The sequence below is a fragment of the Novosphingobium sp. genome (assembly GCF_030699305.1).
GTDB lineage: Bacteria > Pseudomonadota > Alphaproteobacteria > Sphingomonadales > Sphingomonadaceae > Novosphingobium.
This window is the reverse complement of record NZ_JAUYNB010000027.1, coordinates 1-55,587: the sequence shown is the minus strand read 5'-3', so window position 1 is coordinate 55,587 and position 55,587 is coordinate 1. Positions and strand designations below refer to the sequence as shown.

Sequence of the window (55,587 nt, the reverse complement as noted above, 5' to 3'; positions counted from 1 at the left end):
TTTCACGCAGGAACGGCTGGGCGAAATGGATACCGAGCTGTTCGAGCACTGGTTCCAGTCGATCGCGCAGGCCGTGGGCATCACGCTGCACGTCGAACTGCTTTACGGCAGCAACAACCACCACATCTGCGAAGGTATCTTCAAGGGCTTTGCCCGTGCGATGCGGACAGCAGTGGAACTGGACCCGCGCAAGGGCGGGGCGATTCCGAGCACCAAGGGGCAACTCGGTGGCTGAGGTGCTGGCGCTGATTGATTACGGCGCGGGCAATCTCCATTCGGTCGCAAATGCGCTGAAAGCCGCCGGGGCGGAGCGGGTGGCGGTAACATCAGACCCCAACGTCGTCCGCGCAGCGGACCGGATCGTCCTGCCCGGCGTCGGCAGCTTTCGGGCCTGCGCGGAAGGCTTGCGCGCCATTCCGCACATGATCGATGCGATGGCCGAACGCGTGCTGGTTGGCGGTGCGCCTTTCCTGGGCATCTGCGTGGGGATGCAGCTGCTTGCCACCACCGGCGTTGAGCATGGCTCCACGCCGGGCCTTGGCTGGATCGACGGCGAAGTCCACCTGATCGAGCGGACCGACCCGGCGATCAAGATCCCGCACATGGGCTGGAACGATGTCCTGCCCGCGCCCCATGCTCCGCTGGTTGAGGCGGGGGAGGCCTATTTCCTGCATTCCTATCACTTTGTCCCCGCCGATGGGCATCACGTGGCCGCGATGACCGATCACGGCGGCGGGCTGGTTGCGGCGGTGGCGCGCGACAATGTGGTGGGGGTGCAGTTCCACCCTGAAAAGAGCCAGGCCTATGGGCTGGCGCTGCTCGCCAACTTCCTGGAGTGGCGGCCATGATGAGAGAAGCCATGATAAGAGAGCTGGCATGATCGTATTCCCGGCTATCGACCTTAAAGGCGGACAAGTGGTGCGCCTGTCCGAAGGCGATATGGACCGCGCCACCGTCTATGGTGACAACCCCGCCGCGCAGGCCCTGTTGTTCGCCGAAGCCGGTTCGCAGTTCCTGCACGTGGTCGATCTCGACGGATCGTTCGCGGGCCGCGCGGAGAACCGCGGGGCGGTGGAAGCCATTCTTGAAGCCTTCCCCGGCCACGTCCAACTGGGCGGCGGCATCCGCACGCGCGAAGCGGTCGAAGGCTGGTTCGATCTGGGCGTCAGCCGCGTGGTGATGGGCTCGGCCGCGCTGAAGGACCCGCAGTTCGTGAAGGACATGGCAGCGGAGTTTCCCGGCGGGATCGTCGTTGCGGTCGATGCCCGCGACGGCATGGTCGCGACCGAAGGCTGGGCCGAAGTGTCCGATGTGGCGGTGGTCGATCTGGCCCGCCGGTTCGAGGACGCCGGGGTCGCCAGCCTGCTGTTCACCGATATCGGGCGCGACGGGTTGCTGAAGGGCGTCAACATCGACGCCACGGTCGAACTCGCCCGGCAGGTCGATCTGCCGGTGATCGCCAGCGGCGGGGTGAAGGGGCTGGACGACATCCACATCCTCTCGCTCCACGCGGTGGACGGGATCGAAGGCGTCATCACCGGCCGGGCCTTGTACGAAGGGCGGCTCGATCTGGCCGCCGCGATCGCCATGGCGAACCGGGTCTGATGCCATGACAGTGCGCGTCCGTGTCATCCCCTGCCTTGATGTCCGTGACGGGCGAGTGGTGAAGGGCGTGAACTTCGTCGACTTGCGCGATGCGGGCGATCCGGTCGAACAGGCCCGCGCCTATGACGCGGCCGGCGCGGACGAGCTGTGCTTTCTCGACATTTCCGCCAGCCACGAAGGACGCGGCACCCTGCTCGATGTCGTCCGGCGCACGGCGGAAGTGTGTTTCATGCCGCTGACCGTGGGCGGCGGGGTGCGCAGCGCCGAGGACGCACGCGCACTGCTGCTGGCCGGGGCGGACAAGGTTGCGGTCAATTCCGCCGCCGTCACCCGCCCGGAAGTCGTGGCCGATATCGCCGAAAAGTTCGGCAGCCAGTGCGTGGTCGCTTCGGTCGATGCGCGGCGTACTCCGCGCGGCAACTGGGAAATTTTCACCCACGGCGGGCGCAAGGCGACCGGGATCGACGCGCTGGAACACGCGATGAGACTGGCGAAGCTGGGCGCGGGCGAACTGCTGGTTACCTCGATGGACGGCGACGGGACCAAGGCCGGATACGATCTGGCGCTGACCCGGACCATTGCTGATGCCGTATCCGTGCCGGTGATTGCCAGCGGCGGCGTCGGCACGCTCGATCATCTGGTCGAAGGCGTGACCCAGGGTCATGCCAGCGCAGTGCTGGCCGCATCGATCTTTCATTTCGGCCAGCACACGATCCTCGAAGCCCACGCGGCCCTGCGCGCCGCCGGGCTGCCCGCGCGGGGCTGAAACCCGGCGCAAAGCGTCGGTACTGTTTACACTCGTGTCAGCCGGAAACCCGGCGTTAACCATCGTGGCCCGCACGGTTCCGCGATCCGGCTGCGGTGGCACGGGAATTGCGTAAACCACGCTTCATGAAGGACTTAATTCGGGGTCGCAGCCCATTAACCGTCCTGGCATTCGGCACCGGCCTGCTCTGCATGGCCGAACCTGCAATCGCGAATGCCGGGTTCACCATTCCCGATCCCAGCAACCTGGCGCTGTTTGCGATCGGCGTGCTGGGCCTGATCATCGGCCGCCGCGGTGCGCGCCGTCCACCGCCGGACTGACTGCGGGTCTACCGAGACAGAACGCTCTGGCTTGACCTTGCGGCGACAGCGCCGCATGGCCAGCCATATGGACCGCCCGGACACCCTTGCCCGCCTTGCCGCCACCATCGCCGCGCGCCGCAATGCCGATCCCGCGACTAGCTGGGTGGCGAAACTTCATGCACGCGGGGTGCCCGTGATCGCCCGCAAGCTGGGTGAGGAAGCGGTCGAAACCGTGGTCGCCGCGCTGTCTGGCACCCGCGAGGAACTGGTGGGCGAAGCCGCCGACACGATTTTCCACCTGCTGGTCCTGCTCGATGCCAAGGGTGTCGAGTTCACCGACGTGCTCGATGAACTCGACCGCCGCGACGGGGTGAGCGGGATCGCCGAAAAAGCCAGCCGGAGCTAGAGCCGATGCCGATCGACCCGACCCTGCCCTACGATGACCAGAACATCTTCGCGAAAATCCTGCGCGGGGAAATCCCCAACAAGACCGTCTATGAAGACGACTGGGCGCTGGCCTTCAACGACATCAACCCGCAGGCCCCGCTGCACGTGCTGGTGATCCCCAAGGGGCCTTACGTCAGCTGGGACGATTTTTCCGCCCGGGCGAGCGATGCGGAAATCGCCGGGTTCATCCGCGCCGTTGGCCTTGTCGCGCGGGAGGCTGGGCTAGTCGAGCCGGGTTACCGCCTGCTCGCCAACATTGGCCAGCACGGCCACCAGGAAGTGCCGCACCTGCACGTCCACGTGTTCGGCGGGCGGCAATTCGGGGCCATGCTGCCGCGCTGAGGGGGTGTTTCACCGCACCAGCGGCCCTCACCCCTTGCCCTTCGAGTCGCGCAGCGGCTAAACCCGCCGCGATGACGTCATTTCCCGCCCCGCCTTCCGGCCTGATCGATGGCAAGCTGCACCATTTCGCGGTGCGCGCCTATTTCGAGGATACGGACCTGTCGGGCGTGGTCTATCACGCAAATTACCTGCGCTGGTTCGAACGCGCCCGGTCGGACTTCGTGCGGTTGCTGGGGATTGACCAGCGCGCGGTGAACGAGGCGGGCGAAGGCGCGTTTGCCGTCGCCGACCTGACGATCCGCTATGCCGCCCCGGCCCGGCTCGATGACGGAGTGCGGATCGAAACCACCTGTGAGGAACTGGGCGCGGCCAGTTGCCGGATGCACCAGCGCGCTTTCCGCGAGGACGGCGTGCTGCTGGCCGAGGCGCGGCTGCGCGTCGGCTTCGTCGCCCCCGATGGCCGCCCGCGCCGGATGCCCGCCGCGTGGCGCGCGGCGTTTGCCACAATTCTGACTGAAGGACCGCAATGACTGCTCTCGATATTCTGGCCGCCGCCGGTGCGCCGACGCGCCTTGATCCGGTAAAGCTGTTCCTCGATGCCGATATCGTCGTGCAGCTGGTGATGGCCGGGCTGGTGCTGGCCAGCGTCTGGGTCTGGATGATCGTGGTCGGGTTCAGCCTGCGCATGGTCGGCATCCGCAAGCGCTGCGATGCCTATGAGCGCGATTTCTGGAAGGCCGGGAACGTTGACGAGTTTCAAGCCGACCGCGGGAAAGGTGACATTCCCTCTGCTCGCGTCGTGTCCGCTGGCCTGGCCGAATGGCGCCGCTCCACCGCAGGCAAGGTGATTGACCGCGACGGCACCCGCCAGCGGCTGGCGGGCGTCATGGACAGCGCCGTCGCACAGGAAGCGGACAAGCTGGCCGAGCGGCTGAACTTCCTCGCCACGGTGGGTTCAGTCGCGCCGTTTGTGGGTCTGTTCGGCACGGTCTGGGGGATCATGAACAGCTTCTTCCAGATCGGTGCGCAGCAGAACTCCTCGCTCGCCGTGGTCGCGCCGGGGATTTCCGAAGCCTTGTTCGCCACCGCGATCGGCCTGTTTGCGGCAATCCCGGCGGTCATCGCCTATAACCGCTTCTCCCACCGGGTGAACCAGCTCGAAGCGCGCCTGCAACGCTTTTCCGACCGGTTCCACGCCAGTCTCAGCCGCGAGCTGGAGGCGGCCTGAGTGGCGTTTTCCGCACCCACCCGCCGCAGCCGCCGGGGCCGCGCGCCGATGGCGGAAATCAACGTCACGCCGCTGGTCGACGTGATGCTGGTGCTGCTGATCATCTTCATGGTCACCGCCCCGCTGCTCAACGCCGGGGTGCCGGTGGAACTGCCGGACAGCAACGCCAGGGCGCTGGCGCAGGAACCAGCACAGGTGAACCTGTCGCTGAGCCGCGATGGGCGGGTCTATATCGACCAGTCCGAGGTGGATCCCGGCACGCTGGCCGACCGGCTGGCCGCGCTGCCGCGCGGCGCGGATGGCAAGCCGCCGCTGGTCACCCTGCGCGCTGACAAGTCGCTCGATTACGGGCGGGTGATGAGCGTGATGGGAGAGTTGAATCACGCCGGGTTCAACTCAATCTCGCTGGTCACCAACAGTTCAGTTGAAGCGCCCTAGGCTGCGACGATGGTACGTTCCGCGCTCAACCGCGAAGAAAGTCTTGGCCTCGCCATTGCGCTGGCCGCGCACGTCGCACTGGGCGTGCTGCTGGCCCTGCGCCCGCCTTCCGCGCCGACGATCCCGCCGCCCGAACGCATGACCGTGACGCTGAGCGAGGACGTGGGGCTGACCTCGACCGCGCCGAGCGTGGCCGATCCTGCGCCAGATGAAGCGCCCGAACTGGGCCAGGCCGCGCCGGAACCCGCGCCCCAGCCCGCGCCGCCCCCGCCGAGGCCGGAACCCATGGTCCAGCCGAAACCGGAGCCGAAAATCCAGCCGAAACCGGCCCTGACCAAGCCCAGGCCCGCGCCCACGGTCGCCGCGCGGCCCTTGCCGCAACCGACCACCAAGGCCGCACCGAAAACGACCAACGCGCCCAAAGCCGCACCAAAGGGTGCCACCAGCACCGCGCGCGCTCCCACAACCGCCGCCACCCAGCCCGCCAGGGCCGGGGGCAGCCGGATCGGCGACGATTTCCTGAAAGGGGTCAGCGGCGCGAGCGGCAAACAGGCCACCGCCGCGCCGCCAGCGGCTGCCGTCGGTCCGGCGGTGCGTTCGGCGCTGGCCGGGGCGATCTCGCGCCAGCTCAAGCCGAAATGGGCCGCGCCGCAAGGGGTCGATGCGGAGCTGCTGGTCACGGTGCTGTCGTGGGATCTCAACCCCGATGGCACGCTGGCCGGATCGCCGCGCGTGGTGCGCCAGGACGGGATCACCGACGCCAACCGTGCCCAGGCCCCGCGCCATGCCGAACAGGCAATGCGCGCGGTGCGGCTGGCCGCGCCGTTCAACCTGCCGCCTGAATTCTATCCTGCCTGGAAGCGCGTCAGCGACTTCCGCTTCGACAGAAAGCTATCGCAATGACCCTTCGCCTGATTTCGGCGCTAGCCCCCGTATTGGCCATCCTGCTGGCCGCTCCTGCTGCCGCGCAGCAATCCCTGCCCACCCCGCAGCCGACCGAGCAGGTCCCTGAAGAAGGGCTGTCCGGCGCGGTGTCGGATGACAGCGACTGGCAGGATCTGGGCATCGCCATTCCCGCGTTCGCGACCGACGCCGATGTCCCGACCCAGACCAGCGCCGGATCGACCTCCGCGCTGGGGATGAGCGTGGCCCGCGTGATCACCGATGACCTGAAGAACAACGGCCTGTTCAAACCGGTCGGCCCCGATGCGCTGCCACGGCCCGCCTTTGCGCAAGTGCAGGCCCCGGCCTATGACACCTGGGCGGGCCGCAGCGCCGAAATGCTGGTGCAGGGCTTTGTCCGCGCCGCGCCGGGTGGGCAGGTCACGGTGGGGTGTTACCTCTATGACGTCGCGCTGAAGCAGCAGCTTGCCAAGGCCGGGTGGACCGTCGGCCCCGGTGACTGGCGCCGCGCCGCGCACAAGTGCGCCGACCTGATCTATTCGCGGCTGTCGGGCGAAAACCCGTTCTTCGACAGCCGGATCGCCTATATCGCCGAAACCGGGCCGAAGGACCGCCGGATGAAGCGGCTGGCGATCATGGATTCGGATGGGGCCAACCACCGTTATCTGACCACCGGGCAGACCACGGTGCTGACGCCGCGCTATTCACCGGATTACCGTTCGATCCTCTACCTCAGCTATTTCAACGGCAGCCCCCGGATCTATATCTACGATCTGGAAACCAGCACCCAGCGCCTGCTGCTGCAATCGACCAACCCGGTATTCGCGCCGCGCTGGTCGCCCGATGGCAAGTGGGTGCTCTATTCGATGGCCACGGCCGGCAATACCGACATCTACAAGATGCCGTCCGGCGGCGGCAACGCGGTGCGGCTGACCGACAGCCCCGGCATCGACATCGGCGGCAGTTTCAGCCCAGATGGCACGCGGATCGTGTTCGAAAGCGACCGTGGCGGCAGCCAGCAGGTCTATGTGATGAACGCCGATGGCAGCAACCAGCGCCGGATCACGTTTTTCGGCGGACGCAGCGCCACGCCGGAATGGAGCCCGCGCGGCGACCAGATCGCCTTCACCCACATCGCGGGCAATTTCCGCATCGCGGTGATGACGCCGGGCGGCGGGGAAATGCGTTACCTGACCGACAGCTGGCAGGATGAAGCGCCGACCTGGGCACCCAATGGCCGGATCATCCAGTTCTTCCGCACCACGCGCGGCAGCGGCAAGGCCGGAATCTGGCAGGTTGACCTGACCGGGCGGAACGAACGCAAGCTGAGCACCCCGGTCGACGGATCGGACCCGTCATGGGGGCCGCTGCGGCCTTGACTCACGATCGATTATGCGAATGATTCGCAAGATTGACTTGGGGGGCAATACACAGGAACCTGCACTTAAAGGAGAAGCCCGATGAACAAGACCCGCACCATCCGAACCGCGATTCTGCTGCTGGCCAGTTCGGCTGCACTCTCGGCTTGCGCCAGCAAGGCACCCAAGCAACTGCCGCCCGATCCTGGCGCCAACATCTCCACCAATACCACGCAGGGCTCCGTCCAGGGGATCGTCCCCGGCAGCCAGGCCGATTTTGCCGCGCAGATGATGGGGCAGGACGCGATCTATTTCGACACGGATCGCTATAACATCGACAGCGCCGACATGGCCGCGCTGCAAACGCAGGCACAATGGCTGGCCCGCTACCCCGGCAAGCGCGCGACGGTCGAAGGTCACGCGGACGAACGCGGCACCCGCGAATACAACCTGGCGCTGGGCGAACGCCGCGCCAACGCGGCCAAGAACTATCTGGTCAGCGTCGGGGTTGATGCAGCCCGGCTGATGACGGTCAGCTATGGCAAGGAACGGCCGGTCGCGCTGGGTTCGGACGAATCCAGCTGGGCCAGGAACCGCCGGGCGGTGACGGTCACGATTGATTGACGCAAAAAACGAACGGCCGGGGCAGCTTGCCGCCCCGGCCGGTTCAGGTTTCCGGCAAAGTGCCTTATTGCAGCGCTGGCAGCAGATTGCCGAGCTGCGGCAGCACGGCCGCTTCGGCGGAATAGCCAACCTTTGGCAATGAAATCAGATTTGCACTGCCCGGCAGATCGGTTGCCAGCAACGCGATGGCAGCCATCGCCAGCACGGAAACGGCGGCGGACCAAGTCAGCTGCTTGCTCATGATGGTGAACTCCCTGTGTGCGTTCCCCATGATATGGGAACAACGATGTCTATTGCAATGCACCATTGCGATCTGAAACTTAATACGGGATGAAGTCCATGCTTGCTTGCACCGCACACGTGCTTCGGCCTATCGGGCACGGATGAAGCGTTCCGGGCGAACCACTGATTGGGGCTTTCCTCGCTGGCGCGGGTATGAAGGCGCGCGCGATGCGGCGACGATCCGGCTGTGCGATCGCCACGGCTGTTCGGAACGCGGCGAATGCCCGGCCCCGAAATCGCCCAACAACCCGGATCGCTGGATGTTCTGCCAGAAACACGCCGCAGAATACAATCAGGGCTGGGATTACTTTGCAGGCCTCGACGCCGAAGAGGCGGCCGAACGCGAAGGCGCTGAGCGCCAGACCCATTCCGGCTATTCCGAATCCGCCCACTATGGCTGGGCCGCCAGCGGCGACGGCACCCGCAGCCGGGATGAATTGCGCGCGCTGGAATTGCTGGGGCTGTCGCCCGATGCGGAGTTCGACGAAGTGCGGAAAGCCTGGCGCAACAAGGCCAAGGAAGTCCATCCTGACGTCCGCCCCGGCGACAAGGACGCTGCCGATGCGTTCACCGCGCTGCAACTGGCCTATGAAGTGCTGCGTCAGGCCGAAGAACGCCGGGAGTGGCGGGGTTAGGCTTTTGTCCTGAAGCGCTTGATCGTGCCGGAAAAGGCCAGGACGTTACGCTCCCCTTCCGCAATCATCCCGCGCACGAACACCAGGCTGCCCCCGGCGCGCACCACTTCGCCGCGCGCGGTCAGCAGTTTGCCCGGTTCCGCCGCACCGACGAATTCGCAGTTCATCGTCACGGTCACCCCGTGGACGGCGGTGTCCATCCCGCCCGCGATCATGAACAGCGCATAGTCGGCAAAGGTCATCAGCGCCCCGCCGTGGATATTGCCGCCGCCGTTGCGGTTCTTCGCCTCGGGCATGAACGCGCACAGCAGCCCGTCACCATCCGGGCGGCAGAAGAACGGCCCGGTGTGCTCTTCGAAATGATCGACCGGTTCCCAGCGATACCACCCGGCCCAAGGCCCTTCGGTCAGCTGCGCCAGTCCCGGCCGCAGTGCAGGAACATCGGGCTGAAGCTTGTCGTGCGGGTGTTCGGACATGGAGACGGACCTTGGCTGGGAAAGCAGACCTGATGCTGGCCGCCGCGAGGGCTGGAGCGGGTAGCGGGAATCGAACCCGCATAGCCAGCTTGGAAGGCTGGTGCTTTACCACTAAGCTATACCCGCGCATCAGCGCTGCTGAACGGTCGGCGGCGCTTGCCACCAACCCCGGTGCGCCGTCAATCACTTTACCGCCGTGGAATGTCAAGTTTGCCCGCATGGCCTGTTCTGGCAGCCCATGAAAGCGGCTTGACCAAGTGAACGTTATCAAGTAGGTGAACGTTCACAATCGGCGATCCTGCATGCGGACCGCACGAGAAACGGGAGGAGAATCGGATTATGAGAGGTTTGCGCGAACTCGCCATGGGCCGCCTGATGCTGGGTGTTTCCGCCGCCGCGATCGTCATCGCAGCGCAGCCCGCGCTGGCACAGGATGACAGCGCCGCTTCCGCCGACGAAGGCGACGCGATTGTCGTCACCGGGATCCGCGCCAGCTTGCGCGCATCGCTGGACGTGAAGCGCGAATCGCAGGGCGTCGTCGATGCGATCTCGGCCGAAGACATCGGCAAGTTCCCGGACACCAACCTGGCCGAATCGCTCCAGCGCATCACCGGCGTGTCGATTGACCGCAACAGCGGCGAAGGTTCGACCGTCACGGTTCGCGGGTTCGGTCCCGATTTCAACCTGGTGCTGCTGAACGGCCGCCAGATGCCCGCTTCGGGCCTGGGCAGCTGCTGCGAAGCGCCCGCCTCGCGCAGCTTCGATTTCGGCAACCTCGCCGCCGAAGGCGTCGCCGGGGTCGAAGTCTACAAGTCCGGCCGCGCCAGCCTGCCCACCGGCGGCATTGGTTCGGTGATCAACATCAAGACCCCGCGTCCGCTCGATCGCCCCGGCTTCAAGGGCAGCATCGGCGTGAAGGGCGTCTATGATACCTCGCGCTTTGAAAGCACGCCGATCACCCCGGAAATCTCGGGCATCCTGTCGAACACCTTTGCTGACGGCGCCATCGGCATTCTGGCGACCGCGTCGTATCAGCGCCGCAAGGCCAGCCAGGCCCAGTTCAACGCGGGCTGGCGCGAAGGCTATCTGGGTTCGGAGAACAACTGGGGCTCGCTGCCGCTGGATGCCAACGACTGGCGCGGCAACTTCGCCCGGACCGAAAACCGCCCGGACCCGACCGACATCTATCAGGTCACCCAGAACGCCGGGTATGACTTCACCGATCTGGACCGTGAACGCATCAACGGCCAGCTGGTGCTGCAGGTCAAGCCGACCGACACCCTCTCGTTGCTGGTTGACTACACCTATTCGCAGAACACCATCAACGCCCGCACCAGCAGCATCGGCGTGTGGTTCAACCACGACCAGACCAGCAGCAGCTGGACCGATGGCCCCGCCGCCGGCCCGAACTTCTATGCGGAAAGCTTCGGCCCCGGCAAGGATCTGGCGATCACCGGCGCGCTGGCGGCGAACCGTTCGATCAACCGCTCGATCGGCGGCAACCTGGAATGGGATGGTCCCGGCGGGCTGCGTCTGGTCCTCGACGGCCACCACTCGACCGCCGAAAGCAAGCCGACTTCGCCCTATGGCAGCAACATTGCTGTCGGCAGCGCGATCTTTGGCGTGCAGTCGCAGAAGGTGGACTTCACCACCCCGATGCCGGTCATCTCGGTCAACATGTATCCGGGCAGCTCGGCCAGCGATCCGGCCAACATCCGCCCGGCCGGCAACGCCTTCCGCAACGCCTACATGCGTGACGAGATCAACGAAGTGTCGCTGAAGGGCGGCTTCGACTTCGACGCCTCGTTCATCAAGAGCCTCGATTTCGGGGCGACCTTTACCGACAACAAGGTCCGTTCGGCCTATGGCTTTATCCAGAGCGACAGCTGGGGCGGCACCTTGTCCGCCGCCGACACGCCCGACAGCCTTTATACGCCGGTCGGCCTGCCGGGCCGTCTGGCAGGCATGAACGGGTCCAACGGCGCGGGCATCCTCCAGAACTACTTCAAGGTCGATACCGCCGCGCTGATCGACCTGCTGGAAAGCCGGATCGGCATCTGCAGCGCACCGTGGACCGGCAAGGCCGCGCCCGGCACCTGCCTTGCGCAGTTCCAGGCCGACCGCCGCGTGCATGAACAGACGATTGCGCCCTATGTGCAGTCGGCCCATCAGTTCGACCTGTTCGCCAACCCGGCTAACCTGCGGCTGGGGCTGCGATACGAAAAGACCAAGGTCAATTCATCAGCGCTGGTGCCGATCCCGACCGGCACCTCGTGGGTGGGCGATAACGAAATCGCCATCGTCTATGGCAATGCCCAGGACTTCGCGGCGCTGAAGGGCGAATACGAAAACTGGCTGCCGGCGATCGATTTCGACATGGAGCCGATTGAGAACGTCAAGCTGCGCGCAGCTTACAGCCACACCGTCACCCGTCCGGACTATGCCAGCCTGCAAGGCGGCACCACGCTGGATGCCCCGATCCGGGTCGGTGGCAGCACCGGCCGCAGCGGCAATCCCGGCCTGCTGCCCTACAAGTCGAAGAACATCGACGTGTCGGCAGAGTGGTATTACGGCCGCGAAAGCTATCTCTCGGTCGGCTTCTTCCACAAGCGGGTTGGCAACTTCATCAGCAACACCACGGTCAACATGCCCGCCTTCGGGCTGACCAACCCGGCAGCCGGGCCGCGCGTTGCGCAGGCACAAGCTGCGCTGGGGGCGGGTGCCACCACCTCGCAGATCCGATCGTGGATTGCCGCGAACTTCCCTTCGATCGTCGATCCGGCGACCGGCGGCATTCGCGGTCAGGCCAACGACCCGCTGGTCAATTTCGTGATCACCCAGCCGGTCAACAGCACCCAGAAGGCCAAGCTGTGGGGCTGGGAATTCGCGATCCAGCACCGTTTTGGCGAAACCGGCTTCGGCACGATCCTGAACTACACCGTGGTCAAGAGCGATACGAAGTTCGACAACACCCAGCGTTACACCGTGGCGCAGTTCGCAGTGAACGGGGTCAGCGACAGCGCCAATGCCGTGCTTTATTACGACAAGAACGGCATCCAGGCGCGTGTCGCCTACAACTGGCGCGACGGGTTCCTGTCGGGCTACGGGTTCGACCCCTATTACGTCGAAGCCTATGGCCAGTTCGATGTCAGCGCGAGCTATGAGTTCCGCAAGGGCATGACCGCCTTCGTGGAAGGCATCAACGTCACCAATGCCGACCGACGCGGTCACATGCGCAACGACAGGACCGCGTTCTTCGCCGCCCCCGGTTATGCGCGCTATGCGGCAGGCGTGCGGTTCACCTTCTGATCGGGTCGCACCGGTTCACTAAGGTGAGTTGAGATCAAGAGCCGCGCTGCCCCATGCAGTGCGGCTCTTTTTCTCTGGCGACGGGCAAATGTCCGGTATGGTCGGGGTGTGATGACGGGTACGATTCAACGCGTGGTAATCGTCGGCGGAGGCACCGCCGGATGGCTGGCGGCTGCGCTGCTGGTCGCGCGCCGCCCGGACCTGTCGGTCACGCTGGTCGAAGCGCCCGATATCCCGGCCATCGGCGTCGGCGAAGGCACCTGGCCGACGATGCGCGAAACGCTGGCCAGCATCGGCATCGCCGAGAGCGAATTCCTGCGCGAATGCGATGCCAGCTTCAAGCAAGGCTCGCGGTTTGACGGCTGGGTGGATGGCACTCCCGGCGACAGCTATCTCCACCCCTTCTCCGCCCCGCCACAGGGCGACATGCGCGACATGCTGGCCGCATGGCAGAGCGCTTGCCCCGACGCCGCATTCGCCGCCGCGATGACCCCGCAGGCCGCCGCCTGCGCCCGCGATCTGGCCCCGCGCCAGCGGGCGATGCCCGATTACGCGGGGGCGCTGAATTACGGTTATCACCTCGACGCCGGCAAGTTCGCCGCGTTGCTGGCCCGCCATGCCACCGGACGGCTGGGCGTTACCCACATCGCGGCGGAAGTGACCGGCGTGATCGCAGCCGAAGATGGCGACATTGCCGCGCTGGAACTGCGCGGCCAGCCCGCACTGGCGGGCGACCTGTTCCTCGATTGCTCCGGCCAGGCCGCGATCCTGATCGGCGGGCACCTGGGCGGCGACTGGATTGACCGCAGCGACGTGTCCTTCAACGACCGCGCACTGGCGCTGCAAGTGCCGACCCAGCCCGATGCGCCGATTGCCGCGCAGACCGTGGGCACGGCCCATACCGCAGGCTGGTTGTGGGACATCGCGCTGCCCACCCGGCGCGGGATCGGCTGCGTCTATGCCGCGCGCTTCATGGACGACGACGCCGCGCGGCAGGTGCTGCTTGATTACGTGCATGCGCACGTTCCCGGCGCCGACATTGACCGGCTGCAACCGCGCCAACTGACGTTCCGCACCGGCCACCGCGCGCGATTCTGGGATCGCAATTGCCTTGCGGTGGGGCTGTCCGCCGGGTTCATCGAACCGTTGGAAGCATCAGCCATCGTCCTGATCGAGCTGTCGCTGAACGCCCTGATCGAAAACTTCCCCGCGAGCCGCGCGGCGATGACCATCCACGCGGACCGCTTCAACGAGCTGTTCCGCTATCGCTGGGACCGGATCGTCGAGTTCCTGAAACTGCACTATGCGCTGAGCCGCCGGACCGAACCCTATTGGCTGACCCAGCGCGCACCGGAGACAATCCCGCCGCGCCTGGCCCAGCAACTGGAACTGTGGCGCGACCAGCCGCCATCGAGCTGGGACTTCCCCCGCGTGGACGAGATCTTTTCCGCCGCCAGCCAGCAATACGTCCTCTATGGCATGGGCTGGCCCGCACGCACCAACGCAGCGCCCTCCCCCGCCGCTACAGCCCGGCTGGCCGAAGTGCGCGAACGCACCCGCGCGCTGGCCGCGGCGCTGCCAGCTAACCGCACCTATTTCACCGCCGCCGCCAAGGCCGCACCCGACGAAAGACTTGTCCGGACATGAGCAACCACCAGATCCTGAATCCCGCCGATCACGGGGCCTTGCGCGTCCACACCGGGGCTGGCGCACAGTTTGGCGATGCGGTGATGGCTTGCCTGACCGTGCCGCTGGAATTCCGCGCGGTGCAGGGCCATTACCCCATCGTGTTCCGCCGCGATGCCGCCAGCGGGCAGTTTTCCGCGCTGGCGATGTTCGGGTTCGACAATGGCGAGAACCTGTTTCTGGACGGGGACCGCTGGGATGCACGCTATCGCCCGCTGGCGATGGCGATCCAGCCGTTCCTGATCGGCCGCCCGGCTGAAGGCAGCGACACGCCGCAAGTCCATATCGACATGGCCCACCCCCGCGTCGATCACGGCGGCGAAGGCACCCGCCTGTTCGACGAGGACGCCCGCCCCACCCCTGTCCTTGAAACGATGGCCGGGCGACTGGGCGATCTGGACCACGGGTACCGCCAGTACCCCGCGTTCTTCGCCGCGCTGGAACGGCACGACTTGCTGGAACCGTTCACGCTGGACGTGCCGCTGGACAACGGCGCGCGCCATTCGCTGGTCGGCTATCACGTGATTGCCGAGGACCGGCTGGCCGCGCTGAACGGCGGCGCGCTGGGCGAACTGCAACTGGAAGGGCACTTGCTGCCGATTTACATGGCGGTCGCCTCCCTCGGGCGCTTTGCCGATCTGGTGGCGCGCAAGAACGCGCGGGTCGCGCTTGGCTGAACCATCCGCCCTGAACCTCGCAGCCGTGCCGGAGCGGAGCGCGGACGATCCCGCCGCGCTTGACGCACTGCTCCGCGGCGCGCGCGAACCGTTTGTGGTGCGCGGTCTGGTGGCGGACTGGCCGCTCGTCCGCGCGGGACTGGAATCCCCCCGCGCGGCCCGCGCCTATCTGCTGGAACGGGCCCGCGATGTGCCGTTTGCCGTCTCCATCGGTGAGCCGGGGCACGACGGGCGGATGTTCTATGACGCCGCGATGGCGATGAATTTCCGCATGGCGCGCGGGCGGCTGGCCGATATTTTCGGCGGAATCGACGCCAACGAAGGCCGCGCTGATCCTCCGACAGTCTATCTCGCCTCGATCGACGTGCCCGCGCACTTTACCGGCGTGGATACCGAGAACACGGTCGAACTGGGGGACCGCACGCCGATTGCCAGCCTGTGGATCGGCACCCCCACCACCATCGCCGCGCACAACGATTTTCCGGACAATCTGGCCTGCTGCGTTGCGGGTCGCCGCCGCTTCACGCTGTTTCCGCCCGATCAGTTCCCCAACCTTTACCTTGGCCCGGTCGACAACACCCCTGCTGGCCGCGCGGTCAGCATGGTCGATTTCCGCGCGCCGGATTTCGCCGCCCACCCCCGCTTCGCCGCCGCGCTGGAACAGGCGCAAGTGGCGGAGCTGGAACCGGGCGACGCGCTGTTCGTGCCGTCGATGTGGTGGCACCATGTCGAGGGGCTGGCGCGCTTCAACATCCTGCTGAACTATTGGTGGCGCGATACCCCGCGCTGGCTGGGTCAGCCGCAGGACGCGCTGAACCACGCGATGCTGGCCATCCGTGATCTGCCCGCCGCCGACAAGGCGATCTGGCGGGAGCTGTTCGACCACTACGTTTTCGACAACGGGCCGCTCGTCACCGACCATATCCCGGACGGTGCGCGCGGTGTGCTGGACCCGCTGACCGCCGAAACCGCCGGGCGGCTGCGGGCCTTTCTGCTAAGGACACTGAGCCGATGATGAGCGAATATTCCAGACGCCGGATCGTGATCGCCGGGGGCGGCACGGCCGGGTGGATGGCCGCTGCCGCGCTGGCCCGGACGATGGGCGAGGCGATCGAGCTGACGCTGGTCGAATCCGATGCCATCGGCACCGTCGGCGTAGGCGAAAGCACGATCCCGCCGCTGGTCACCTACAACCGCCTGCTGGGGATCAGCGAGGCGGAATTCATGCGCGAGACGCAGGCCACCTTCAAGCTGGGGATCGAGTTCGAGAACTGGAAGCAGCAGGGCGAGAAGTACTTTCACTCGTTCGGCCTGACCGGGCGCGATCACTGGTCGGCGGGGTTCCAGCATTTCTGGATGCATGGGCAGGCCAAGGGCCACGATGCCAGTTTCGACGAATACTGCCTGGAACTGAAAGCGGCCTATGAGGGCCGATTCGCGCATTTGCCGGACAACCGGATGAACTATGCTTACCAGCTCGATTCCACGCTCTATGGCCGCTACTTGCGCAAGCTGGCCGAGGCGGACGGGACGAACCGGATCGAAGGCCGGATCGCGCAAGTCGAACTCACGCCCGAAAGCGGCAACATCACTGCGCTGGTGCTGGATGGCGGGCAGCGGATCGAGGGCGACCTGTTCATCGACTGCACGGGCTTTCGCGCGCTGCTGATCGAAGGGGCGCTGCATGTCGGCTATGACGACTGGACGCATTACCTGCCGTGCGACGGGGCCATCGCCGTGCAGACCGCGAGTGTCCGTCCGCCGATCCCCTATACCCGCGCCATCGCGCACGATGCAGGCTGGCAGTGGCGCATTCCGTTGCAGCACCGCCAGGGCAACGGCATCGTCTATTGCAGCCGCTATCTGAACCGCGACGCCGCACTCGACCGGCTGCTGTCCAGCACCGAAGGGCAGCGCCTGACCGAACCGAACTTCATCGGCTTTACCACCGGGGCGCGGCGCAAGCAGTGGCACCGCAACTGCATCGCGGTCGGCCTGTCGGGCGGGTTTCTGGAGCCGCTGGAATCGACCAGCATCCACCTGATCCAGCGCGCGATCCTGCGCCTGATCCGGATGCTGCCAATGGGCGAGGTGAGCGAACGCGACGTGGCGGAATTCAACGACCAGCAACTGACCGACATGGTGCAGGTCCGCGATTTCCTGATCCTGCATTACAAGGCCACCGACCGCCGCGACAGCCCGTTCTGGCGGCAATGCGCGGCGATGGAAATTCCCGACAGCCTGACCCAGAAGATCGAACTGTTCCGCGAAACCGGCCGCGTGTTCCGCCGGAATGAGGAACTGTTCGCCGAAAACAGCTGGGTCCAGGTGATGATGGGCCAGGGGATCAAGCCGCGCGCCTATCACCCGGTCGCCACCAAGCTGAGCGACGGTGAACTGGATCAGTTGCTGGCGGGGCTACGCGACAGCGTAGCCAAGACCGTCGCCAGTCTGCCGGAACACCACACCTATGTGGCCCGTTATTGCGGCGTGGCGGATTCGGCAGCGGCATGATCCGGGCCGGGATGGCGTTGCTGGCGCTGGCCGTCAGCCAGCCCGCGCTGGCTGATGACCGGGGGGCCGATGACTGGCAGCTGGTCTGGGCCGACGAATTCGACGGCACCAGGGTCGACCGCAGCAAGTGGAGCTTTGCGGTCGATTGCTGGGGCGGCGGCAACGCCGAACGGCAATGCTACACCGCCAGCAAGCGCAATGCGGCAGTGGTGGACGGCAAGCTGGTCATCACCGCGCGGCGGCAGCGCGCCACCGGCCCTGCTTTACCCAAGTCGCTGCGCACCGCCGGGACTGACCCGAACGCGGTGGTCAGCCGCGATTTCACCTCGGCCCGCCTGACCACCAAGGGCAAGGCCGCGTGGCGCTATGGCCGGATCGAAGTCCGCGCCAGGCTGCCGCAGGGGCAAGGCACCTGGCCCGCGATCTGGATGCTGCCAGAGGCTGACAGCTATGGCCGCTGGGCCGCATCGGGCGAGATCGACATTCTGGAAGCGGTCAACCTGGGCGTGGCTTGCGCGACCTGCCCCGGCGGACGGGAAAGCACGATCCTGGGCACGCTGCACTTTGGCGGCGTGTGGCCCGCCAACGCGCAAAAGGGGACCGAAGTCCACGCACCCGAAGTGCTGGACGGGTTTCACACGTATGCCATCGAATGGCAGCCGGGCCGGATCATCTGGCAGATCGATGGCAGCACCTTTGCCGTGCGTGAGGCGCGCGAATGGTGGTCGGCCGGTTCCACCGCGCCCGACGCGCCGTTCGACCAGCCGTTTCACCTGATCGTGAACCTGGCAATCGGCGGCAAACTGGCCGAAACGCGGGGACTGGGCGGGGTGTCGGACCGGGATTTCCCCAAGCAGCTGGCAATCGATTGGGTTCGCGTCTGGCAAAAGGGCGCTGGTCCGGCTACCGCAGGGGCGGGGCAAGCTGAACGGGGGGACGAATAGCGCATGGCGAGGCGGCGGCAGGCTGTCACCATCAAGCACGTTGCTGCGGACGCTGGTGTGTCCCTGCAGACGGTGAGCCGCGTCATCAACAACGAGCCGAACGTCCGCGCCGAGATGAAGGAGCGGGTCCAGGCCTCGATCGACAAGCTGGGCTATGTCCCCTCGATCGCCGCCCAGCGGATGAGCGGATCGCGCTCTTACCTGATCCTGGCGATCAACGACCGCGAACGCACCATCGCCGACTGGCGGGCGCGGCAGGGGACCGACTGGGTTGACCAGATGCTGCTGGGCGGGATGCTGATGTGCGCCGAGCATGGCTATCGGATGATCTTTGAGCTGGTCGATACCCACAACGACCACGTCGAGCGCGAATTGCTGGGCGCGATTGCCGCGTTGCAGCCCGACGGGATCATCCTGACCCCGCCGCATTCCGACAATCCGCAGATCGTGGCGTTCCTGGCCGGGCAGAACATCCCGTTCGTGCGGATCGGATCGCACGAGGACGGCGCGGGCATTCCGCTGTCGATGGATGACGAAGGCTCCGCCCGCACGGCCACCCGCTACCTGATCGGACGCGGCCACAGCCGGATCGGGTTCATCGCCGGGGCAGGCGAATACAACCTCAGCGGCTGGCGCGTCGATGGCTGGCGCGCGGCAATGGCCGAGGCGGACCTGCCGACCGACGCGCTGCTCGAAGCGGGCGATTTCAGCTATGCCTCGGGCGACCGGGCAGCGCGCCATCTGCTGCAACTGCCCCAGCGCCCGACCGCGATCATCGCCAGCAACGACCAGATGGCGCTGGCCACGCTCGAAGTCGCGCGCGATCTGGGGCTGACCGTGCCGGATGACCTGTCGGTCATCAGTTTTGACAACACCCCGCTGGTCCACTTTACCCAGCCGCCGCTGACCGCCATCGATCAGCCGATTGCGGCCACCGCATCGCGCGCGGTCGAACTGATCATCGCCGCGAAAAAGGGCGAGGATCGGCCCGCTGAACTGACGGTGATTTCCGCCGACCTGGTTGAGCGCGGATCAGTCGCGCCCCCGCCCGCCAGCTCCAGCTAGAACTGCGATGCCCCGCTTCCTGCTGCTCTATGCGCTGGCCTGGGCGGGAGCGGCGATTGCCTATGTCCCGTTCCTGACGATCCTGCTGCCGGTGCGGGTCGCGGGGCTGGCTGGCCCGGCCGATGTCAGCTGGCTGGCCTATATCGCCTTTGCCGGAGCGCTGGCGGCCAGCGCCGGGCATATTGCGTTCGGTTATCTCAGCGACATCACGGGCAACCGGCGCGGCTGGATCTGGGCTGGTCTGATCCTGTCCTGCACGCTGCTGTTCGCGGTGACGCGGGCGCGCGACCTGACCACCCTGATCATGCTGATCGTCGGCTGGCAACTGGCGCTCAACATGATGCTCGCCCCGCTGGCGGCGCTGGCGGGGGATTGCGTGCCCGACCGGCAAAAGGGCCTGCTGGGCGGGCTGATGGCCTTTGCTCCCGGCCTTGGCGCGCTGTCGGGCGCGGCGGTGACGATACCGGGCCTGGCCCTGCCCGATGCGCGGCTGGCGCTGGTCGGGGGAATCGTCGCCTGCTGCGTCATCCCGGTGCTGCTGGTCCGCCTGCCCGCGCGCGTGCCCGATCCGCCCTCGGTCGATGACGTCGGTCCGCGCAGCTTGTGGCAGGGGGCGATGCCGCGCATGTGGGTGGCGCGGCTGGCGGTGCAGATCGCCGAGGCCGCACTGTTCGCTTATCTGTTCATCTGGCTCCGCTCGATCGATCCCGGAATGAGCGACAACCAGACCGCGCGCGTGTTCAGCCTGGTCCTGATCCTGTCCGCCCCGCTGGCGCTGCTGGCCGGGCCCTGGGCCGACCGGCGCGAACGGCCGTTGCTGCCGCTGGTGCTGTGCGCCGGGATTTCCGCCTGCGGGCTGGCGGGAATGGCGTTCGCCGGAACGCTCAGTGCGGCGATTGGCGCCTATGCGGTGTTCGGGATTGCCAGTTCGGTATTCCTGGCGCTCCATTCGGCCCAGACCCTGCGGGTGCTGCCCCGGTCCGACCGGCGCGGGCGCGATCTGGGGCTGTTCAACCTGACCAATACCCTGCCATCGCTGATCATGCCCTGGCTGACGCTGGCGCTGGTGCCGTGGTTCGGGTTCGCCGGACTGTTCGTGGTGTTCGCCGTGCTGGCGCTGGGGGCCGGTCTGCTGCTCGCCCCGCTGACCCGGCGCGCCTGATCCCCTTCGCTTTTGCTGGCGACGCTTGATTTTCGCGCTGACGCGTGTCAGAGAGGCTTGAGAACGTTCACACAGAAGCGTGAAAGAGGATTCTCATGGTGATCAGGCGCTCGTTTTTCGCGGCAACCCTTTTGCTGGCAGGGTGCGCCGCACCTGCGCTGGACAGCGGGCTGGCCACCAAGACGCCGCCGCCCACCACGCCCGCCGTCAGCCCGGAAGCCCGCGCCAATCCCGCCGCCTGGCCCGCCGCGCGTAGTCCGTCCGCGATCACCGATCCCGCGACCGAGGCGCAGATTGCCGCGATCCTGCGCAAGCTGACGCTGGAGCAAAAAGTCGGCCAGATGATCCAGGCCGATATCAGCGCGATCACCCCGGCGGATCTGGCGCGTTATCCGCTGGGTTCGATTCTGGCGGGCGGCAACTCTGGTCCTTACGGCGATGAACGCGCCGATGCCGCCAAGTGGGGCAAGCTGGTCGATGAGTTCCGCGCGGCATCGCGCACCAGCGGCGCGGGCGTGCCGATCCTGTTCGGGGTCGATGCCGTCCACGGCCATTCCAACCTGCCCAGCGCCACGATCTTTCCCCACAACATCGGCCTTGGCGCGGCGAACGACGCCGGGCTGATCGAACGGATCGGGCGGGTAACCGCCGCCGAAGTCGCCGCCAGCGGGATCGAATGGACGTTCGCGCCCACGCTGGCCGTGCCGCAGGATTTGCGCTGGGGCCGCACTTATGAAGGCTATGCCGCCGATCCGGCGCTGGTTGAACGCTATGCCACGGCGATGACCATCGGCCTGCAAGGCACGCTGCTGGCCGGACGGCCCCTGCCGGCCAACCGCGTTGCGGCCACGGCCAAGCATTTCCTGGCCGATGGCGGCACCAAAGATGGCAAGGATCAGGGCGACGCCGCGATCAGCGAAAGCGAACTCGTATCAGTCCACGCGCGCGGCTATCCCGCCGCGATCGACGCAGGCGCGCTGACCGTGATGGCCAGCTTTTCCAGCTGGAACGGGGTCAAGCACCACGGCAACCCGACCCTGCTGACCGATGTGCTGAAGGGCCGGATGGGCTTTGCCGGACTGGTCGTGGGGGACTGGAACGGGCACGGTCAGGTTACCGGTTGCACCGTGACCGATTGCGCCGCCAGCTTCAACGCCGGGCTGGATCTGGCGATGGCCCCCGACAGCTGGAAGGGCCTGTTCGAGGCGACCTTGCGCGATGCCCGCAGCGGGGCGATCCCGCTCAGCCGGATCGACGATGCCGTCATGCGGATCCTGCGGGTCAAGGCCAAGCTGGGCCTGCTGGGTGACGCCCCGGTCCAGCGCGGCGCCCCCGCAATGGTCGGCGCGCCCGAACACCTGGCGGTCGCGCGTGAGGCGGTCGCCAAATCGCTGGTCCTGCTGAAGAACAACGGCGGCGTCCTGCCGCTGCGCCCCGGCGCGCGGGTGCTGGTCACCGGTCCCGGTGCGGACAGCATGGCGATGCAATCGGGCGGCTGGACGGTAACCTGGCAGGGCACCGACACTTCTTCTGCTGACTTCCCCAACGGTCAGACCATCGGCCGCGCGATTGCCGATGCGGTTGGCGCAGCCGGAGGCAAGGCCATGCTGGCCGCCGATGACGCCGCCACTGCGCAGGCTGATGTGGCCGTGGTCGTGTTTGGCGAAAAGCCCTACGCCGAATATCAGGGCGACCTGCCCAATCTGGCCTATCGCTCGCACGCCGGGGAACTGGAACTGATCGCAAAGCTGCGCGCGCGCGGGATGCGGGTCGTTTCCGTATTCCTGTCGGGCCGCCCGATGTTTACCGGTGCGCTGATCAACGCCTCTGACGCGTTCGTTGCGGCCTGGCTGCCCGGTACGCAAGGCGCGGGCGTGGCCGATGTGCTGGTGGCGGGCCGCGCTGGCCGGCCGCCGCGCGATTTCACCGGCCGCCTGCCGTTCGCCTGGCCGGCTGACGCCGCCTCGCCCATCACAAGCCCGCTGTTCCTGGCGGGCTATGGACTGGATTATGCCCGCGCCAGCTCGCTCGGCCCGGTCAACGAAGACCCGCGCGTCGATCTGGCCGCTTCCACCAGCGAGGATACCTATCTGACCCGCGGCGCAGTCCCATCGCCGTGGCGGCTGGGGCTGGACAGCACGGTGCTGGCCCGCGCGATGGACCTGTCCGCGCAGGAGGACGCGCGCCAGTTCAGCTGGTCCGCGCCCGGCGCGTTCGCGATCGATGGATCGCCGGTCAACCTGATGCGCCAGCTCGACGGCGGGTTCGTGCTGCAACTCGACTGGCGGGTCGATACCGCACCCACCGGCCCGGTTAGCCTGTCGCTGGGCGGCGGCGCGCTCGACATCGGCCCGGCGCTGCGGGCGGCCAAGCCCGGTGAGCCGGTGATGACCCGTATCCCGCTGCGCTGCTTCAAGGATGCGGGCGGAGATCTGGCCGCAGTCAGCACCCCGCTGCGGCTGCGCGCCGACAAGGGTTTGGTGCTGACGATCCGCAACATCCGGCTCGATTCCGCTGGCCTGCCCGTGCCCTGCCCCGCCAAGGCACCGCAATGACCTAAAGCCGCTATTGCGAACGTGGGGGCATGGCGCGCAGGTGCGCCCATGCCTCGCACGCTTGTCCTGATCCTGGGTGACCAGTTGTCGCCCGACCTGTCGTCCCTGCGCGGGCTGGACCCGGCGCGGACGACGGTGCTGCTGTGCGAAGTGATGGCCGAGGCCAGCTATGTCGGCCATCACCAGAAGAAGATCGCCTTCATCTTCGCGGCGATGCGCCATTTCGCGGAAGAACTGCGCGGCGTCGGCTGGGCGGTCGATTACGTCACGCTGGACGATCCGGCCAACACCGGCACGCTGGCGGGGGAAGTAACCCGCGCGGCGGCGCGCCGCAATGCGACCACGGTGCGGGTGACAGAGCCCGGCGAATGGCGCGTGCTGGCGGCGTTGCAGGCGCTGACCCCCGCGCCCGAAATCCTGCCCGATGACCGGTTCCTGTGCAGCCACGCCGAGTTTCAGGACTGGGCGGCGGAGCGCAAGGTGCTGCGGATGGAATATTTCTACCGCCTGATGCGGCGCAAGACCGGTCTGCTGATGGATGGCGACCAGCCCGCTGGCGGCCAGTGGAATTTCGACCACGACAACCGCAAGCGCGCCGCGCCCGACCTGTTCATGCCCCAGCCGCCGCGCCATGCCCCCGACGCGATTACCCGCGAAGTGCTGAATCTGGTCGCGCTCCGGTTCGGCGGCAATTTCGGCACGCTGGAGCCGTTCTGGCTGCCCGTGACCCGCGACGATGCGGAGCGCGCCGCGCGGACCTTCATCACCGCCGCCCTGCCGCGTTTTGGCGATTACCAGGACGCGATGCTGACCGGGCAGAAGTTTCTTTATCACAGCCTGCTGTCCCCGCTGATCAACGTCGGCCTGCTCGATCCACTGGCCGTCTGCCGCATGGCGGAAGCCGCGTGGCGCGATGGGGCCGCGCCGCTGAACGCGGTGGAGGGGTTCATCCGCCAGATCATCGGCTGGCGCGAATACGTGCGCGGGATCTATTGGCGCGAAGGGCCGGATTATGTCCGCCGCAACGCGCTCGGCGCGGTCCGCCCCCTGCCCGCGCTGTACTGGACCGGGCAGACCGGCATGGCCTGCATGGCCGCAGCGATTGGCCAGACAATCGAGGAGGCCTATGCCCACCACATCCAGCGGCTGATGGTGACCGGCAATTTCGCGCTGCTGACCGGGATTGATCCCCACGCCCTGCACGAATGGTATCTGGCAGTCTATTTCGATGCCTTCGAATGGGTCGAGGCACCCAACACCATCGGGATGAGCCAGTTTGCCGATGGGGGCCTGCTGGCATCGAAACCCTATGCCGCCAGCGGTGCCTATATCGACCGGATGTCGGATTACTGCGGATCGTGCCGTTACAGCGTGAAGCAGAAGACCGGCAATCAGGCCTGCCCGCTCAACGCGCTCTACTGGGATTTCATCGCCCGCCACCGCGATCGGTTCGCGGGCAATCCGCGCATGGCGCAGATGGTTCGCACGTGGGACAGGATGGCCGAGCCCCGGCAAGCCGAACTGCGCGAATCCGCCGCCCGCTTCCTCGAACGGCTGGACCGGAACGGCACCGACGTGTGACGATCAGGCCGGGCACGCAGCCGCTGCCTCTGCCATGCTGCGCGCCAGCTGCTGGCCCGACAGCCACGCGCATTCCACGCGCGGGGCCAGCAGCCAGTCGCCGCATGCGCCCAGCCCCAGCGCCGGGTTCCACAGCGCCCCCCGGCCCAGCGCCGCGCTTTGCGCATAGCGCCAGCGGTGCGCGCCAGTCGTGACCGGATCAGGCAGTGCGGTGCCCAGCGCGGCGGACAATTCCGCCAGCAGCCGGCCCGCAATATCGGCGGCGTCGCATTCCAGATTGGCCTCTGACCAGTCGGAACTGCCCTGCACCACCCACGCCTCTGGCCCGGTGCGCCCCGGCTTGGCGCTGTTGCGCGCCGCCCAGCCAATCGCGCCGCAATCGCGCAGGATATCGCGCGCGCCGGGCAGCGGCTGGGCAAAAGTGAACATCGCGGTCCAGCACGGCTGCGAGCGCGCGACCAGCGCCGCGCCCGCCATGTCGAAATCGTGCAGCGACAGGAACGGCAGCGCCTGCTCCGCCGGGATCGCCAGCACCAGCGCACCAAACGGTCCCAACGGCCCCGCATCGCTGTGAACCAGCCAGCCCGCGCCCTGCCGCACAATCTGTTCTGCCCGGGTATTCCAGCGCACGTTCTGTGCAGCGGCCAGCGCCTTGATCACCGCATTCATCCCCGGCGTGCCGACCCACGCATCCGCACCCGCGACGGGCCACGGCGCAGCGACGGCCGCCGCCGCCCACTCCGCCACCTGCTCGCGGAAACCGGGATCGCGCGCGGTGAAGTATTGCGCGCCGTGATCGAATGACGCCTGCCCCAGCGGCGTTTCGATCCGCCGGGTCGACATCCGCCCGCCCGGCCCGCGCGCCTTGTCGATCAGCGTCACCGCATGCCCGACGCTGCCCAGCGCCGCCGCGCACGACAGCCCCGCCATGCCCGCGCCGATGATGAGCACACGCTGCGCTGCGCAATCAGGCTGGGATGGGCTGGTGGACATGGCGGCAGGCCTTTCAATGGTGCGCAGGAGCAAGGGCGTAACCCGCGCGATCCGGCTCAGCAACATGCCCAAAGGGCCAGCGCTCAGCTGAGCGAAACCGTTGCCGCCATGCTGTCTGCCACCATTTCGCGCAGCGGCAGGCGCGCCTGCATCCGCACTGCCAGCAGCGCGGTGCCGCTGACCTTGCGCTGGACGAACAGCGTATCGGCGGGCGGGATGTGCCAGGCCGCGCGGTCCGCCGCGATCCCCTCGGCCTGACGGCGCACGTCCTCGACAAACGAGCGGTCGGCAAAGTCGAACAGGCCCGGCTTGCCCAGATGCACCATCAGCACCGCGATCATCGCATCGATTGCGCCGCCGTGGCGGTCCAGCGTGGCGGGCGCGACGAACCCGACTTCGATCAACGCAGCACGCAGGGCCGCATGATCTTCGGCCAGACCGGCCTGCATCAGGCGGCGATAGGCCGCCGTCGTCGCCGCTGGAACGGCGCGCGCGGCGCCGAAATCCAGCAGCACGATCCGCCCGGTATCGGGTTGCCAGCGATAATTGGCGAAGTTGGGATCGGTCTGCATGAAGCCGAATTCGAACAATTCGCGCAGCACCAGTGCCAGCAATGCGCCCATCGCCGCATCGCGTGTTTCCGCCGGGGCATCCTGCAACGTCTCGATGCTCTGGCCGGGGACGAAATCCATCGCCAGCACCCGGCCGGTCGACAGTTCCGCGACCGGCACGGGCAGGACGAACGCCGGGTCGCCCGCCAGCAGCGTGTGATAGCGCCGCATCTGCTCTGCCTCGCGGATGTAATCGGCCTCCTCGTGCAACTGGCGCTTGGCCTCGGCCAGCAGCGGCGCGATGTCGAGCGTGGCGGGCAGCAGGCTGGAAAGGCGCAGCAGGGTGGCGACGTTATCGACGTCCGCGTCGATGCTGTCGGCGACGCCGGGATACTGGACCTTTACGGCCAGCACCCGCCCGTCAGCCAGTTGCGCGCGGTGGACCTGCCCGATCGAGGCAGCGGCCAGCGGTGTCGCCTCGAACCGGGCAAAGCGCCGCCGCCAGTCCGGCCCCAGTTCCGCCACCAGCACGCGATTAAGCTGCGCGGGCGGCATGAAATGGGCGGAATCGCGCAGCTTGGCCAGGATCGCGGTCAGTTCCGCGGGCAGCAGATCGCCCGCGTCCATGGAAATCATCTGCCCCAGCTTCATCGCCGCACCGCGCAGGCGCGACAGCTGCTCGGTCACCCGCGCTGCGTTGGCCGGGGTCAGCAGCAGCTGCGACAACTGCGGCCGCTCGCCGGCCGCCAGCCGCCGTGCCCCTTCGGCCAGCACCCCGCCCGCGATCCCGCCCGCCAGCTGCCCGAACGAGGCAAGCCGCGACAGCCGGGCAGAGGGAACCTTGCGGTAACGCGAATCGCTCATGCCAGCCAGCCTTGCAGTTTGGGGCGGACTTTCAGGAACGCCAGGTAGACCCGCTCTAACAGGCCTGTGAACAGCGGCAACCGGGCCAGCAGCCCCAGCGGACGCAGCAGCGGAATGGCCCGCCACATCGCCGCGAACGCCGCCGCCCCGCTCAGCATCACGCCATTTTCCAGCGCATGAAAGCGCGCCAGCAGCACCGCCCGGTCAAGCGGGCACGAGGTATCGCCGTCTGCCGCGTCGACGAACCGGATGCGCCCCGCGCGGTCCAGCCGCCGCATCAGCGCGATTTCGCGCTGGCACAGCGGGCAGGTGCCATCATGCCAGACGGTCAGGGGTTCAGCCTCGGTCATGACCACTCCCTAGGCCGGGCGCCCGAACGGCACGAGCCGCCTTTTGGACCATGTCCGCGTTCAGCGCGCCGCGACCGGTTCCCCGAACATCAGCGCGCGGGCATATTTGGTGGGCGGAGAGCCGAACGACAGCACCGTATCGTGATAGCGCCGCAGGCTGAAACCCGTGCCCCAGCGGCGTTCCGCTTCGGCGCGCAGATCCTTGTGCTCCTCATACCCGGTGAAATAGCTGAGCAGCTGGACCGAGGTCAGGCTGGCGCGCACCCACTTGCCCGCCGCTTCGCGCTCCTGCTGGAACGCACCGCGCATCATCAGGTCCATTGCGGCCTCGCGGCTCATCTCCTCGGTGTGGATACCGATGTCGAGCAGGGTGTTGGTGATCGAGCGCAGCCGCATTTTCAGCACCGTCAGCGCGAACAGCGGATCGCCGTTCAGATAGCCCGCGTCCTTCATCACCCCTTCGGCATAGACCGCCCAACCTTCCACGAACGGCCCCGACCACAGGAACGCGCGCAGCGTGCTGGGGCTGCGGTTGGAATGATCGAGCTGGGTGTAATGCCCCGGCATCGCTTCGTGGATGCCCAGATCGTGGATCATGTAGTCGTTGTATTCGGACAGGTAACTGGTCGTCTGTTCCTCGCTCCATTCCGCCGGAACCGGGGACACGGCGTAGAAATTCTGCTGCCCGCGCTCCAGCGGGCCCGGCGGATCGTTGTAGGCCACCGAATTGCCCTGCTGGAACTTGGGCATGGTGATAACCCGCACCGGGCCGTCAGGCATCCGGATCAGGTCGTTCGCGCGGACGAATTCGGTCGCCTCGGCCAGCGTTTCGCGAGCGCGCTGTTCCAGCTGGTCGCGCGGCGGGCGCTTGGCATAGGACAGCGCCAGCGCCGCCTCGATCACGGCTTGCTGTTGCGCGGCGCTGGGCGCGTCGGGCATGGCGAGTGTGCTGCCCCGCTCGGCCAGCGCCTTGCGCGACAGCGCGTACATTTCGGCGCGAGTTGCGGCAAAGGCGGCCTCGGCCCGCTGCTTCAGCTGGGGCCGGGTGATGTCGGACAGCAGCGCGAACTGCATCTTCTGGTCGTAAAGCTGCGCACCGAGCCGGAAATCGCCCTTGGCCTGCGGGACCAGCACGGTGTCGAGCCAGACCTGTTGCTCCGCCACCGCCTTTTTAAGACCTTTCAAAGCCTTATCGAACCGCGCGCGGTCGGCGGGCTTCAGCACCCCGGCCTGCGGGGCGAGCATCCCTTCGGCGATCTCGACGATCCCGCCATTCTGGCTGGCGACGACTTCGGCGAAGACCTTGGGCACGCGCGCAGGGACCAGCTGGCGGCGGCTTTCGCGCAGGAAGCGGGGCAGCGCCTCCATCCGGGCGGTCGCGGATTTCAACCGAACGTCCCACGGGGCGAAGTCCCGCGCGGCGAGGCCATAGAGCGCCCCGGCGGCGATATCGTTGTAGATCTGCGCGTTCCAGGCCCAGTCCTGCACGGTATCCTGCATCCACAGCCGGTATTGCAGCTCGTTTTCCAGCATTGCGGCGTCGACCTGATTGGCGCGCGACAGCTGGGCGCGGTCGATCCGGCTGAGCGCGGTCAGCAGCAGCCTCCACGATGCGGCGCGGGCCGCGCGGCCGCTGGCGGTCACATCGGGCATCAGGTGATCGTGGCGATGTTCGCCCAGCACGGTCGCTTCGACCGGGGACAGGCGGGTGGACAGGGCGATGAACAGATCGGCGATCCCGGCGAACTGGGCATCGGCGTTCTGGGCCGGGGCCACTTGCGCCGCAGGGGCGGCGATAACGGCGGCGGGGCTTGCCACCAGCGCGGCGGCGGCGAGGACAAGAGCGGTGCGAAGTGTGGTCATGCCGCGCAGGCTAGCGGTCGATCAGCCAGCCGTCGATGGTTTCCCCGAACCGCGCACCAGCACCAGACCAGCGGCGACCAAGACCATGCCGACGGCGTCCAAGGCGCTCAGCACCTCACCAAACCAGACCCACCCGACCACCACCGAGACAATCGGCTGGGTCAGCAGCGCAAGCCCCACCACCAACGGCGAAAAATGGCGCAGCGCGAACACCAGCAACCCCTGACCGATCAGCTGGCTGGTGATCGCCAGCGCGATGACCGGGGTCCAGTTGGTCGGCCAGAACGGTTCACCCAGCGCCAGCGCAACGCCGACCATCACCGGCAGGCCCGCGAGGCTGGACCAGAACAGCAGCGACCAGCTGCCCAGCGTTTCGCGGCCCTTTTGGGCCAGCAGGATGTAGAAGGTATAGAGGAACCCGGCGAGCAGGCAGAGCAGATCGCCGACCAGCGTGGTGTGGTCGATCTGCAGGCTGCGCCCCAGCAGGATCGCGCTGCCCAGGATCGCGGCGGCAAAGGCCAGCCATTCGTTCGCGCGCGGCGCGCGGCGCAGCACGAACAGGCCCCAGGCGACGATCAGGATCGAACCGGAATTGCCGAACAGCGTGGCGTTGCCCAGCCGGGTCAGCTCGATCCCCAGGTGCCAGCTCGACAGGTCGAGCGCGAAGAACACCCCGCCGGCCATGACCGCCAGCAACACGCCGCGCGGCACCCCGCCCAGCGGCTGACCATTGGTGCGGGCCAGCAGCGCAAAGAACGGGATCGCCAGCGCCAGCCGCCAGAACCCGGCGGAAACCGGCCCGGTATCGGCCAGCCGCACCCACAGCGGCCCCAGCGCCAGCGCGACGTTTCCGCCCAGCAGCGCGGCAAAATGCCAGCCGTTCCAGCCTCGTGCCGCGCCTGCGGTTGCAATCGTCATGCCGTTGCCTTAGCCGCACGGTTAAATCTGCAAAACACATTTGGTGGAGGTTCCATGCACGAAGCCCTGTTCCAGCCGATCCAGCTGGGTGCCATTGCCGCGCCCAACCGTATCCTGATGGCCCCGCTGACCCGCGGCCGCGCCGATGCCGGGGCCGTGCCCAGCGCGCGGATGATCGAATACTACCGCCAGCGCGCCTCGTCCGGGCTAATCATCTCCGAAGCGACCGGGATCAGCCGCGAAGCCTATGGCTGGCACGCCGCGCCGGGCATCTGGAACGAGGCCCAGACCGAAGCGTGGAAGCCGGTGACCGAAGCGGTCCATCAGGCTGGCGGGCGGATCGTGATGCAGCTGTGGCACATGGGCCGGATCGTCCATTCGGACTATCTGGACGGTCAGCAGCCGCTGTCGGCATCGGCCACCACCGCGCCGGACCACGCCCACACGCCCACCGGGCGCAAGCCCCACGTCCAGTCGCGCGCCGCGACGCTGGACGATATCGCCCGGACCATCGACGATTACACCGCCGCCGCCCACAACGCCAAAGCGGCCGGGTTTGACGGGGTGCAGCTGCACGGCGCCAACGGGTACTTCATCGACCAGTTCCTGCGCCTGTCGACCAACCACCGCGATGATGATTACGGCGGCAGCCCGGAAAACCGCACCCGCCTGCTGCGGCAGGTGCTGGAACGGCTGGTGAGCGTCTGGGGCGCGGACCGGGTATCGGTGCGCCTGTCGCCCAACGGCGATTCGCAGGGCTGCGATGATCCCGATCCCGTCGCGATCTTCAGCGAGGCGGCGCGGGTCTGCCAGGCGCTGGAGCTGGGCTTTGTCGAACTGCGCCAGCCGGGGCCGGAGGGCACCTTTGGCCGCACCGACGTACCCATGCAGGACGCGTTGATCCGCTCAATCTACACCGGGCCGCTGGTGCTCAACAGCGATTACACTGCCCAGCAGGCCGCCGACGATGTGGCATCGGGCCGGTGCGACGCGATCAGCTTTGGCCGCCCCTATATCTCCAACCCCGATCTGGCCGAACGGATCCGGGCTGGCGCAGAATGGGCACCCAACGTTAACGTCCCGCAAAGCTGGTATCTGCCAGGAGAGGCCGGATATATCGATTACCCGGCCATGGACGCGGCGGGTTGAGCAGGAGCTGAAGCAAATGGCAAACCGGTCATGGCTGTTCGTCCCCGGCGACAGCGCAAAGAAGCTGGACAAGGCGGCGGGCACGGCAGCGGATGTCATCATTGTCGATCTGGAAGATTCGGTCACACCCGACAACAAGCAGCGCGCGCGTGACCAGGCGGTGGAATGGCTGAACACCCACCGCCGCCAGGTGACCGAGCGGCGGCTGGGCCGCTGGGTGCGGATCAACCCGCTGGACAGTCGGCTGTGGCGCGACGATCTGGTCGCCGTCATGCCCGGCGCGCCAGACGGGATCATGCTGCCCAAATCGGCCGGGCCGGAATCGGTCCAGCAGCTGGCCGCCGAGCTTTATGAGCTGGAACAGCGCAACGCGATCCCGACCGGCAGCACCAAAGTGCTGGCGCTGGTCAGCGAAACGGCGGCAGCGGCGATTTCCATTCCCGCCTATGCCACCGCATCGCTGCCGCGTCTGGTCGGGCTGACCTGGGGGGCGGAAGACCTGTCGGCCGCGATCGGTTCCACCCGCAAGCGCGACAAGGCCGGTAACTGGACCGACACCTTCCGCTTTGCCCGCACCCAGACCCTGCTGACCGCCCACGCGCGCGCAGTCATGGCGATCGACACGCTCCACGCCGATTTCGCCGATGACAAGGGGCTGAAGCGGGCAGCCGAGGAATCGCGCGCCGACGGCTTTACCGGCATGCTGGCGATCCACCCCGCGCAGTGCGAGATCATCAACGCAGCCTTCACCCCGTCGGACGAGGAACTGGCCGAAGCCCGCGTGATCGTCGAAGCTTTTGCCGCGAACCCTTCGGTCGGGGCGCTCCAGATCGACCGCCGGATGATCGACCGCCCGCACCTCAAACTGGCGCAGCGGCTGCTGGGAATTACGGAGTAGCCGCGCTTTCGGCGGCGGGCGCGGCTTCGGCGGGTGCTTCCGCCGCCGCTTCCGGCGCGTCGCTCGCCTTGGCTTTCACCTTCTCGCCATTCTCAACCTTGGGCGCGAGCGGGGCTTGCGAGCGGACCGAATCGAGCGGAATCATCGCATCGCTGGCTGAGCCGGGCAGGATTTCGCCCGCTGCGGTGCCCGCGCCTTCAGCCTTTTTCGACTGGTTGCAGCCGGTCAGCGCCGCCAGCGCGATCAGCGCGGAAATCGTGGCAATACGCATGGGTCCGCTCACTCCTGCCCGCAGGGCTTGTCCAGCGCGGCCAGAAACTCCGGCGCGCGCGCCAGCAATGCCCGATCCCAGGCATCGAAATCAACCTCTACCCCCAGCTTGTGCAGGCTGGTGACGCCAAACTCCTCAATCCCGCACGGCACGATCCCGGTGAAGTGCGTCAGATCCGGCGCCAGGTTCACCGAAAAGCCGTGCATCGTCACCCAGCGGCGGATGCGCACGCCGATAGCGCCAATCTTCGCTTCGCGCCCGTCAAGATCGCGGCACCAGATCCCGATCCGGCCTTCGCTGCGCCAGCTTTCCACCCCGAAATCGCCCAGCGTGGCAATCACCCAGCCTTCCAGCGCATGAACGAACCCGCGCACGTCGCGCGCGCGGCGTTTCAGATCGAGCAGGACATACCCGACCCGCTGGCCGGGGCCATGATAGGTATAGCGCCCGCCGCGCCCGGCCTCGACCACTTCGAACCGGGGATCGAGCAGTTCGGCCGCCACCGCGCTGGTTCCGGCGGTGTAGACCGGCTGGTGCTCCAGCAGCCAGACCAGTTCGCGCGCGGTTCCTGCGGCAATCGCGGCATTGCGCGCGGTCATTTCATCCAGCGCCGCGCGATAGGGCACCAGCGCGCTGTCGCGCCGCCATTCGATCGCTTCGGGAGGCGCTTCGGGCAGCGATTCGGGAAGGGTTTCCGGCAACTTGTCCATCACGCGCGTTGCGTGGCGGCAATTGCTGTGGTTATCAAGTGACTTCAAGCAGAAGGAATGCACAATGCGGTTTGACAGCAACCAGGCCTGGAAGGATGCGACCAGCGCCGTTTCGGCCAACCGCGATGTGCTGCTGGCCCTCGCCGGAGTGTTCTTCGTGCTGCCCAGTTTTGCTTTCGCCGTGTTCCATCCCCAGCCTGACCCCCCCGCCGGGGCCACGGGCGAACAGCTGTTCGCGCTGATGGGCGCGTTTTATCGGCAGGCGTGGCCGGTGCTGCTGGCCATGGCTGCGGTGCAGATGGTGGGCACGCTGGCGATGCTGGCGCTGTTTACCGATCGGTCCCGCCCGACCGTGGGGCAGGCGCTGGCGCAGGGCCTGAATGGCCTGCTGCCGGTGATCGCGGCGCAGTTGCTGCTGGGCATGGGCATGGGGCTGGTCGCGCTGATCCCGCTGGCCGCCGCCGCAGCCAGCGGCGTTGCCGCCGCGGTCGCGCTGGTGATCGGGCTGGTCGCGGCGGTGATGCTGTGGGCCTATATCCGCTCGTCGCTGGTCAGCCCGGCGGTGATGGTTGACGGCATCCGCAATCCGGTGGCCGCGCTGCGCCGCAGCTTTGCCCTGACCAAGGGCAACGCCGGACGGATCGCGGTGTTCTTCCTGCTGCTGGTCGTGGCCTTTGTGATCGTGGTCGGGGTGGTGTCGGCACTGTTCGGACTCGCCGCCGAAATGATCGTCGGCGGGGAAACCGCCACAACGCTGACCGCGCTGGTATCCAGCACGGGTGAGGCGGTGATGGCCGTCTATTTCGTCGCGGTGGTCGCGGCGACGCACCGCCAGCTGGCGGGACCATCGGCAGATATCACGGCGGCCCGCTTCGAATAGCGCAGCGGCGTCAAACGGGGGAGAAGTGCAATGCAGTCCAATGGGCGGTTCAGTGGCAGTCGCGCCATGTCAGAGGCGTTTCAGATCATGCTGGCGCGGATCGGTCCGCTGCTGGCGGTGTCGATCATCGGTTACGTTGCGCTGTTCGCGCTGAGCGGCGGGGTCATGGTCACCATGCTGCCGCAGCTGATGGGCACGATGGGCGGCGGCGAACCGACCTCGCCCGATGCCCTGCTGGCCGGGGCCGGGTTCGGCCTCATCCTGCTCTACATCGTGATCTATGCAATCAGCTTTGCCCAGCAAGCGGCGCTCTGCCGGATCTGTTCAGGCCGGCACGATGCCTCGATCAGCGGCGCGATCAGCGCCGGGATCAAATGCGTGCCCACCCTGTTCGGCGCGGCGATCCTGCTGCTGATCGCACTGGTGGTGGTCGGGCTGGTGATCGGCCTGGGCATGGCCGGAGTGGTTGCTGGCACCGAATCGCCGGGACTGTCGGTCTTGCTGGCGCTGGCACTGATGATCGGCTGCATCTACATCTTCGTGCGGCTCAGCATGGTGCTGCCGGTGGTGGCGGTCGACGATGTACGCAATCCGATCACGGCCATCGGCAATGCCTGGCGGATGACCGGCGGCAACGTGCTTCGGCTGGTGCTGGTGTTCGTGCTGGTGTCGGTGGTGATGGGCGTGCTGTTCATGGTGCTGAGCGCGCTGACGCTCGGTTCGTTCAATCCCGGCGCTGTCCCGTCGATGGGCAACCTGGTGGGGTTTGGCGCGCTGATGCTGGTCCTGGGGTTGACCGTGGGGCTCTATTTCCTGGCGCTGGTCGCCGCGATCCACCGCCAGCTGTCGGAGACTTCGGTCGGCGCCGTGGAAGACACGTTCGCCTGACCTGCGGCAGCCCGATACATGTCACCGACCGGTGATCAGCACTTGATCCCGGTCGGTGACGTATACGTCACGGTCTGCAATGGCCTGCCTCGATCAGTCGCGAATCTGGACCGGCTCATTCGACATTGGGGTGAGCGGCGTGACCGACTGGGTCGGCGGACGCACTTCCACGCGCACGCACCGGTCGGCGGCCCCTGCGGCGTCGATCATCAGGATATCGCCAACCACCGGGCACAGCGGCTTGGGCGGAGCGCTTGACGTCGTACCGAGTGAGCCGCCCGACACGGTCGTGCCGTTCGCCGGGTCGGTTGGCGGGGGCGATTCGGTGATGGCGATCGTGTTGCTGGTGCCGTCCGTGACCGCTCCGGTGGACCGCGCCGGCTGGCAGGTATCCGGTCCGGCGACAGCCGTCACCACCATGCGGAGCGGACAGAGGGGCGCTCCGCCGATGCGGCGCGTCGCGCAGCGCACGCTTTCCACCCGCCCGCGCTGATAGGTGGCCTCAAGCGTGCTCCCGGTCGGACAGACAAAGAACGGCTGCCGGTCCGGAGGGGGCGGTGCAGCTCTGGGCACCGGGGCAAGCAGGAATGCGGCAAGGATGAGCGACATGGGCAGTGCCTTTCCAGATGCAGGCCGGCCTGTGGCCCGCCTGAGCAGTAACAACGGGGTATGGGGATAGCCCCGTTCAGACAAGGCAGGGCGCCGGCGCGAAAACGCCCGCTTCGCCCGCAGTTGTTATGCATATTATTGATTTACCATGAGAACTCGTAAGGCCTAGCCCAAATGGTCTAGCCCGCCGGGATCACCCATCTGGCCAATGGCGCGCTTTGGCGGGGCTGGCACAGTGGCGGCATCGGAATTGGAGTTGCCGCCATGTATCGCACTGCCCTTGCCCTGATCCCCAGCGCGTTTGCGCTGGCCGTGCCCAGCCCCGCCCTTGCCAACTGGGAATCCATCAGCCGGATGCTGCCCAACTCGCCGGAGCGTTGCGGCAGCGATCAGTCGATCGGCGCGCTGTTGATGCGCGCCAGCGAAAACCGGCCGCTACGCGTCGCTGCGGGCAGCATCTTCACCGTCGAGGTGTTCGGCCACGGGATCGACTTGCCCACCGACATCACGTTCGATGGCGGCACGGTCACCCGGATCAAGGGCTATGGCGGCGCGGCCAACGTCGGGCGGCGCTGCGGGGCCATCGGCTCGGTCAAGCTGGATATCAAGATCCCCACCGCCGCAGTCGCCGCCGCAGCGGGCAACCCGATGGTGGCCGAGCGCGCGACCACGTTACGGATCGGCACCACCACCATCCCGATCACGATCATCCTGCCCAGCACGTATCGCGGTCTGGCCTGGACCCGGCAGAGCGGGCGGACCGACGGCCAGCCGCTGGCACCGCGGTTTGTCACGCCGCCTTCGAACACCCCGGTTGCCGTGCCGCCGGGCCAGTCGCCTGCGCCGCCGCAGGTGACCTTCGAATCCGGGCCGACCTGCCAGGAAACCCAGACCTGTGGCAGCGCCACTGGCGTGCGCGTGTTGAACCCGGGTGCAAGCGGCGGATCGTCCGTCAATACCGCCATGCAGCGGACGCTGTTCCGCTGCATCGAAACCGGCGGCGGGGATGCCCGGATCGTCAATTCGCGGCTGGAAATCATGCTCCCCGATGATCGCGTCACCCTGGCAGATTGTCTGGCCCGGCCATCGTTTGCCAGTGCCGAGCAGGAATTCGTCAACGCCGACGTCGCGGACAGTGTGTTCCAGGCCAACACCATCCGCCCGGCGCTGCGCGTCTCGGTTTCAGGCGGGTCCGAAGCGCGCGGCGCCCCGGAGTTGAGCGACAATAACAGCGCCAACGTCACTTTCACCCGTGCGTTCACCGCGAACATGCTCGGCACGCGGGATTTCCGGCTGCTGGCAAGCAACTTCGCCGGTCGCACGCTGGCGCTGGACCTGCGGGTGCAATCGGTGGTGCCGTTCGGGGTAAACAGTATTTCGGCCCCGACCCAGTTGGCCAGCACCGGCGGCACCGCCGTAACCCGGATCGGCGGCGGGACCAGCACAGCGGCCCCGCGTCCCGCCGCACCGGGCGCGCTGGCGTTCAACCTCAACCTGGCAGCGTCCGATGTCGCCAGCCGCCCGCTGGTCTGGCAGGTGCTCAACTCCAACGGCCAGCCGGGCGGCTTCGTTTCGCTGTGCTTTACGGCAGGCTCGGGCACGCTGGCCCCGGCAGCGGGCGTCAACCGGGTGGCGGTGAACCTGCAACGCACGGCCAACACCGCCTGCCCCGGCTCAAGCTTCGTGCTGGTGGCCGCGCCGAACGGCCGGCTCGATCATGCGCTGTACCGCAAGCGGCTGGAATTCACGCTCAACTGAGCGAGCCGGTGACCATCCAGCAGAAAGCCCCGCGATGAACCTTGCAACCCCCGTCAAACTGCTGGCCGCCGTCGCCATGCTGGGAATGCTGCCACTGGCCGCATCCCGGCTGGGGGCGGTGACCCAGTTCAGCCCCGAACAGACCGATCGCGATATCCGCGCGCTGGAGACAGAGGTCGAACGGCTCCACACCCGTCTGGGCGAACTGGAAACCACCAACCGGGACCTCTACGTCAAGGTTGCGTTGATGGACGTCCGGCTGACCGGGCTGGACACCGCGATCGGCAAATCAGCCCGCGACTTCGTGATCGGCAGCGGCGCCCCCAACAAGACGATCGCCATGCGGCTGGGCCAGTACAACCTTTCGAGCGTCGTGCTGGATGGCAAAACCGCCACCATCACGGCTGAAACCATCGACCTGAAAGGCAAGTTCATCCGGATCGACGCCACGCGGACACTCACCCTGAACGGCGAGACGGTCGATGTGACGGGCGGCAAGGTCAACGTGAAAGGCAGCAGCCCTCTCCCGATCAAGGGCGTCAAGGTGCTGGGCAACTGACGATGCGCCACCTGCTCCTTCCTATCCCGCTGGCCAGCCTGATCGCCGCGCTGTGGCTGACCGCCCCGGCCACTGCCCAGCCGCAGCGCCCCGGCGAGCCGCCGCGTTGCATGACCGCCAGCCACGAACGGCTGCTGCTGCGCAAGGGCCGCGACATCTGCGCGCCGACGCTCAGCCGCAGCGGGCGACCGACGGCGGCCGGGTTCATGCCAACCGGATGCGCGCTGGCGCAACAGACGTATGAGATTGACGCGGTGGGCCTGGCCGACCGTTGCCACCCCCCGCACAAGACGGAGAAATAACCATGCCGCATACCCTTCGCCTCCACACGCTGGGCCTGCTGCTGGCGGCGGCGGCCTGCGTGACGGTGCCGGACGCCGCGCTGGCCGCGAAGAAAAAGGTCCCGGCGCTGGTGGACCTGTCCGCGCACGCGCCGGGCGAAGTCATGGACAAGGGGCTGGCCGCGCTGCGCGCCGGAGACAGCAGGCTTGCGATCCACGCCTTTGCCGAACTGGCCGCGCGCGAACCGCGCAACGGCACCGCGCAGGCGCTGCTGGGGCTGTCATACCAGCTGTCGGCGGACAAGAACCCGCAGGCGCTCGATCTGGCGCTGGCCGGTTACGATCTGGCTGCCCGGGCCGAGCCGGGGCAATACTGGCCCGCCGCCATGGCCGGACGGGGCGCGTTCGATCAGGGCAAGTATGACGATGCGCTCAGCCACTTTTCCCGCGCGGCGCTGCTGCGTCCCAGCGACGCGGCGACCCTGTCGGCGGTGGCGGCATCGGCCTATATGAGCGGGGATGCGGCGCTGGCCAGTCTGGCCGCTGGCCGCGCCGCCTCGCTTGATCCGGGTGCGAATGGCGAGAACCTGCGGCTGGCCGCGCTGGCAGCGGCGGCGAACGGCGAAGGCGCGCTGGCGCAGGAGCGGCTGGGCGTGCTTGCCGCGCGCTTCCCGGCGGTGGCTGACGGCATTCGCCCGCGTGTCAACGCGCTGGTGCAGACCGCCGCGCTCGATACCACCGCCGGACCGGAACAGGCCGCAGACCCGGTCGCACCCGATCAGGTGTCGCTCGATGTCGCGATCATCCTGTCGCAGAACACCCAGCAGGAACGCAACGGCTTCAACCTGCTCGATGGCCTCAGCCTGCAATATGGCAGCAGCCGCCAGTCAACCCGGACGATCACCAGTGACAACGGGGTGCGCACCGGCAACGGCTATCAGCGGGTGCTGACGGCCTCGATCTCGATCCCGCAGATCAACTACAACCTGAACCTGTTCAATCGCGGCGGGCAGAATTACTCGGTCGTAGCGCGTCCGCAGCTGACCGCCTATCGCGGCGAACAGAGCGAGTTCTTCGTCGGGCGGACGCTGCGCGTCGCCGTCAACGGGGTGAACACGGCCAGCCTGGAAACGATCGACGTCGGGATCGACCTGAAAGTCACCCCGATCGAAATCACCCCCACCGGCACGCGCGTGAAGATCGAGGCCGGGCGCAGTTTTCTGACCGCCGACCCCGCCGGTTCCTTTGCCGAAGCGCTGACCACGTTCCGCCAGCGCGTGGTCGCCACCGCCGAAATCGGATTTGGCGAAACGCTGCTGCTGTCGGGCCTGAACGAAGCGGTCGACGACCGGACGTATTCCAAGACGCCGTTGCTGGGCGACCTGCCGGTGGTCGGCAACGCCTTTAACGAGCGCAGTTCCACCCGGCGGCGGGATTCGGTCATGGTGCTGGTCACCCCGGCCCGGCCAATGCTGGTCCCCGGCCGCGCCTGGGCGCGCAGCGATGCAGCGGCCAGCCTGGTCAAGCTGTGGACCGAAGTGATCGATCCGCGCAGCAACGCGGCGGCGACAGCGGACAACCTGGGCAAGATGCGGCTGTTCACCCGGATGACCCGCAGCGATGCCAGCACGACCTTTCCCGATGTCCGCTCCGCCTCGCAACAGATGATCGGGGAACTGATCGCACCGCGCAGCTATTGATCCGACAGGGCCTGGAGCAATGCCGCCTCGTCCACCGGCTTGAGCAGCAGCGCGCAATCCAGCGCAGCGACCTGCTGGGCAGTGGCGAGCGCGGCATCGCCGGACATCACCACCACCCGTGCGGCCGGGTCCGCCGCGCGGATCAGCGCGGCCACGTCTGCCCCGGTATCCTGCAGGCCAAGGTGCCAGTCGGTGACCGCCGCAGCCGGAACCCAGCCCTGCGCCAGCACCGCACCGACATCCGCCACCGTCTCCACCGCGCGCACATCCGCCCCGTGCAGCCGCAACAGCTGTGCCAGCGCATCGCGCGCGTCGGAATGATCGTCCACCACCAGCAGACGCTGACCGGACAGGTCCGCCACGGGAACGGCTTCCAGCCCGGCCGGTGGACGCACCACGGCCTGCACCGCCGGTAGCGTCAAGGTAAAGGCACAGCCCGCCCGCCAGCGCGGATCGGCCACCAGCGCGCCGTCCATCAACTGCGCCATTTCCCGCGCAATCGTGAGCCCCAGTCCTGATCCGCGCCCCAGCCGCCGCGAATCCTGCCCTTGCGAATAAGGCAGAAACAGGTTTTCAGCCGGTTGTGAGCCAAGCCCGATGCCATCGTCGATCACATGGATCGCCACCTGATCACCTGCGCCGCGCGCCAGCACCCGCACCCGGCGGCCCTGTGAATGCAGGATCGCGTTGCTGACCAGGTTGCGCAGGATCCGGGTCAGCAACGCGGGATCGGCCAGCACGTTGCGTTCGGTCGCAGCGAAGCGCAGCGCGATATCGGATTGCCGCGCAGTCGGGGCCAGTTCCTGGGCGAGGGCCGCAAACACGTGCGCCAGCGCCACCGGTTCTGGCTGGGCGCGCAAAGTGCCGCTTTCCAGCCGCAAGTGCTCGGCCATGCTTTCCAGCATCACCATCGCCTCGGCCAGCCCGCGGTTGACTCCGTCTGCCGCCTGCGCCCGGCGGGCGGGATCGGTGACGCGCTGGACCTGCCGGAAATACAGCGACGCGGCCTGCAGCGGCTGGCGCAGATCGTGTGAAGCAGCCGCGATGAACCGTGCGCGGGCATCCCGTTCGGCATGGGTGGCGGCCAGCGCATCGGCCAGGTCAGCCGACATCGATTCGGCCCGCAGCCGCAGCGTGATCGCGGTGCGGATCGCCTGCTTGAGCACCAGCGCGGTGCCGATCATCAGCGCTCCGAAGGCCAGCAGGAACAGCGCCAGCGATGTGGAATAGGCCGTTTCGCTGCGGAAGAAGAACAGCGCCGCCGATCCGAGCACCGCGATCACCCCAAACACCACGGTGCCGATCGATTCGGCCGTCGTGATCACCTGCCCGCTGATCGCGGCGGAATAGAAGATCACCATCAGCAGTTGCAGCGGTTCCGACGCATAGGGCAGCAGCACCCAGACGCTGGACGCCACCGCCAGGTCGAACAGCACCGCCACCACTTTGCCCAGCGGGGACCAGAACCGCTCAATCTGCGCCGCGTCCGGCTGGCGGATGTGGACCGCCAGCGGGACGATCATCATGATCGCCGTGACGCCCCCCATGAACCCCGACCAGCCCCACAGCTGGGCGGGCGGGACCAGCGGTTCGAACAGCCAGTGGACATAGGCCAGCGTGCCCGCGACCAGCAGGCTGAGCAATCCGGTCAGGGCAAATTCCATGCGCGATTCGGCCGCGCGCACTTCGCGGTGGATCTGCCCTGCGGGCGCGGTCACAGCAGTCCGCGCTGATGCGCCATCATCACCGCCTCGGTCCGGTTGCCCGCCCCCAGCGTTGCAAGCACTTGCGCGACATGAACTTTCACCGTGGCCGGGGAAATCCCCAGTTCGCGCGCGATCTGCTTGTTGGGGCTGCCCTGTGCCAGCAATTGCAGCACGTGGCGTTGGCGCGTGGTCAGGCCCGCATGCCCATCTGCGCCCCCGTTGGCGGTGGCATTGGCGGTGGCGTGGGCCGAAACCACCTGCGCCCCGGCCAGTGTCGGGGCCGGGGCCGGGGTCGGGGTCGGGACCGGTTCGCCCAGCGCCAGCAGCCGCACCGCATCGGGCAGATAGCGCCCGCCTGCCAGCACCAGCCGCAGCGCTGCCTCCACCACTTCGGGCGAGGACGATTTGGGCAGGAACCCGGCCACGTCCATTTCCAGCGCCAGCCGCAGATTGTGGGCGTCGTCGCTGCCGGAAAACACCATGATCGGCGTACCCGGACAAGCCGCCCGCGCCGCCGCCAGGTTGCCGCGCGGATCTTCCCCCGGAATATGCAGATCAAGCATCAGCAAGTCGAGCTGGCCAATTTCCCTGACTTTTCCGAGTGCCTGCGAACAACTCAGCGCGATATGAACTTGCGCGTCGAACGCTGTTTCGAGTGTCATTCCCAATGCCGATGCGACTATTGGGTGATCATCGCATATCAGGACCTGCATCCATTGCCCCTGTCTTGCGCGACCCCAACCACGCACTGCAACGGTTATGGTGCGCCCGCCGGGTTGGCAAGCAAATGTGTTGCAGGACCACGGCGCGGCGCCGCCGGGACCAATGGTTTGGCGGGAGAAGATTGGGCGTGGTCAGCGTCTAGGCTCCGCCCGCGCGGGCGATCCAGTCATCGACCCGGCGCTCCAGGATCGACAGCGGCTGTGATCCGGATGCAATCAGCAGATCGTGGAAGCCCTTGATGTCAAACTTCGCCCCCAGTGCCGCTTCGGCCTTGCGGCGCAGTTCGATGATCTTGAGCATCCCGATCTTGTAACCGGTCGCCTGCCCCGGCAGCGTGATATAGCGGCGCACTTCGGACCGGGCGCGCTGCATCGGCTGACGGCCGATCGTGTGGAGATAGGTGACCGCTTCATCCTCGGTCCAGCCCTGCGCGTGCAGCCCGGTATCGGTCACCAGCCGTGCGGCGCGGAACAGTTCCGCGTCCAGCCGCATGAAATCGGCGGCGACATCGGGGAAGGCCCCCATTTCCTTGCACATCGACTCGGCATAGAGCGCCCAGCCTTCGCCGAACGCGACATAGCCCGTGACCGAGCGGAACTTTGGCCCGTCCTGCTGGCGCACCTGGATATCGCCCTGCATGTTGTGGCCGGGCACCGCCTCGTGACACATCAGCGTATAGAGCGCTGCCGGATCGGCGGTGTTGCCGACCAGGTGGACATACGTGCGCGCGGGCCGCTTGCCGTCCGGGCTGGGCGGCGATGCGTGGGCCGCGCCGCCGGGCACTTCGGTAAACGCCGGTTCGCGTACGACTTCGATGCCATAGGTCGGCAGCGTGCCGAAATAGGGTGCCAGCAGCGTGCGCGTCCGCGCAACAAAGGCGTTGGCCGTGGCCAGATACTCGGCGCGGGCGGCATCGTCATAGGGCCGGGGCGGAAAACGCCGGGCGCGATCGGCGTAAAAGGCGCTGCGATCTGCAAATCCGGCCTGCCGGGCCAGCGCGTCCTGCTCCGCTTCGATCCGCGCGACTTCGGACCGGCCGATGGCGTGGATCTGCTCGGCGGTGTAATCGGTCGTGGTGTTGAGCTTCAGCTCATTGGCGTAATAGTCCGCTCCGCCGGGCAGTGTCAGCGCGCCGACCCGGCCGCTGGGCGCGGTTGGCAGGCTGGCTCTGGCCCAGGCAATCACGCGCTCATAGGCCGGTTGCAACGCAATGATCGCCGCCCGCGCATCCGCCAGCGCGGCATCGGCCTCAGCCTGCGACAGCCGCCCTGCCCGGACCAGACCGCCAGCCTTGGACTGGACATCGGCCCACAAGGCGGCATCGGGACCGGTGCCGAACGGCGCGCCGCTGATCAGCTTTTCGCTGCCGGAAATGATCGTTTCGATCTGGAACTTCGGCACGCGAATGCCCGCATCGGCGCTCGCGCTGGTGCGCGCGATCGCCTGATCGAGGACGGCCGGGATACCGCGCAACCGGGCAATATAGCTGGTCAGGTCAACCGGATCGGCAACGCTGTGCGTGTTGACCAGAAAATCGGCCATCTGACTGTGGACCGAATAGAGCCGCGAATAGAACGGCGGGCGATAGACCCGGTTGGCCTGCACCAACGCGGCCCGCTGCGCTTCCAGCGCCCAGATGTCGTAATTGACCTGAGCTTCGGCTGACAGCCGCGCCCGATCAAACTGCGCCTGCATCCGCGCGGCGCTGGCCTGCCGCCAGAGAACCTGCTGCGCCGCCGCGGCATCGCTGATGTCATTCCAGCGGTCCGCGCCGACCTTCAGCCCAAGCCGCGTCGCCAGCTGAGGCTGCTGCTTGACCAGTTCGGCAAATTCGGCGTCGAGGAACGCGGTCAGCCGGGCATCCTCGGCAGCAGTGGGGGCGGAGACCGCAGGCGTCTGGGCGAGGCTGCCACTGGCAGGCAGGATCAGACTGGCGGCGATCGCGGCAAGACAGGTGGTGATTGTGCGCGTCATGGTTTTCCCCGTTGGTTGCCGGACAGCTTAGGCGGTGAAACCAACCCGGTGAAGCCCCCGGCCCCGGTGATCAGGATATTCAACGGTGGTTGCGCCATCGGCCGCATCCCGGCAGGTGCCGCGCGGCACGGCCGCTGGCAGGCCGGATCAGTTCAGCCGGGCCCCGGCGGTGCGCCAATCGACCTGAACGCCGCAATCGCCGTCCAGCGCATCGCCCGCCAGCAGCGCCGCCAACGCGCCCAGCAGCGCCAGCGCAGGACTGGCCCCTTCGGCGCTGGCCTCTCCGCCCAGTGGCTCGACCACCACGGTCGCCATCGGACGGCCACCCGGACCGCAGGACAGCATGTAGCCTGCCCAGCCGTCGAGCAGGGCCAGCGCGGCCTCGGTCGGCGCACCGGCGGCCAGCAACTGGCCAATGTCCGGCACCGCGCTGCGGCCAGCGGCCTGTACGAGCGGGGGCGGCATGGCCTGTAACAGAGCCAGCGCCAGCCCGATGAACCCGGCCTGTTCAGCGCCCGATGCCACGCCGCTGTCAAACGCCAGCGCCGCCATCTGCCGTTGCCAGGACTCCACGGGAGAGTGTGGTTCGAAATCAGACTTCATCGGCGGTGCATTCCGCCGCGGCGCGGCCGTGTCAACTACGCTGCGCCCGGATATGCACCAATCCGGGACAATCGCGGCCCCGATGCCCCACGAAAAAGGGCCCCGAGGTTTCCCCCGAGGCCCAGATCAGCATCCCTCCCAGGAGTGCTTTTCGTTTGTCTTAGAACTTCAGCCCGGCCGAGATGCCATAACGGCGCGGTTCGAGCGTGAAGATGTTGGTGTAGTTGCCCGACGACTGATCGGTCACGTACAGGCCGGTCACCGAGTCCTTGTCGAACAGGTTCTGGACCCACAGACGGGCAAACCACTTCTTGTCCGGACCGTCGAGCTGCAGCTGCGCATTGACCTGCGTGAAGCTGTCGATCGCATTGATCGCACCGTTGAAGATGTTGCCGGTCGACTTGCCGGTGTAGACGAAGTCGGCACGCGGGGTCAGGGTCATTTCGCCCAGCGGCGCAGCGTACTGGACGCCAGCCGAGAACTTGTAGTCCGGCGCACCGGGCAGCTTGTTGCCCTTGATGTTGACCGGAATACCCGACGAATAGACCTGCACGCCGCCGAACGCTGCACCCACCGTGGGAGCGAGCGCTTCGAGGACCGAGCAGATCCCGAACGCCCCGGTCGAAGCCAGACCGCTGCCTGCCCCGAAGCTGGTGGTGGGCTGCAGGCCCGCACCGGCGGCAACACCCGGAATGGCCCCGGCATTGATCAGCGCGTTCGCCTGGTTGACGAACCCGTTGGTGCCGGCGGCATTACCCGCCGTGGTCGGCGCGACGGCGCAGTTTGCACCGTTGGTGATGTCCTTGATGATCACCGAGTCCGAACGGCCCGCGCCAAAGTCACGCGGGTTGGCCAGGAGCTTGTCTTCCGACACCTTGGTGTTGAGGTAGCTGCCGCTCAGGTTGATCGACAGTTCGCGCGTCGGCCGGATGATGGCTTCGGCTTCAAGCCCCCAGATGTCGGCGCTGACGTTGTCGTTCACCGAGGTACGAGCCACGATGCGCGACAGCTGCAGGTCCTTGTACTTGTAGTAGAACGCAGTCAGGTTGAGCGTGATGTTGCCGAACTGGTTCTTCGAGCCGACTTCGAAGGCATTGACGAACTCCGGCTTGAACCCTTCCGGAACCGAGAACACCGGCGACAGCGGCGGATTGATCCCGCCCGACTTGTAGCCGCGCGAATACGAGGCATAAATCAGGTTGTCCGGCGTGATTGCGTAATCGAGCACCGCGCGGCCAGTCCATTCGCTGAAGTTGACCTTGCGGTTCTGGAACAGCTGGTTGCCCGGCAGGCCCGCATCGGCATCGAACGAACCGATATAAGGCGATGCATAGGCATCCGTCGACGTGAACGGCGCAAGGAAGCTGGCCAGCGTGGTGCGGGCCGAGATCGTCTTTTCGTCGTTGTTGTAACGGATGCCCAGGGTCAGCTTCAGCTGGTCGTTGAACTTGAAGTACGCTTCACCGAACAGGCCATAGGTTTTCACCTTCAGGTCATCGGTGTTGTTACGATACGTCGGCGTCGCCAGATAGCTTGGCGGCAGACCAGCGCCCAGCGCCGAGAACGCACCGACGACGCCGGTGAAGTAATCGATCCCGAACGAGTTCACGTAATAGCTGTTCTCGGTCATGTGCAGCTCGCCGTAGATGCCGCCGACCAGGAAGTTGAACATGCCGTCCCAGTCCGACGAGACGATCGCTTCGGCAGTCCAGCTGGACTGCTTCTGGTTCGACCGGTCGAAGTCCTGCGGGGTCATGCTGCAAACACGGTGGCCACCAAACGCACCGGTGCCGGTTTCTTCAGCCAGCGAGGTGCAGAGCTGACCAGCAGCTCCGTTCGGCGTCAGCGCGTTGTAGACCGGGGTCAGGTAGGTTTGCACGGCGGCACCAAACCCGCCAGCACGGGCCGATGCCAGCGCCGCCAGCGCCGGGGCATAGACAGCCCGGTTCTGAACCGAGTTGTTGTAGTCCTGAGAGGAGTCAACTTCGACTTCCTGATAGTTGCCGCTGAGCTTGACGTTGATACCGCCGCCCAGTTCCTGCGCCAGGCTGCCCTGGATGATCAGTTCATCCGTGAAGTAGGACGGCTTGGTATCGGTGTTGACAACGCGGGTATCGGCCGGATTGACCACGCCGGAATAGGCATCCGGACCATAGATGCTGCCCAGCGCCAATGCAGTCGGCAGGCCCCGGATCGCGAAGAATTCGCGCGAAGTCAGCACGCCCACGAACGTGGTGTTGGCATTGGTGGTTCCGTTGGCGAGCGTGCCGTTGAGGCAGCCCATCACCCCGGTCGGATCGCGCTGGCACAGCTGCTTCTGGATGCGCATGCGGCTGTCGCGTTCATGGAAGTACTGCGCCATGATGTCGATCGTGGTGGTTTCGCTCGGCTCCAGCCGGATCGAACCGCGCACGCCATACATGTCGCGATCATCGATGCGGGTGTTGTCGAACAGGTTCTGCGTGTAACCTTCGCGGTTGAGGTAGAACCCGGCGAGACGCACGGCGACGTTTTCGCCGATCGGGGCATTGACCATGCCCTTGACCTTCACGGCGTTGTAGTTGCCGTATTCAGCCTCGATCGCAGCGCCAAAGCCCGACAGATCGGGGCGCGCGGTGCGGAAGTTGACCACGCCCGACGTCGCGTTACGACCGAACAGGGTGCCCTGCGGACCGCGCAGCACTTCGACCTGGGCAAGGTCATAGAACTCGCCTTCGAAAATGCGGGTGCCGAACAGCGGCGCGTCGTTCAGGTGGATGGCGGTCGCGCTGTCGCAGGTCACGCCGACGCACAGATCGCCGATCCCGCGAATCGTGAAGCTGGAACTGGTGAAGTTCGTCTTGGTGAACGTGACGTTCGGCAGGGTCAGCTGCAGATCGCTGGTGTTCTTGATCTGCTGCTTTTCCAGCGCTTCACTGCTGAACGCGCTGACTGCGATCGGCACGTCCTGCAGGCGCTGGTTCGAGCGCTGTGCGGTAACGATGATCGTGTCTGCGTCGTTTGCCGTGTTGTCATCCGCCGATTGTGCGAATGCCGGAAACGCGATTGCGCTGGCACATACGCCAGCAAGCAGGGTCAGTTTGCCCCTCATCAGCCCTCTCTCCTTATATTGCCCGTCCCTTATTTGGGCGGTTGCGCATACGAATAGAACACCATGCGCGGCGCTTTACAACCGGTTTTAATCGCTCTGTTAGTTATGCCGGATTCCGTAGCGTAAGGGACACACCATCCGCGGGAATCGGCGGTTCGCTGCGGTAAAAATGCAGCACTTTGGCCACAGCCTGCGCGTTTCGGGCGCCGCTGATGTCATGCCTTGCGCGGCAGTCAGAAATGGCCGTTGCAAATGCCGCAGGCATCGCACAAGCTTGATTGCGGCAAACGGGGAAATCGAATGGGTCAGCGCCCTGCGGCCGGGGCACCGCCCCGCTACCGTGCGTTCATCAGCTACAGTCATACGGACTCTGCCTTTGCCAACTGGCTGCACGGCCAGCTGGAACGGTTTCGGGCGCCGTCGCCGGACGCGCAGGGCAGCGTGCGTCTGGCCCCGGTGTTCATCGACCGGGCCGAACTGGCGGCAGGCCCCGATCTGTCAGCCCAGGTGCGCGAAGCGTTGAGCCAGTCCGCCGCGCTGGTGGTGATCGCCAGCCCCGCCGCGCGGACCAGCCGCTGGGTCGATCAGGAAATCCAGCTGTTCCGCACGCTGAACCCTGCTGCCCCGATTTTGACCGCGCTGATCGCAGGGTCGCCTGACGCAGCCTTTCCGCCCGCGCTGTTGCAGCACGGCGAACTGGACCTGGAACCGCTGGCTGCGGATTTTCGCAAGCAAGGCGATGGCAAGCGGCTGGGTCTGCTGAAAATCGCCGCCGGTCTGGCCCGCCAGCCGCTCGACCGGTTGGTGCAGCGCGATGCGCAATCCCGCCAACGCCGCGTGATGGCCGTCACGGCGGGAGCGGTTGCACTTAGTCTAGTGTTGGCAGCTCTGCTGCTGCTGGCTCAGCGCGCCCGCGCCGAGGCTGAGGCGCAGCGCGCCGATGCCGAGGGAATGGTTGAATTCATGCTGACCGATCTCAGAGACAAGCTGAAAGGGGTCGGCAGCCTCAGCACGATGGATACCGTCAACCAGCGCGCGCTCGAATACTATGCGCGGCAGGATCTGGCCGCGCTGCCCGATACCAGCCTGGAGCGGCGCGCCCGCCTGCTGCAAGCGATGGCCGAAGACAACCTGCGCACCGCCGCCGGACGCGACCGCGCCCGCAAGGAGGCGTTCGAGGCCTCGCGCGTGACGGGCGGCCTGCTGGAACGCCAGCCGCGCGCGCCGGAGCGGATCTTCAACCATGCACAAAGCGAATATCTGCTCGGCTATATCGCGTTTCGCACGAAATCGGCCGATGGCAACCGCGACCTTGCCGCGGCCAAGCGCCACTGGGGCCAGTATCTGAACCTGGCCAACCAGCTGGTCACGCTCGCACCGGGCAAGCCGCGCTGGGTGCGGGAACGGGGCTATGCGCACGGCAACTTGTGCGCGGCCAACCTTGCCGCCCCGGCCAGGCCGCAGCTCGCCCGGATGCACTGCACCGCCGCCCGCGAAATTGCGGAACAACTGTGGCAGCAGCAGCCGTCGAACTTCGACAACGCGCTGGATTATGCCAACCGCCTGGCCTGGGAAGCCGATGCCCTGACCGCGCTGGAACAGTTCGCTCCCGCCATCGAATTGCGCACAAAGCAACGCCAGATCGCCCGTGCGCTGGGCCGCGATCATCCCAAGGACGCCCGCGCGACCGAGGCTGAAATGCTGGCCGGCCTGGGCCTGGCCAAGCTGCTTGGTCAAGCCGGCCGCCCGGATGAGGCCCGCCGCGTGGCGCGCGAGGCGCGTGACCTGGCGGACCGGCTGTCGCGGCGCGATCCCGCCAATGCTGACTGGGCGGGCTGGCGCAACAGCGCCGACATGCTGATCGCGGCCCCGGTTTCGCCCAAACCCGATCCAGCAGGAAAACGGCCATGAGCAACCCGCGCATTTCCAGTAACGAGGACGAACTGCCCGTCACGGGACAACCGGCCGAAGGCGCCGCAGTGAAGCAGGCAATCGTCCGGTTTGGCATGCTTGCGGACGGCGCGGGTGCGGCGCGCAATCTGGCGGTGACCATGCAGGACGAGGGGCCGGACAAGATCGTCGGCGGCGATCAGACAATGGGCTTTTCGCTGAACATCAAGCCGGGTGAACACTGGCAGATCGTGATCAGGCTGGCGGGGGACTGGAACTGGACCTTCGATGACAGCCCGATCAGCTTCAAGCAGGCCGGGCAGGCGCGCTATTACCAGTATGTCTCGCAAACCGCCGATACGCTGACGTTCACGGCACGCTCGCGCTATGACACCCCCAATCCGCCCGTGCAGCAGCCGGAACGGCATCATTTCAATCTCTATGTCGAAATCGGGCAGTCCGGCGCGTTGAAGAACGGCTTCCGGATTGATCCGGAAGTGAGGAACCCGCCGCCGAATGACTGATCGTATGCCCGCCAACCCTTGCCGGTGCTCCATCGCATGACCGCACCTGCAACTTTGCCCGCGATTACCGCGCTGGCCCGCGCGGGTGCGATTGAGCGCGCATGGGACCTGTTCCTGACAGCGGGCCATGCTGCCCGCACCGCTGACCCGGCCGCACTCGCGGTCAAGGGGCGGCTGCTCAAGGACAAGGCCCGGTCTGGACCGATTCCCGACCGGGCCCTGGGTTTTGCCGCAGCGGCAGAGGCCTATTCGGCGGCGCATGCACTGGCTCCGGCCCCATACCTTGCGATCAATGCCGCTACCTTGCGGCTGCTGGCCGGGGACCGCGGCGGCGCGCAGTTCGGCGCGCGCGAAACGCTGCGTCTGCTTGATACGGCGCAGCCTGCGGCCGATACGCCGTATTATCTTGCGGCGACGCGGGCCGAGGCGCTGCTGCTGCTGGATGATCAGACTGGCGCACAGGCCGCGTTGGAAGCGGCCGTGCGGCATGATCCGGACGGCTGGGAAGACCGCGCCGTAACGCTGGCGCAGCTGCGTGCCATCCTGCAAACCCGCCATGCCCCGCTCGACTGGCTGACCCGCTTCAACCCGCCAGCCAGCCTGCATTTTGCCGGGCACATGGGGGTTCAGGCCGATGGCACCAGCGAAGCCGCGATCGGTGCCGCCGTGGACGCGCTGCTGGCGCAGCACCGGATCGGGTTTGCCTGGGGCGCACTCGCAGCCGGTGCCGATATCGTGATTGCCGAACACCTGCTGCGGGCGGGAACGGAAGTGCACGTCGTGTTGCCGTGCCCACTTGCACAATTCGCGGCGCAATCTGTTGCACCGGCGGGATCGGCGTGGCTGTCCCGGCACGAGGCCGTGCTGGCACAGGCCCGCTCCGTCGTCGTCGCCGGCCAGACTGCTGCGGCCGCCCATGATCCGCTGGCCACCGCACATGCAGGAGAGCTGGCGATCGGCGGGGCGATCCTGAACGCGCGCCGGCTGGGCGCAGCGGCCCGGCAACTGATCATCACGGATGAGGCGGGCGGCGGCCACAACACCGCGCGGCAGGCCGTTCTGTGGCCTTCGGCAGCCGGTCCGCAAGACCGCCTGACCGTCCCGCGCGACGCTGAAATCGATGCGCTGTTCCCGCCCGAACAGCCAGATCCGGCGCGGGCGCTGACAGTCAGTCTGTGCATACTGCTGGATGGGCTGGATGACCGGGCCGCGCTGGATTCCGGCGAGATTGCGGCGCTGAATGCGCCAGTTGCCGACGCCCTGAGGTGGCTTGATCCCGCCGATATCCGGGCTGCACCGGGGCGGTGGGACATCCGCCTGACCGACCTCGACGCGGCGCTTGATGCGGTCTGCCGCGTCCTCGGTGCAAAGCGCAAGGCCGGAACGCTGCCGCCCGCCATCGGGGTGCATATCGCGATTGCCACATCGGTCGCTGATCCCGCATCGGGCGCACTGGTGCCTTATGGTCCCGGCCCGGCGCTGGCCCGGCGGCTGGCCGGGCTGGCCCATCCGGGGCTGGCGCTGGCCAGTCAGGCGCTGGCCGTGACAATGGCTGCGCGGGCCACGTCCACCGGGCAAGCCCGGCTTTATCATTTCGGCGATGAAACGACCGAAGGCGCGGTATTCGCGTTAAGCCAGGGTCCGGCCTAGTAAACCTGCTCCTCCAACCGGTGCGGCGCGACTACCACCAGCCCGCCCGGCTCGCGCCGCAGCACGCCGCGCTTCTCCAGTTGCGAAACCGTGCGTGACACCGTCTCGCGGGTCGATTGCACAGACACCGCCAGTTCGGACCAGACCGGCAGCGGGCGGATCGTCATGTCCGGACTGCGCCGCGCCCGGCGCAGCAGTTCGGCGCAGATCCGCCCCGTGGCGGTCAGCATCGCGGATTCCACCATCCGCACCCGCATCGCATCGATCCGCGCTGCCAGCTGCCGGGTCATCGCCACGCCGACGAAGGCATAGCTTTCCATCAACCGCACGATCGCATTGGCGGCAAAGTGTGCGCCCTGGCTGTCAACCACCGCTTCCACTTGCGCGCCCGTATCGGTCGGAGCCGTTCCGACCAGGCTGCCATAGAACTCCCCCGGTCCGACCTGATGCAGCACCAGCATCCCTCCATCGCGGCCATAGGCCACTTCCTGCACCAGCCCGCCGGTCAGCAGGGTCGTTTCTTCGCGGCCGGGGATCGGCCACAGCACGGCCCCGCGCGGCAGCTTGCCCTCACGCGCGTGGGTCAGGATCGTGACCGCCAGGTCATCACCGCACCCGAACGCCTGCCGCACGACCGCCAGCGTCGCGCCTTGCCCATTCCTGTTCACGCGTCGCGACCCCGTTTCAATGCCCGCCTGTACGCTATCACCGCGCCGTTATCCGGAAAAGCCCGGATAACAACTGACGAAAATCAGCGGAATCCCCGAAAATTATGCTGTTTTGCCCACAGACCACCGCGTTCCCGGTCGCTTGGCAGTGGACCTTCGCTGCCGGGAAGGCTAATCGCCATGGTCCAATTATTACGAAAGGGATTTTCCGATGAACAACAGCGACCTCGCCGACAAGCTTGCCGCTTCGCAGGACGTCACCAAGGCCGATGCACGCAAGCTGGTCGATGCGGTGTTTGCCGCGATTGCGGACGCTGCTGCCGCTGGTGAAGAAGTCTCGCTGAACGGCTTTGGCAAGTTCAAGGTCAAGGACACCCCGGCCCGCGAAGGCCGCAACCCCTCGACCGGCGCGACCATCCAGATCGCCGCTTCGAAGAAGCTGGCGTTCTCGGCTGCCAAGGCAGTCAAGGACAAGCTGAACGGCTGATTGGTCTGGCGCTGCGGGCCACGTGCTGCGCAGCGCCGACCCAGTTACGAAAAAGCCGGCCCCGCGAAATCGCGTGGCCGGCTTTTTTATTGGCGCCTCTTTTTCAGGCCCCGCCGCAATCAGGCCGGAACCGGCGCGGGGCTCAGCTGGTCGCGCAGTTCCCGCCGCAAGAATTTGCCGCTGGCGTTGCGCGGCAGCGCCTGATCCATGAACCAGATATAGCGCGGCCACTTGTGCTTTGCCATGATGACGGCGCAGTGGCCGCGCAAGTCGGCGTCACTCAGCTGTTCGCCCGGTTTTACCACCACCGCTACGCCCACTTCCTCACCCAGGCGGTCATCCACGACCCCGAATGCACAGCATTCCGCGACCGCTGCATGGCGATAGATCGCGGCCTCGACTTCGGCGCAGTAGACGTTTTCCCCGCCGCGCAGGATCATGTCCTTCTTGCGGTCGACGATATAGATGAAGCCGTCCTCATCCATCCGGGCAATATCGCCCGTGTGCAGCCAGCCCTCGGTGATCGATTCCGCGGTGGCGTCAGGCCGGTTGATATAGCCCTTGATGACACAGGCCCCGCGCACCCACAGTTCACCCACTTCACCCACGCCCACGGTATTCCCGTCGTCATCGACGCAGCGCGCTTCAAAGTTCGGCATCGCCGGACCGGCGCTGTCGGGCCGGTCAACGAAGAAATCTCCGGCGATGGACGTGATGATGCCGCACGTTTCCGTCATCCCGTAACCCGTGCTCGGCCGGGCAGTGGCAACCTGGGCCTCGATCTTCAGGACCAGATCCGGCGGCACTTGCGCCCCGCCGCCAGACAGCGCCAGCAGGCTGGACGTGTCGGTCGCGGCAAAGTCCGGGTGGTTGATCAACTCGCGCGCCATCACCGGAACCCCGCTCATCGATGTAACGCCTTCGCGCGCGATCAGCTTGAGCGCTTCGCCTGCGTCCCAGCGATACATCAGCACCAGCTTGCCGCCCGCTGCGGTCGTCGCATAGGCGCCGCAGTTGTTGGCGGTGACGTGAAACAGCGGCGTGGTGATCAGCACGGCCGGGATCGGCGGCGTTTCCGGCGGAGCCACGCCCGTCGCCCGCTCGACCGCCAGCGCCGCCGACGCCCCGGCATACATCAGGTTGAACAGGTTCCCGACACACCCCCGGTGGGTCAGCTGCGCGCCCTTGGGATGGCCCGTGGTGCCAGAGGTATAGAAAATGCAGGCATCCGCATCCGGATCGACCGTCACGTCGGGCATCGCCCCGCCCGCGGCGATCACGTCCTCCCAGGCGGTCACCCCGCTGGCCCGCGCGGCCAGACGCACCCCGATCAGCTTGAGATCGGTGGCCACGTCCTCGCACTGCCGCAGCCGATCCAGACGCTCCTGATCCAGGAACAGCGCCTTGGGCTGCGCATCGTTCAGGGCATAGGCCATTTCATCCGGCGTCCACCACGCGTTCATGCCCACCACAGCGATGCCGCAGGTGGTGCAGGCCCAATAGATCAGCATCCATTCGGGATAGTTGCGCATGGCGATTCCCACCCGGTCGCCCGGCTCGATCCCCTGCTGTATCAGCCAGGCCGCCACCGCGTTAACCTGCGCATGGGAAACGGCATATGTCAGCGTTTCATCGCCGTAGACCAGATAAGGGCGATCGCCGAATTGCAGCGTTGAAAGCCAGACCTCCCGGACGCTGGGCGGCGCATGGCGATAGGTGCGGAGCGGATGGCCGCGCACCTCGGTCTCGATGATCTCAAAAACCCCGCCGGGTCCGGTCAATTCCTCACGTGCCTGCTTCAGTTCGGCGTAATGCATGTCTCATCCCGGTTCGTTCTTGTTGGCCGGATGGAAACATAGGGCCGATGCCTCGGCAAGCGCGGAATCTCGATCGCAGCGCGATTTGCGGCGTGGCGGAGCAGATGCCCGCATCCTCATAACGCCCGGACACAAAAAAGCCCCGCGTTTTTGGCGGGGCGTTGTGTGGTTGTGTGTGGTTGCGGGGGCAGGATTTGAACCTGCGACCTTCAGGTTATGAGCCTGACGAGCTACCGGGCTGCTCCACCCCGCGTCACCATTGTGGGCTGTGATTGGCAGCCCTTGGGTGTGTTCATGGTTTGCCGGTGAGGGC

At 66.8% G+C, this 55,587-nt stretch carries 53 protein-coding genes and 2 tRNA genes (1 of these 55 only partly in view); 36 read left to right on the top strand and 19 right to left on the bottom strand.

Annotated elements, in window-relative coordinates:
- The 13 genes from hisB to pal form a co-directional block, all read left to right on the top strand.
- Positions 1-235: the 3' portion of an imidazoleglycerol-phosphate dehydratase HisB gene (hisB, locus tag Q8Q53_RS11155; protein WP_305701845.1), read on the top strand. The gene continues 359 nt to the left of window position 1, outside the view; the window shows 235 of its 594 coding nt (coding positions 360-594); the start codon falls outside the window, past its left edge; it ends in the stop codon at positions 233-235.
- Positions 228-848: an imidazole glycerol phosphate synthase subunit HisH gene (hisH, locus tag Q8Q53_RS11150; RefSeq protein WP_305701844.1), complete on the top strand. Its 621-nt coding sequence runs from the start codon at positions 228-230 to the stop codon at positions 846-848. Before hisB ends, hisH begins: the two co-directional genes overlap by 8 nt.
- A gap of 28 nt (positions 849-876) precedes the next feature.
- Positions 877-1,605, top strand: coding sequence for a 1-(5-phosphoribosyl)-5-[(5-phosphoribosylamino)methylideneamino]imidazole-4-carboxamide isomerase (gene hisA / locus Q8Q53_RS11145; protein WP_305701843.1), 729 nt, complete (start codon positions 877-879; stop codon positions 1,603-1,605).
- 4 nt (positions 1,606-1,609) lie between these two features.
- On the top strand, positions 1,610-2,371 hold the full coding sequence (gene hisF, locus Q8Q53_RS11140) for an imidazole glycerol phosphate synthase subunit HisF (protein WP_305701842.1): 762 nt from the start codon (positions 1,610-1,612) through the stop codon (positions 2,369-2,371).
- Between the two features lie 191 nt (positions 2,372-2,562).
- Complete coding sequence (locus tag Q8Q53_RS11135) at positions 2,563-2,691, top strand: PEP-CTERM sorting domain-containing protein (protein ID WP_305701841.1); 129 nt, start codon at positions 2,563-2,565, stop codon at positions 2,689-2,691.
- Between the two features lie 67 nt (positions 2,692-2,758).
- Positions 2,759-3,079, top strand: a complete 321-nt coding sequence (locus Q8Q53_RS11130; protein WP_305701840.1) for a phosphoribosyl-ATP diphosphatase — start codon at positions 2,759-2,761, stop codon at positions 3,077-3,079.
- A 5-nt stretch (positions 3,080-3,084) separates the two neighbouring features.
- On the top strand, positions 3,085-3,462 hold the full coding sequence (locus Q8Q53_RS11125) for a histidine triad nucleotide-binding protein (RefSeq protein WP_305701839.1): 378 nt from the start codon (positions 3,085-3,087) through the stop codon (positions 3,460-3,462).
- Positions 3,463-3,533: 71 nt separating this feature from the next.
- Entirely contained in the window at positions 3,534-3,992 is a 459-nt protein-coding gene (locus Q8Q53_RS11120; RefSeq protein WP_305701838.1) for a YbgC/FadM family acyl-CoA thioesterase, read from the top strand.
- Positions 3,989-4,690 (top strand): protein TolQ, encoded by a 702-nt coding sequence (gene tolQ, locus Q8Q53_RS11115; RefSeq protein WP_305701837.1) that lies wholly within the window; start codon positions 3,989-3,991, stop codon positions 4,688-4,690. The genes Q8Q53_RS11120 and tolQ overlap by 4 nt, the downstream gene beginning before the upstream one ends.
- A 48-nt stretch (positions 4,691-4,738) precedes the next feature.
- Positions 4,739-5,128, top strand: coding sequence for an ExbD/TolR family protein (locus Q8Q53_RS11110; RefSeq protein ID WP_305701950.1), 390 nt, complete (start codon positions 4,739-4,741; stop codon positions 5,126-5,128).
- Between the two features lie 9 nt (positions 5,129-5,137).
- Positions 5,138-6,031 carry a hypothetical protein gene (locus tag Q8Q53_RS11105; protein ID WP_305701836.1) on the top strand — a complete coding sequence of 298 codons (894 nt, stop codon included), beginning with the start codon at positions 5,138-5,140 and terminating at the stop codon, positions 6,029-6,031.
- Positions 6,028-7,410: a Tol-Pal system beta propeller repeat protein TolB gene (tolB, locus tag Q8Q53_RS11100; RefSeq protein WP_305701835.1), complete on the top strand. Its 1,383-nt coding sequence runs from the start codon at positions 6,028-6,030 to the stop codon at positions 7,408-7,410. Before Q8Q53_RS11105 ends, tolB begins: the two co-directional genes overlap by 4 nt.
- Before the next feature lie 81 nt (positions 7,411-7,491).
- Positions 7,492-8,013 (top strand): peptidoglycan-associated lipoprotein Pal, encoded by a 522-nt coding sequence (pal, locus tag Q8Q53_RS11095; protein WP_305701834.1) that lies wholly within the window; start codon positions 7,492-7,494, stop codon positions 8,011-8,013.
- Positions 8,014-8,077: 64 nt separating this feature from the next.
- On the opposite strand, the gene Q8Q53_RS11090 is transcribed toward pal, so the two are convergent.
- Positions 8,078-8,254 carry a hypothetical protein gene (locus Q8Q53_RS11090; protein WP_305701833.1) on the bottom strand — a complete coding sequence of 59 codons (177 nt, stop codon included), beginning with the start codon at positions 8,252-8,254 and terminating at the stop codon, positions 8,078-8,080.
- A 142-nt stretch (positions 8,255-8,396) separates the two neighbouring features.
- Here Q8Q53_RS11090 and Q8Q53_RS11085 point away from each other — a divergent pair, with 142 nt between their 5' ends.
- Positions 8,397-8,930, top strand: coding sequence for a J domain-containing protein (locus Q8Q53_RS11085; RefSeq protein ID WP_305701832.1), 534 nt, complete (start codon positions 8,397-8,399; stop codon positions 8,928-8,930).
- Here the strand turns inward: Q8Q53_RS11085 and Q8Q53_RS11080 are convergent.
- Together Q8Q53_RS11080 and Q8Q53_RS11075 are read right to left on the bottom strand one after the other, a co-directional pair.
- Complete coding sequence (locus tag Q8Q53_RS11080; RefSeq protein WP_305701831.1) at positions 8,927-9,406, bottom strand: PaaI family thioesterase; 480 nt, start codon at positions 9,404-9,406, stop codon at positions 8,927-8,929. The genes Q8Q53_RS11085 and Q8Q53_RS11080 overlap by 4 nt on opposite strands.
- A gap of 52 nt (positions 9,407-9,458) precedes the next feature.
- A tRNA-Gly gene (locus Q8Q53_RS11075) sits at positions 9,459-9,532 on the bottom strand.
- A 213-nt stretch (positions 9,533-9,745) separates the two neighbouring features.
- Between Q8Q53_RS11075 and Q8Q53_RS11070 the strand changes: the two genes are divergently transcribed.
- The 10 genes from Q8Q53_RS11070 to Q8Q53_RS11025 all read left to right on the top strand — a co-directional run bounded on the left by Q8Q53_RS11070 (position 9,746) and on the right by Q8Q53_RS11025 (position 24,899).
- Complete coding sequence (locus Q8Q53_RS11070; RefSeq protein ID WP_305701830.1) at positions 9,746-12,715, top strand: TonB-dependent receptor; 2,970 nt, start codon at positions 9,746-9,748, stop codon at positions 12,713-12,715.
- A gap of 111 nt (positions 12,716-12,826) precedes the next feature.
- Entirely contained in the window at positions 12,827-14,362 is a 1,536-nt protein-coding gene (locus Q8Q53_RS11065) for a tryptophan halogenase family protein (RefSeq protein ID WP_305701829.1), read from the top strand.
- Entirely contained in the window at positions 14,359-15,078 is a 720-nt protein-coding gene (locus tag Q8Q53_RS11060; protein WP_305701828.1) for a SapC family protein, read from the top strand. Before Q8Q53_RS11065 ends, Q8Q53_RS11060 begins: the two co-directional genes overlap by 4 nt.
- The gene (locus Q8Q53_RS11055) at positions 15,071-16,093 is read left to right on the top strand and encodes a cupin-like domain-containing protein (RefSeq protein WP_305701827.1); all 1,023 of its coding nucleotides are present in this window, start codon (positions 15,071-15,073) and stop codon (positions 16,091-16,093) included. The genes Q8Q53_RS11060 and Q8Q53_RS11055 overlap by 8 nt, the downstream gene beginning before the upstream one ends.
- Positions 16,093-17,592: a tryptophan halogenase family protein gene (locus Q8Q53_RS11050; RefSeq protein ID WP_305701826.1), complete on the top strand. Its 1,500-nt coding sequence runs from the start codon at positions 16,093-16,095 to the stop codon at positions 17,590-17,592. The genes Q8Q53_RS11055 and Q8Q53_RS11050 overlap by 1 nt, the downstream gene beginning before the upstream one ends.
- A complete protein-coding gene (locus tag Q8Q53_RS11045) occupies positions 17,589-18,536 on the top strand; it encodes a glycoside hydrolase family 16 protein (protein ID WP_305701825.1) in 948 nt (315 codons plus the stop codon). Before Q8Q53_RS11050 ends, Q8Q53_RS11045 begins: the two co-directional genes overlap by 4 nt.
- A 3-nt stretch (positions 18,537-18,539) precedes the next feature.
- Positions 18,540-19,601: a LacI family DNA-binding transcriptional regulator gene (locus Q8Q53_RS11040; RefSeq protein ID WP_305701824.1), complete on the top strand. Its 1,062-nt coding sequence runs from the start codon at positions 18,540-18,542 to the stop codon at positions 19,599-19,601.
- 7 nt (positions 19,602-19,608) lie between these two features.
- A complete protein-coding gene (locus Q8Q53_RS11035) occupies positions 19,609-20,763 on the top strand; it encodes an MFS transporter (protein WP_305701823.1) in 1,155 nt (384 codons plus the stop codon).
- Between the two features lie 95 nt (positions 20,764-20,858).
- Positions 20,859-23,318: a glycoside hydrolase family 3 protein gene (locus Q8Q53_RS11030; RefSeq protein WP_305701822.1), complete on the top strand. Its 2,460-nt coding sequence runs from the start codon at positions 20,859-20,861 to the stop codon at positions 23,316-23,318.
- A 48-nt stretch (positions 23,319-23,366) separates the two neighbouring features.
- Positions 23,367-24,899: a cryptochrome/photolyase family protein gene (locus Q8Q53_RS11025; protein WP_305701821.1), complete on the top strand. Its 1,533-nt coding sequence runs from the start codon at positions 23,367-23,369 to the stop codon at positions 24,897-24,899.
- Between the two features lie 3 nt (positions 24,900-24,902).
- Here the strand turns inward: Q8Q53_RS11025 and Q8Q53_RS11020 are convergent, their stop codons facing one another.
- The 5 genes from Q8Q53_RS11020 to Q8Q53_RS11000 all read right to left on the bottom strand — a co-directional run bounded on the left by Q8Q53_RS11020 (position 24,903) and on the right by Q8Q53_RS11000 (position 30,438).
- Positions 24,903-25,892: an NAD(P)/FAD-dependent oxidoreductase gene (locus Q8Q53_RS11020; RefSeq protein WP_305701820.1), complete on the bottom strand. Its 990-nt coding sequence runs from the start codon at positions 25,890-25,892 to the stop codon at positions 24,903-24,905.
- Positions 25,893-25,975: 83 nt separating this feature from the next.
- Positions 25,976-27,307 (bottom strand): AarF/ABC1/UbiB kinase family protein, encoded by a 1,332-nt coding sequence (locus Q8Q53_RS11015; protein WP_305701819.1) that lies wholly within the window; start codon positions 27,305-27,307, stop codon positions 25,976-25,978.
- Complete coding sequence (locus Q8Q53_RS11010) at positions 27,304-27,657, bottom strand: thiol-disulfide oxidoreductase DCC family protein (protein WP_305701818.1); 354 nt, start codon at positions 27,655-27,657, stop codon at positions 27,304-27,306. Before Q8Q53_RS11010 ends, Q8Q53_RS11015 begins: the two co-directional genes overlap by 4 nt.
- 60 nt (positions 27,658-27,717) lie before the next feature.
- A complete protein-coding gene (locus Q8Q53_RS11005; protein WP_305701817.1) occupies positions 27,718-29,520 on the bottom strand; it encodes a DUF885 domain-containing protein in 1,803 nt (600 codons plus the stop codon).
- Positions 29,521-29,541: 21 nt separating this feature from the next.
- Positions 29,542-30,438, bottom strand: coding sequence for a DMT family transporter (locus tag Q8Q53_RS11000; protein WP_305701816.1), 897 nt, complete (start codon positions 30,436-30,438; stop codon positions 29,542-29,544).
- A 54-nt stretch (positions 30,439-30,492) separates the two neighbouring features.
- Here Q8Q53_RS11000 and Q8Q53_RS10995 point away from each other — a divergent pair, with 54 nt between their 5' ends.
- Together Q8Q53_RS10995 and Q8Q53_RS10990 are read left to right on the top strand one after the other, a co-directional pair.
- Positions 30,493-31,587 carry an alkene reductase gene (locus tag Q8Q53_RS10995; protein WP_305701815.1) on the top strand — a complete coding sequence of 365 codons (1,095 nt, stop codon included), beginning with the start codon at positions 30,493-30,495 and terminating at the stop codon, positions 31,585-31,587.
- Positions 31,588-31,603: 16 nt separating this feature from the next.
- The gene (locus Q8Q53_RS10990; protein WP_305701814.1) at positions 31,604-32,485 is read left to right on the top strand and encodes a CoA ester lyase; all 882 of its coding nucleotides are present in this window, start codon (positions 31,604-31,606) and stop codon (positions 32,483-32,485) included.
- Here Q8Q53_RS10990 and Q8Q53_RS10985 read toward each other — a convergent pair.
- Both Q8Q53_RS10985 and lipB read right to left on the bottom strand, forming a co-directional pair.
- The gene (locus tag Q8Q53_RS10985; RefSeq protein ID WP_305701813.1) at positions 32,475-32,756 is read right to left on the bottom strand and encodes a hypothetical protein; all 282 of its coding nucleotides are present in this window, start codon (positions 32,754-32,756) and stop codon (positions 32,475-32,477) included. The genes Q8Q53_RS10990 and Q8Q53_RS10985 overlap by 11 nt on opposite strands.
- Positions 32,757-32,764: 8 nt before the next feature.
- Positions 32,765-33,466 carry a lipoyl(octanoyl) transferase LipB gene (gene lipB / locus Q8Q53_RS10980; protein WP_305701812.1) on the bottom strand — a complete coding sequence of 234 codons (702 nt, stop codon included), beginning with the start codon at positions 33,464-33,466 and terminating at the stop codon, positions 32,765-32,767.
- A 64-nt stretch (positions 33,467-33,530) separates the two neighbouring features.
- Here lipB and Q8Q53_RS10975 point away from each other — a divergent pair, with 64 nt between their 5' ends.
- Both Q8Q53_RS10975 and Q8Q53_RS10970 read left to right on the top strand, forming a co-directional pair.
- On the top strand, positions 33,531-34,346 hold the full coding sequence (locus Q8Q53_RS10975; protein WP_305701811.1) for a hypothetical protein: 816 nt from the start codon (positions 33,531-33,533) through the stop codon (positions 34,344-34,346).
- A gap of 66 nt (positions 34,347-34,412) precedes the next feature.
- On the top strand, positions 34,413-35,234 hold the full coding sequence (locus Q8Q53_RS10970) for a hypothetical protein (RefSeq protein ID WP_305701810.1): 822 nt from the start codon (positions 34,413-34,415) through the stop codon (positions 35,232-35,234).
- Between the two features lie 93 nt (positions 35,235-35,327).
- Here Q8Q53_RS10970 and Q8Q53_RS10965 read toward each other — a convergent pair whose 3' ends face one another.
- Positions 35,328-35,843: a hypothetical protein gene (locus tag Q8Q53_RS10965; RefSeq protein WP_305701809.1), complete on the bottom strand. Its 516-nt coding sequence runs from the start codon at positions 35,841-35,843 to the stop codon at positions 35,328-35,330.
- Positions 35,844-36,107: 264 nt separating this feature from the next.
- Between Q8Q53_RS10965 and Q8Q53_RS10960 the strand changes: the two genes are divergently transcribed.
- From Q8Q53_RS10960 to Q8Q53_RS10945, 4 genes are read left to right on the top strand one after another with little or no spacing between them, the layout of a single operon-like run.
- Complete coding sequence (locus Q8Q53_RS10960; RefSeq protein ID WP_305701808.1) at positions 36,108-37,601, top strand: hypothetical protein; 1,494 nt, start codon at positions 36,108-36,110, stop codon at positions 37,599-37,601.
- Positions 37,602-37,635: 34 nt separating this feature from the next.
- A complete protein-coding gene (locus Q8Q53_RS10955; RefSeq protein WP_305701807.1) occupies positions 37,636-38,160 on the top strand; it encodes a hypothetical protein in 525 nt (174 codons plus the stop codon).
- 2 nt (positions 38,161-38,162) lie between these two features.
- Entirely contained in the window at positions 38,163-38,462 is a 300-nt protein-coding gene (locus Q8Q53_RS10950; protein WP_305701806.1) for a hypothetical protein, read from the top strand.
- A gap of 2 nt (positions 38,463-38,464) precedes the next feature.
- Positions 38,465-40,141, top strand: coding sequence for a hypothetical protein (locus Q8Q53_RS10945; RefSeq protein WP_305701805.1), 1,677 nt, complete (start codon positions 38,465-38,467; stop codon positions 40,139-40,141).
- Here Q8Q53_RS10945 and Q8Q53_RS10940 read toward each other — a convergent pair.
- The 5 genes from Q8Q53_RS10940 to Q8Q53_RS10920 form a co-directional block, all read right to left on the bottom strand.
- Positions 40,135-41,859, bottom strand: a complete 1,725-nt coding sequence (locus Q8Q53_RS10940; RefSeq protein WP_305701804.1) for a hybrid sensor histidine kinase/response regulator — start codon at positions 41,857-41,859, stop codon at positions 40,135-40,137. The genes Q8Q53_RS10945 and Q8Q53_RS10940 overlap by 7 nt on opposite strands.
- Positions 41,856-42,560, bottom strand: a complete 705-nt coding sequence (locus Q8Q53_RS10935) for a response regulator transcription factor (RefSeq protein ID WP_305701803.1) — start codon at positions 42,558-42,560, stop codon at positions 41,856-41,858. Before Q8Q53_RS10935 ends, Q8Q53_RS10940 begins: the two co-directional genes overlap by 4 nt.
- A 148-nt stretch (positions 42,561-42,708) precedes the next feature.
- A complete protein-coding gene (locus Q8Q53_RS10930) occupies positions 42,709-44,544 on the bottom strand; it encodes a DUF885 family protein (protein ID WP_305701802.1) in 1,836 nt (611 codons plus the stop codon).
- Positions 44,545-44,691: 147 nt separating this feature from the next.
- Positions 44,692-45,147 carry a hypothetical protein gene (locus Q8Q53_RS10925; RefSeq protein WP_305701801.1) on the bottom strand — a complete coding sequence of 152 codons (456 nt, stop codon included), beginning with the start codon at positions 45,145-45,147 and terminating at the stop codon, positions 44,692-44,694.
- 160 nt (positions 45,148-45,307) lie between these two features.
- A complete protein-coding gene (locus Q8Q53_RS10920; protein ID WP_305701800.1) occupies positions 45,308-48,238 on the bottom strand; it encodes a TonB-dependent receptor in 2,931 nt (976 codons plus the stop codon).
- Between the two features lie 300 nt (positions 48,239-48,538).
- On the opposite strand from Q8Q53_RS10920, the gene Q8Q53_RS10915 reads away from it, so the two are divergent.
- The 3 genes from Q8Q53_RS10915 to Q8Q53_RS10905 are packed head-to-tail and all read left to right on the top strand — an operon-like array spanning position 48,539 to position 52,302.
- Positions 48,539-50,149 carry a toll/interleukin-1 receptor domain-containing protein gene (locus tag Q8Q53_RS10915; RefSeq protein WP_305701799.1) on the top strand — a complete coding sequence of 537 codons (1,611 nt, stop codon included), beginning with the start codon at positions 48,539-48,541 and terminating at the stop codon, positions 50,147-50,149.
- Entirely contained in the window at positions 50,146-50,652 is a 507-nt protein-coding gene (locus tag Q8Q53_RS10910; protein WP_305701798.1) for a nucleotide synthetase, read from the top strand. The genes Q8Q53_RS10915 and Q8Q53_RS10910 overlap by 4 nt, the downstream gene beginning before the upstream one ends.
- A 36-nt stretch (positions 50,653-50,688) precedes the next feature.
- A complete protein-coding gene (locus Q8Q53_RS10905) occupies positions 50,689-52,302 on the top strand; it encodes a tetratricopeptide repeat-containing protein (protein WP_305701797.1) in 1,614 nt (537 codons plus the stop codon).
- Here Q8Q53_RS10905 and Q8Q53_RS10900 read toward each other — a convergent pair.
- Positions 52,299-52,970 (bottom strand): Crp/Fnr family transcriptional regulator, encoded by a 672-nt coding sequence (locus Q8Q53_RS10900; protein WP_305701796.1) that lies wholly within the window; start codon positions 52,968-52,970, stop codon positions 52,299-52,301. The two genes, Q8Q53_RS10905 and Q8Q53_RS10900, sit on opposite strands and share 4 nt — an antisense overlap.
- 211 nt (positions 52,971-53,181) lie before the next feature.
- Between Q8Q53_RS10900 and Q8Q53_RS10895 the strand changes: the two genes are divergently transcribed.
- On the top strand, positions 53,182-53,457 hold the full coding sequence (locus Q8Q53_RS10895) for an HU family DNA-binding protein (protein ID WP_305701795.1): 276 nt from the start codon (positions 53,182-53,184) through the stop codon (positions 53,455-53,457).
- A gap of 119 nt (positions 53,458-53,576) precedes the next feature.
- Here Q8Q53_RS10895 and Q8Q53_RS10890 read toward each other — a convergent pair whose 3' ends face one another.
- Together Q8Q53_RS10890 and Q8Q53_RS10885 are read right to left on the bottom strand one after the other, a co-directional pair.
- Positions 53,577-55,274, bottom strand: a complete 1,698-nt coding sequence (locus Q8Q53_RS10890) for a class I adenylate-forming enzyme family protein (RefSeq protein WP_305701794.1) — start codon at positions 55,272-55,274, stop codon at positions 53,577-53,579.
- A 176-nt stretch (positions 55,275-55,450) separates the two neighbouring features.
- Positions 55,451-55,527, bottom strand: a tRNA-Met gene (locus tag Q8Q53_RS10885).
- Positions 55,528-55,587: the final 60 nt, after the last annotated feature.

Excerpts from the sequence above, each read along its gene's own strand:
- hisA (WP_305701843.1), top strand. The coding sequence starts at position 877 with ATGATCGTATTCCCGGCTATCGACCTTAAAGGCGGACAAGTGGTGCGC.
- hisF (WP_305701842.1), top strand. The coding sequence starts at position 1,610 with ATGACAGTGCGCGTCCGTGTCATCCCCTGCCTTGATGTCCGTGACGGG.
- Q8Q53_RS11135 (WP_305701841.1), top strand. The coding sequence starts at position 2,563 with ATGGCCGAACCTGCAATCGCGAATGCCGGGTTCACCATTCCCGATCCC.
- Q8Q53_RS11130 (WP_305701840.1), top strand. The coding sequence starts at position 2,759 with ATGGACCGCCCGGACACCCTTGCCCGCCTTGCCGCCACCATCGCCGCG.
- Q8Q53_RS11125 (WP_305701839.1), top strand. The coding sequence starts at position 3,085 with ATGCCGATCGACCCGACCCTGCCCTACGATGACCAGAACATCTTCGCG.
- Q8Q53_RS11120 (WP_305701838.1), top strand. The coding sequence starts at position 3,534 with ATGACGTCATTTCCCGCCCCGCCTTCCGGCCTGATCGATGGCAAGCTG.
- tolQ (WP_305701837.1), top strand. The coding sequence starts at position 3,989 with ATGACTGCTCTCGATATTCTGGCCGCCGCCGGTGCGCCGACGCGCCTT.
- Q8Q53_RS11110 (WP_305701950.1), top strand. The coding sequence starts at position 4,739 with ATGGCGGAAATCAACGTCACGCCGCTGGTCGACGTGATGCTGGTGCTG.
- Q8Q53_RS11105 (WP_305701836.1), top strand. The coding sequence starts at position 5,138 with ATGGTACGTTCCGCGCTCAACCGCGAAGAAAGTCTTGGCCTCGCCATT.
- tolB (WP_305701835.1), top strand. The coding sequence starts at position 6,028 with ATGACCCTTCGCCTGATTTCGGCGCTAGCCCCCGTATTGGCCATCCTG.
- pal (WP_305701834.1), top strand. The coding sequence starts at position 7,492 with ATGAACAAGACCCGCACCATCCGAACCGCGATTCTGCTGCTGGCCAGT.
- Q8Q53_RS11090 (WP_305701833.1), bottom strand. The coding sequence starts at position 8,254 with ATGAGCAAGCAGCTGACTTGGTCCGCCGCCGTTTCCGTGCTGGCGATG.
- Q8Q53_RS11085 (WP_305701832.1), top strand. The coding sequence starts at position 8,397 with ATGAAGCGTTCCGGGCGAACCACTGATTGGGGCTTTCCTCGCTGGCGC.
- Q8Q53_RS11080 (WP_305701831.1), bottom strand. The coding sequence starts at position 9,406 with ATGTCCGAACACCCGCACGACAAGCTTCAGCCCGATGTTCCTGCACTG.
- Q8Q53_RS11070 (WP_305701830.1), top strand. The coding sequence starts at position 9,746 with ATGAGAGGTTTGCGCGAACTCGCCATGGGCCGCCTGATGCTGGGTGTT.
- Q8Q53_RS11065 (WP_305701829.1), top strand. The coding sequence starts at position 12,827 with ATGACGGGTACGATTCAACGCGTGGTAATCGTCGGCGGAGGCACCGCC.
- Q8Q53_RS11060 (WP_305701828.1), top strand. The coding sequence starts at position 14,359 with ATGAGCAACCACCAGATCCTGAATCCCGCCGATCACGGGGCCTTGCGC.
- Q8Q53_RS11050 (WP_305701826.1), top strand. The coding sequence starts at position 16,093 with ATGAGCGAATATTCCAGACGCCGGATCGTGATCGCCGGGGGCGGCACG.
- Q8Q53_RS11045 (WP_305701825.1), top strand. The coding sequence starts at position 17,589 with ATGATCCGGGCCGGGATGGCGTTGCTGGCGCTGGCCGTCAGCCAGCCC.
- Q8Q53_RS11040 (WP_305701824.1), top strand. The coding sequence starts at position 18,540 with ATGGCGAGGCGGCGGCAGGCTGTCACCATCAAGCACGTTGCTGCGGAC.
- Q8Q53_RS11035 (WP_305701823.1), top strand. The coding sequence starts at position 19,609 with ATGCCCCGCTTCCTGCTGCTCTATGCGCTGGCCTGGGCGGGAGCGGCG.
- Q8Q53_RS11030 (WP_305701822.1), top strand. The coding sequence starts at position 20,859 with ATGGTGATCAGGCGCTCGTTTTTCGCGGCAACCCTTTTGCTGGCAGGG.
- Q8Q53_RS11025 (WP_305701821.1), top strand. The coding sequence starts at position 23,367 with ATGCCTCGCACGCTTGTCCTGATCCTGGGTGACCAGTTGTCGCCCGAC.
- Q8Q53_RS11020 (WP_305701820.1), bottom strand. The coding sequence starts at position 25,892 with ATGTCCACCAGCCCATCCCAGCCTGATTGCGCAGCGCAGCGTGTGCTC.
- Q8Q53_RS11015 (WP_305701819.1), bottom strand. The coding sequence starts at position 27,307 with ATGAGCGATTCGCGTTACCGCAAGGTTCCCTCTGCCCGGCTGTCGCGG.
- Q8Q53_RS11010 (WP_305701818.1), bottom strand. The coding sequence starts at position 27,657 with ATGACCGAGGCTGAACCCCTGACCGTCTGGCATGATGGCACCTGCCCG.
- Q8Q53_RS11005 (WP_305701817.1), bottom strand. The coding sequence starts at position 29,520 with ATGACCACACTTCGCACCGCTCTTGTCCTCGCCGCCGCCGCGCTGGTG.
- Q8Q53_RS11000 (WP_305701816.1), bottom strand. The coding sequence starts at position 30,438 with ATGACGATTGCAACCGCAGGCGCGGCACGAGGCTGGAACGGCTGGCAT.
- Q8Q53_RS10995 (WP_305701815.1), top strand. The coding sequence starts at position 30,493 with ATGCACGAAGCCCTGTTCCAGCCGATCCAGCTGGGTGCCATTGCCGCG.
- Q8Q53_RS10990 (WP_305701814.1), top strand. The coding sequence starts at position 31,604 with ATGGCAAACCGGTCATGGCTGTTCGTCCCCGGCGACAGCGCAAAGAAG.
- Q8Q53_RS10985 (WP_305701813.1), bottom strand. The coding sequence starts at position 32,756 with ATGCGTATTGCCACGATTTCCGCGCTGATCGCGCTGGCGGCGCTGACC.
- lipB (WP_305701812.1), bottom strand. The coding sequence starts at position 33,466 with ATGGACAAGTTGCCGGAAACCCTTCCCGAATCGCTGCCCGAAGCGCCT.
- Q8Q53_RS10975 (WP_305701811.1), top strand. The coding sequence starts at position 33,531 with ATGCGGTTTGACAGCAACCAGGCCTGGAAGGATGCGACCAGCGCCGTT.
- Q8Q53_RS10970 (WP_305701810.1), top strand. The coding sequence starts at position 34,413 with ATGTCAGAGGCGTTTCAGATCATGCTGGCGCGGATCGGTCCGCTGCTG.
- Q8Q53_RS10965 (WP_305701809.1), bottom strand. The coding sequence starts at position 35,843 with ATGTCGCTCATCCTTGCCGCATTCCTGCTTGCCCCGGTGCCCAGAGCT.
- Q8Q53_RS10960 (WP_305701808.1), top strand. The coding sequence starts at position 36,108 with ATGTATCGCACTGCCCTTGCCCTGATCCCCAGCGCGTTTGCGCTGGCC.
- Q8Q53_RS10955 (WP_305701807.1), top strand. The coding sequence starts at position 37,636 with ATGAACCTTGCAACCCCCGTCAAACTGCTGGCCGCCGTCGCCATGCTG.
- Q8Q53_RS10950 (WP_305701806.1), top strand. The coding sequence starts at position 38,163 with ATGCGCCACCTGCTCCTTCCTATCCCGCTGGCCAGCCTGATCGCCGCG.
- Q8Q53_RS10945 (WP_305701805.1), top strand. The coding sequence starts at position 38,465 with ATGCCGCATACCCTTCGCCTCCACACGCTGGGCCTGCTGCTGGCGGCG.
- Q8Q53_RS10935 (WP_305701803.1), bottom strand. The coding sequence starts at position 42,560 with ATGCAGGTCCTGATATGCGATGATCACCCAATAGTCGCATCGGCATTG.
- Q8Q53_RS10930 (WP_305701802.1), bottom strand. The coding sequence starts at position 44,544 with ATGACGCGCACAATCACCACCTGTCTTGCCGCGATCGCCGCCAGTCTG.
- Q8Q53_RS10925 (WP_305701801.1), bottom strand. The coding sequence starts at position 45,147 with ATGAAGTCTGATTTCGAACCACACTCTCCCGTGGAGTCCTGGCAACGG.
- Q8Q53_RS10920 (WP_305701800.1), bottom strand. The coding sequence starts at position 48,238 with ATGAGGGGCAAACTGACCCTGCTTGCTGGCGTATGTGCCAGCGCAATC.
- Q8Q53_RS10915 (WP_305701799.1), top strand. The coding sequence starts at position 48,539 with ATGGGTCAGCGCCCTGCGGCCGGGGCACCGCCCCGCTACCGTGCGTTC.
- Q8Q53_RS10910 (WP_305701798.1), top strand. The coding sequence starts at position 50,146 with ATGAGCAACCCGCGCATTTCCAGTAACGAGGACGAACTGCCCGTCACG.
- Q8Q53_RS10905 (WP_305701797.1), top strand. The coding sequence starts at position 50,689 with ATGACCGCACCTGCAACTTTGCCCGCGATTACCGCGCTGGCCCGCGCG.
- Q8Q53_RS10895 (WP_305701795.1), top strand. The coding sequence starts at position 53,182 with ATGAACAACAGCGACCTCGCCGACAAGCTTGCCGCTTCGCAGGACGTC.
- Q8Q53_RS10890 (WP_305701794.1), bottom strand. The coding sequence starts at position 55,274 with ATGCATTACGCCGAACTGAAGCAGGCACGTGAGGAATTGACCGGACCC.